Below are 55,143 nucleotides of genomic sequence, written 5' to 3'. Positions count from 1 at the left end.
AATCCAGGGGCTGGCGGCGGTCTTCATCGAACGCATCGAGGGCAGCCACTCCGCCGTGGTCGGGTTGCCGCTGTTCGAGACGGCACAACTGCTGACGCGACAGGGCGTGCCGCTATGGCATGCAGTCGGAAATGCTGTCTAGCCGCATCACTATGTCATAATGCGGCGAGACGAAACTGGACAAGGATTTCCGCATGAGCGGCGAAGTACTGATCAACCTGACGCCGATGGAAACCCGCGTGGCGGTGGTGGAGAACGGCGTGCTGCAGGAGGCGCTGATCGAACGTACGCGTCGCCGCGGCATTGTCGGCAATATCTATAAGGGCCGCGTGGTTCGGGTGCTCCCCGGCATGCAGGCGGCCTTCGTCGATATCGGCCTCGACCGGGCGGCCTTCATCCATGCCCACGAAGTGATGCCGCCAGGCACCCCGCCGGAGGAGCAGGCTTCCATCGGCCAGTTGCTTCACGAGGGGCAGGCCCTGGTGGTTCAGGTTACCAAGGACCCCATCGCTTCCAAGGGGGCGCGCCTGACCACTCACCTGTCGGTGCCGTCACGCTATCTGGTCTACATGCCCGACTCCCCTCATCATGGCGTTTCCCAGCGCATCGAGGACGAGCGCGAGCGTGAGCGTTTGCGCGAGCTGCTCGAGCTCTGTCAGGGCGAGCAGGAGATCGAGATCACCGGCGGTTTCATCGTGCGCACGGCGGCGGAAAACGTGGGCAAGGATGAGCTCTACGCTGACATGCACTTCCTGTTGCGGTTATGGCGCAAGGTCAGCGAGCGCAAGGTGACCGCCCCGGCACCCAGCGTGATCTACGACGACCTGCCGCTGTTCATCCGTACCCTGCGCGACCTGATGCGCGACGAGATCGAGAAGGTGCGCATCGACTCGCGTGAGAATTACGTCAAGCTGCTGGAGTTCGCCGAGGAGTTCATGCCCGATTCCTCGGCGCGTATCGAGTACTACCCAGGAGAGCGCCCGATCTTCGACCTTTACAGCGTCGAGGACGAGATCCAGAAGGCGCTGGGGCGCAAGGTGCAGCTGAAGTCGGGCGGCTATCTGGTGATCGACCCTACCGAGGCAATGACCACCATCGATGTCAATACCGGTGGCTACGTGGGCCATCGCAACCTCGAGGAAACCATCTTCAAGACCAACCTCGAGGCGGCCAACGCCATCGCCCGTCAGCTGCGATTGCGCAATCTGGGCGGCATCATCATCATCGACTTCATCGACATGGAGGATCCGGAGCATCAACGTCAGGTGCTACGAGTGCTCGAGAAGGCGCTCGAGCGCGACCACGCCAAGACCAAATGCACCGGTGTCACCGAGCTGGGGCTAGTGCAGCTGACCCGCAAGCGCACCCGCGAAAGCCTGGAGCAGACCCTGTGCGAATCTTGTCCCACCTGCGGTGGTCGCGGCACCCTGAAGACCGCCGAGACGGTATGCTACGAGATCTTTCGTGAGATCCTGCGCGAAGAGCGCGCCTACAGCGCCGAAACCTACATGGTGCTGGCCTCTCAGCAAGTCGTGGATCGCTTGCTCGACGAGGAGTCCGCGGCGGTCGCCGACCTGGAGGCGTTCATCGGCAAGACCATTCGCTTCCAGGTCGAGGGCCACTACTCCCAGGAGCAGTACGATATCGTGCTGATGTGAGTGGCCGATGCATCCTTTTCGTCAGATAGGACGCTGGGCTCTCACTATACTGGCCGTGCTGCTGGCGCTGGTGGCCGTGCTGCTGCTGGCGCTGCGCCTGGCCCTGACTCAGGTCGACCAGTTGGCTCCTCGCGTCGAGCGTCTGCTCGAGGCGCGCTCGGGGGCGGCAGTACGATTGGATGAGTTCGATGCCAGGCTGGCCCGGCTCGACCCGATCGTGGAGGGTGGCGGTCTTATCGTCACTACCCGCGAGGGGGACTCCGGCTTGCCGCTGCTCGAGGTCGAGCATGCTCGCCTGCGGCTGGATAGCGCAGCGAGCCTGCGGACCGGGGTGCCGGTAGTCGAGAATGCGCGCCTGACGGGCCTTACGCTTCACCTCTATCAGGATGAGCAGGGCGGCTGGCACTGGCCGGACCCGGCCCGGATTCCCCCCGAGCTGTTGGAAGGCGAGTTCAACCTCGAACAACTCGATTTCTGGGTCGGGATGCTGCTGCAACAGCGAGCCTGGGTGGAGAACGTTCGGCTGGTACTGCACGGCCGCGAACGCCGGGTCGACATGCTGGCAACGCGTTTGTTGCTCACCGGTGACGAACGGCGTGCGCACCTGGAGGGTGAGGTTCATCTGGAGGGGCAGGAAGAGGCTACGCTGCAGGCCGCATTGGAAGTCTTTCCCGGCCCCGCCGGTTTGCGTGACTTCAGCGCCGCGCTTCAGGCTGAGATGAAGCTCGGCACGCTGATCGATCTGGTCGAGGTCTTCACCCCCGACGACCCCCTGCGCCTGGAGGATGCCAGCGGTGACGTCACCCTCTGGGGGCGCTGGCACCGCGGTGAGCTGGCCGATGCGAGAATCGACGTCGACGTACCCCGGCTGGCGCTGCGTCGCGCTGACGAGCCGATCGTGCTCGAGCCGTTCAAGGCGCGCGGCCAGTGGCTGCGTAGCGATCAAGGCTGGGAAGCCTGGTTGCAGGGTGATGCCTCGGCCGCCGACTGGGCTGAGCCGCGCGAGCTCGAGCGTGAAAGGGAGCCGGCGTTGCCACATTTCTGGCATGTTCGCAGCGATGGTGAAGGCTGGTGGCTGACCACCAGCCGCTTCGAGCTGGCTTCCCTTGCCGCCTGGCGCGAACGTATCCTGCTGCCCGAAGGCCTGGTTCGAACCATCGATGCCCTGGATCCTCGCGGCCTGGTGTCGGGGCTCGGGGTCGGGCGACGCAACGGACACTGGATCGCGCAGGCGGCCGTGCACCAGGTCGAAGTGGAGCCTTGGGACGAAGTGCCGGGAGGCGGCCCGCTCGATGCCTGGGTCGAGGCGCAGGATCTTTCAGGGCGGGTCGAGTTCGTCGGTGTGGGTGAGCCGGCTTTAAAGATACCGCAGCTCTACGAGGCCCCGATGGCACTCTCTCATGCCAGTGGTGAGGTGCGCTGGACCTATGAAGGGCCGCGTACTTTCGTCAGTGGTCGCCAGCTCATGGCGGGCTGGCAGGGCGCCGAGGTGGAGGGGAGCTTTGGCCTGGCGCTTGGTGGCGGTGTGCATGGTGGCCTGGGGCTGGACCTGAACTTTCGTGACGTCGATGCCCTGGAGCGGCCGCTGGTGGACTGGCTGCCCGGCGACGTGATGGGAGAAGAGCTCCATGCCTGGCTGGCTGCGGGAGTGGCTGGGCGTGTGCCCTCCGGCGAACTCAAGCTGCATCTGCCGCTGCGGCGTGGCGGGAGTGGACTCGAACCACGATTGCAGCTCGACTTGGAAATCGAGGAGGGTCGGCTACCCTTCGATCCCGAGTGGCCGGTAATCGAGTCGCTCGAGGGACGGCTCAGGGCGGGCATCGGTACCCTGGATGCTGAGGTTCGCCATGCCGAGAGCCTAGGGGTCGAGGGCAGCAACGGGCAGGTCGTCATCGAGGATGACGTGCTGCGCGTGACCGGTGAGCTGGCTGCCGATGGCGATGCCCTGCGCCGCTACCTGCGGGCGGTACCCGTCGACGGCATGGAGCAGGTCGAGGATTGGAGCGGAGAGGGCGGCGCCAGCGGTCGGATCGAACTGACCACGAAACTCGGCGAAGAGGAGGGCTTTCGACTCGATCTCGATACCGAGGTGGCCATGGAGCGGCTTGCCTACCTGCCGCTGGAAGTGCCTATCGAAGACGTTCGCGGCCCGCTTGCGTGGCGACAGCGCGATGATGAAGGTGGGCTCGAAGGTCAACTGGAAGCACGCCTGTTCGGCGGGCCGATCAATGCCGACATCGATACCCGCGCCGGTTACGTCGAACTCGACGGCTCTGCCGAGATCGCGAGAATGCTGCAGCATTTCGACATCGCCGAACTCGGTGCGAAAGTCTCGGGGCGTCTGCCTTGGCGGGGCCGGTTCTCGCTCGATGAGGCACGCAAAACCTTTCGTTTCGATAGCAACCTGCAGGGCGTGGCCATCGACCTGCCTGAGCCGCTGGGTAAGGCTGAGGGGGAGGCACGGCCGCTGTGGCTGACGGCTGATCTCGACCAACGGCGGGTGGAGGCCGAGCTGGGCGGAGATACGCGCCTGCGCTGGCGAGGCCTGCCGTGGTCGGACCTGGGCCAGGGGCAACTGTGGCTGGGGCGCTTGCCGGACTCCCCCGAGTGGCCCGAGGAGGAGGGTTGGTCGGGGACGCTCTATCACCCTCGGCTCGACCTGGTGGCGTGGGGTGAGGCGTTGTCGCCGCTGCTCGGTGGCGGGACGTCAAGGGCCATCGATGGCCCTGCTCCACTACGCCTGCTGCGTGTGGAAACCGCTTGTCTCGCTGGTCCTGAAACCTGCCTGGGCGTCATGACCGCCGAGGCGCGTCCGCACGCCGGCGGCGGTTGGCGTGTGGGGCTGCAGGGCGACTTGCTCGAAGGGGTTCTCGATTACCGACCTTCCCTCGCCGATCCGTTGGATGTAGCGCTGGAGCGCCTGACCCTCGATGGCCTGTTGCCGGGGCAGGTAGAAGATGCCGGCAATCTGCTCGAGGAACTCGACGTACCTCCCGATCCGGCGCCGCTACCCGACTGGCTCACCGAGTTGCCCGACGGACGCCTGCGAATCGCCGACATCCTCTACCAGGGGCGCCAGATCGGCCCGCTGACCGCTCATTGGGAAGGTGGCCCGCAGCGACTACGTGTGGCCCCTCTGGGGCTGACTTTGGGTCAGGTCACGGCGCGAGGGGAGGTCGTATGGGAGTCGGCCGGTGCCGGCGACAGCCTGACCCGCTCGCGGGTAGATCTCGATGGGCGCGATCTGGGCACGGCGCTGGAACGACTCGGCCAGCCGGTCTCGATTCGCAGCAACGAGACTCGAGTGCGCAGCCAGTTGGCCTGGCCGGGGGCGCCCTGGCAATTCGCCCTGGAGCGCTCGCGCGGAAGCGTCGAGGTCGAGCTGCGCGATGGCCGCTTTGCCAATCTCGAATCCCCTACGGCGCGGTTGGTAGGCCTGCTCAACGTCGACAATCTGGTACGCCGCTTGCGCATGGACTTTTCCGACGTGACTGGCCAGGGCACGGCTTTCGATCGAGTGAGTGGGGCTGCTACCCTTTACGAGGGCGTACTCGAAACCAATGGCCCGGTAACGATAGACGGTCCGGCCACTTCTTTTACATTGGACGGCACCGTCGACCTCGTCCGGCGGGAGCTGGATCAGCGCCTTGGCGTCACGGTGCCCGTCAGCAGCAGCCTGCCGTTGGCCGCGGTGATCGCCGGGGCGCCGGTGGTGGGTGGTGCTCTGTTCATCGCTGACCGTCTCTTCGGCAAAGCCATCGACAAGGTCACTCGAATTCATTATCGCGTGCGGGGTCCATGGATCTCGCCGGACATCACACTGGAAACCGCCGAATGACGACATCTTCACCTCTCATGCTCGATACCGCTGTCGAAATCCTGCTGCACCCGGGTGGGCTGGACATCGACGCACTCGATGCAGGCCTCGGCCACGTGCTGACGCCCGGCATCGATTACGCCGACCTCTATTTCCAGAGGAGTTGGCACGAGAGCTGGGTTCTCGAGGACGGCGAAGTCAAGGAGGCCGGCTACAACATCGACGGTGGTGTCGGCGTGCGTGCCATGGCGGGTGAAAAGACCGGCTTCGCTTATTCCAACCAGATCACCCCCGACGCCTTGGCCGAGACGGGGCGTACGGCTTCGGGAATCGTGCGCAGCGGTACCACCCTGCCGGTCGGCTCGCGGGTCGTGAGTCAGGCGGCGCCGCGCTATGCCTCGATCGACCCACTTTCGGGCCTTTCTGCCGAGGACAAGATTGCCCTGCTCAAGCAGGCCGATCGCGTGGCGCGGGCTGCCGACCCGAGCATTAGCCAGGTCAGCGCGTCTCTGACCGGCGTGCATGAAGTCGTTCTGGTGCGCGCCAGCGACGGCACTCTGGCGGCCGATATCCGTCCGTTGATTCGCTTCAACGTCAGCGTCATCGCGGTGAAGAACGGCCGACGAGAGCGTGGCAGTGCCGGTGGCGGCGGGCGCTATGCCATGTCACGGCTGCGCGACGACAACGTCGCCGAGCGCTTTGCCAAGGAAGCCGTGCGCCAGGCCTTGGTCAACCTGGACGCCGTCGACGCTCCTGCCGGTCAGATGCCGGTGGTGCTCGGGCCAGGCTGGCCCGGCATTCTGCTACACGAGGCGGTGGGGCATGGCCTTGAAGGCGATTTCAACCGCAAGGGCAGTTCGGCCTTTGCCGGACGCATGGGGCAGCGGGTGGCCGCGCCCGGTGTCACCGTGGTGGACGATGCCACCCTGGCCGATCGGCGCGGTTCCATGAGCGTGGATGACGAAGGCACGCCGGGGCAGTACACGCCGCTGATAGAGGATGGCATTCTCACCGGCTACATGCAGGACAAGCTCAACGCCCGGCTGATGGGCATGCAGCCCACCGGCAACGCCCGGCGCGAGTCATTCGCGCATATGCCGATGCCGCGCATGACCAACACCTACATGCTGGCCGGGCGGGACGATCCCGCAGACATCCTTGCCAGCGTCAAGCGAGGCATCTACGCGGTCAGCTTCGGCGGCGGCCAGGTGGATATCACCTCGGGCAAGTTCGTGTTCTCGGCGAGCGAGGCCTACCTGATCGAGGACGGCAAGATCACCGCGCCGGTCAAGGGAGCGACCCTGATCGGTAACGGGCCGGAGGCGATGGGCCGGGTGTCGATGATCGGCCACGACCTGGAGCTCGACACCGGTATCGGCGTATGCGGCAAAGAGGGACAGGGCGTGCCCGTGGGCGTGGGCCAGCCGACGCTGAAGCTGGACGAGCTCACTGTCGGCGGCACCGAGTCGTGAACGAACGTGCCTGCCGCCGGATCAGCCCCGAGCGGCATGAGGCCCTACAGCCCCGCCGTGTCGCGGATCAGCTTGAATAGCTTGCGCGCATTGGCCGGGGGCTTGTCGCGTTCACGCTCGTTCTTGGCGTTGCGGATCAGCTGGCGCAGTGCCTGGCGGTCGACGTCGGGATGCTCCGCGATGAAGGCCTCGACGGCGCTGTCGCCTTCTTCGATCAGGCGATCGCGCCACTTCTCGAGGCGATGAAAGGCGAGGTCGCGATGGCGATTCTCCTGTTCGATTTCGTCGAATACGGCCTGGATCGCTTCGAGGTCCTCGCGCCGCATCAGCTTGCCGACGTACTGCATGTGGCGCCGGCGCCCCTCGTGGGAGCGGATGCGGGAGGTTTCCTCGACGGCCGCGAGCATGTCTTCCGAAAGCGGAAAGCGTGCCCGCTCGGTAGGAGTCATGGCGATGATCTGTTCGCCCAATGCTTGCAGCGCATGCATTTCACGCTTGAGCTGGGACTTGCTGGGCCGTTCGTCGAAGGGAGAGGGAGTATCCTGGGTCATGCCGCGTCCAAGTGATGAGAGGTCAGAGTCATCCTGGCCAGTGAAGCGATCAGGCTCGAATGACAGCAGTATATCAGTCCGTCGCCGGGCGACGGGGAAATGACATGTTGGAGGCCGGCGCGGTCGGTCAGTGAAGGAGAAACACATGAGCAAGGCTTTCGATGCCGCCGCCCAGCAGGCACTCCTTGAGTCGCGGGCCGAGCAGGCGCTGGCCCTGGCGAAACACCTGGGGGCGGATGCCTGCGAAGTGGGAGCCAGCGTCGATCAGGGAATCGGCATCAGCGTGCGTGAGGGCGAGGTGGAATCCGTCGAACTCTCCCGTGACCAGGGGATCGCCGTGACGGTCTACCTGCGGGGTCACAAGGGCAGCGCTTCTTCCACCGATGCTGGTGAGGCTTCGATCCGTGAGGTCGTGGAGAAGGCCTTGGCCATCGCGCTCTACACCGGTGAAGATCCTGCTGCCGGCTTGGCCGATCCCGAGCTGATGGCCACCGACCTTCCTGATCTCGACGTGCACCACCCCTGGCCGCTCTCCACCGAGCAGGCCATCGAGTTGGCGCTGGCCTGCGAAGCGGCCGGTCGGGGCGAGCCCGGTATCCGCCAGTCGGAAGGAGCTTCGCTCTCCAGCGGCGAGGGAGTGCGAGTCTACGCCAACAGCCATGGCTTTCTGGGCAGTCAACGTGGCAGCCGCCACTCGCTCTCTTGCATGCTGATCGCCGAGGACGAGCGCGGCATGCAGCGCGACTACGACTACACCAGCGCGCGTAACCCGCAGGACCTGCTGAACGCCGATGCGGTGGGCAAGAGCGCCGCCCAGCGCACTCTGAGCCGGCTGGGGGCCCGACGGCCTGCCACTGGTCGTTTGCCGGTGTTGTTCGACGCTACCGTCGCCAGCGGCCTCATCGGCCATCTGATGAGCGCCATTGCCGGTGGCTCGCTCTATCGCCAGGCCTCGTTCCTCTGCGATCGGCTGGGTGAGCCGCTGTTTCCCGGCTGGTTCACGCTCGGCGAGCGTCCCATGGAGCGAGGCGCCATGGCCAGTTCGCCATTCGATAACGATGGCGTGCAGACCCGCGACAACGTCTACATCGAGGGAGGGCGGCTGGCGAGCTACATGCTGTCGGCTTACAGCGCGCGGCGCCTCGGCATGCAGACCACCGCTAACGCCGGCGGTGCACGCAATCTGCGCATCACGGCGCCGCTCGCCTCGCGCGAGGAGTTGCTCGCGCGCATGGGCCGCGGCGTACTGGTCACCGAGCTGATGGGGCACGGCGTCAATGGCGTAACCGGCGACTATTCACGCGGTGCGGCCGGCTTCTGGGTCGAGAACGGCGAGATTCAGTATCCGGTGGAGGAGTTCACCATTGCCGGTAATCTGGAGACGATGTTCAAGGGGCTGTTGGCCGTGGGCAGCGACATCGATACCCGCGGCAGCATTCACACCGGCAGCTGGCTTGTCGACGAGATGACCGTGGCGGGTAGCTGAAGCGGATATACGCCTTACCGCAAAGCTCGCGGGAATGAGCGAGCGATGGTCAGGCCAGGCGAAGCCCGATGAGCAGGCGGAGTTTAGGGAACCTAAATGAGCACTGCGAAGAGGGCTTCAACGCCGCATGGCCGAGCGCAGCCATTCCTAAAGATCCTCATCGAAGCGGGCCTCGAAGAGAGCCTCGATGGCCTCCAGCACCGCCTCGGCATCTTCCCCCTCGGCGCTGACCTCGAGTTCGGTGCCGCAGGGGGCGCCCAGCATCAGCAGCGCCATGATATTGCTGGCATCGGCCTGTTGCTGCCCTCGGCTGACGAACACGCGCGCATGAAAGGGCTGGCAGCACTGTACCAGCTTGGTGGCAGCTCGGGCGTGGAGGCCGCGTTTGTTGGTCAGGGTCAGCTTGCGGCAGGGCACGCTCAGGTTTCCTTGCGTTCGGGCGTCTCTTCGGTCATGTCCCGGGCGGCTGTGACCGGTGTATGGATACCCAGCTCACGATGGCGCAAGCGCACGTCGGGCTGTTGTCGGGCCAGGTGTTTGGCGAGCCGCTCGGCCAGGTACACCGAGCGGTGCTGGCCACCGGTGCAACCGATGGCAACGGTCAGATAGCTGCGGTGTGTATCGCGGTAGGCCGGTAGCCAGCGCTCGACCCAGGCGACGATGTCATCGAGCATCTGCTGTACCAACGGGTATTGTTCGAGAAATTCCACGATGCTGGGCTCCTTGCCGGTAGCCGAGCGCAGGCGCGGATCCCAGTAGGGGTTGGGCAGACAGCGTGCATCGAAGACGATATCGGCGTCGAGTGGTACGCCACCCTTGAAGCCGAACGACTCCACGGTCAGGGTGAGCTGGTCGGCGCGATGACTGGCCACCTGCTCGGTGATACGCCCGCGCAGGTCATGCACCGACAGCCGTGAGGTGTCGATGATCAGGTCCGCAAGGTTGCGAATGTCGCTCAGCGTCACGTCTTCCGACTCGATGGCCTCGCCCAGGGTCATGTCCCGACCGCGGGTCAGAGGGTGGCGCCGCCGGGTAGCCGAGTAGCGTTCGAGCAGGATGCGTGCATCGGTGGTCAGGTAGATGATCTGGCAGTCGACCTGCTTGATCCGCAGCTCTTCCAGCAGACGTGGAAAGCGCTCCAGGGCATGGGGCAGGTTGCGCGCATCGATACTGACGGCGATGGAGGTCTGGATGGTGGGAGAGTTGCGTAGCTCATCCACCAGAGACCCGAGTAGCATTGCCGGGAGGTTGTCGATGGCGTAGTAACCGATATCCTCGAGCGCTTGCAACGCGATCGACTTGCCGGAGCCGGAGCGGCCGCTGATGATCACAAGTTGCATGAGAGTTCTCCTGATCAGGGCTGGCCGAACGGCGAATAGAGTGTCAGGCCGAGGACTGTCGTCGAATCGCTTCGATGAGACGTTCGTGAAGCTCGCGCTGGCTCGCGCATTTGCGCAGTCGAGCGCGCGTCTCGGCGTCGTTCATGACGCTAGCCACCTGGCTCAGGAGCGACAGATGCGTATCGTCGGCTTCCTCGGGCACCAGTAGCACGAACACCAGATCGACCGGCTCGCCGTCGATGGCGTCGAAATCGATGGGCTCGGCAAGTTTGAGAAAGGCCGCTACGGGGCTATGGCAGTGCGGGCTTCGGGCATGGGGGATGGCCACGCCATTACCGATGCCGGTACTGCCCAGCCTCTCACGACCGACCAGTCTACCGAAGACCTCCTGGCTGTCGAGGCTCGGAGTATTCTGCGCAATGAAGGTGCTGAAAAATTCCAGCACCCTCTTCTTGCTGCCTCCGGGAACGTCGAACAGAGCGCGTTCCGGAGGCAGGATGGTTTCCAGTGTCATGGCAACTCAGCGAATGCCGGCGCCCTGGGCGCGAGCCTGGGCCTTTTCCTTGTGTTTAACCAATTGACGATCGAGCTTGTCGGTCAGCGCATCAATGGCGGCGTACATGTCCTGGTCGGAGGCTTCGGCATGCAGGTCGGCGCCAGCGGCATGCAGCGTGCAGGCGGCCTGTTGACGCTCCTTCTCGATCGAGAGCGTGACCTGCACATTGGTGATGTTGTCATAGTGTCGCTGGACGCGGTTCAGCTTCTCGCTCACATAGTCACGCAGTGAATCGGTCAGCTCAACATGATGGCCGGTGATGTTGACTTGCATGACAAGCTCCTTCGTCCTTCGGGTGGTAGCTCGATTGTAACCCTTTTTACTGCCCTGCATACCCCCTCGAGCGGCGGGATTGCCCGGGGTCAGGGTTGCTTCGAGACATCAGCGAAAACGCTTGCGCTCACTCGAGGAAGGAATTCCCAGAGCTTCACGATACTTGGCAACCGTGCGGCGGGCGACCTGAATGCCATCCGCGGCCAGAAGGTCGACCAGGCGGCTGTCGGAGAGCGGCTTGCGCGGCGGTTCTTCGGCAATCAGCTTGCGGATGCGGGCGCGGATCGCGGTGCTCGAGTGAACGTCACCGTCACCGTTTCCGCCGACATGACTGGAGAAGAAGTACTTCAGTTCGAAAACGCCGCGGGGCGTATGGATGAACTTCTGTGTCGTCACTCGCGAAATGGTCGATTCGTGCATCTCCACCGCCTGGGCGATGTCGGCCAGCACCAGCGGTTTCATTCCCTCCTCGCCGTGTTCGAGGAAGTCGATCTGGCGGGCCATGATCTCCCGCCCCACCCGTAGCAGGGTGTCGTTGCGGCTGGCGAGGCTCTTCATCAGCCAGCGGGCTTCCTGCAGGTGATCCTTGAGAAACTGGTTGTCCTGGCTCTTGTCGGCACGGCGCACCAGCGCGACGTAGTCGGGTTGCAGGCGTAGCCGCGGCAGAGCCTCGGCATTGAGTTCCACGCGCCAGCCGGACTCGTCGTGATAGGCGACCAGGTCCGGCGTGACGTAGCTACTGCCGACATCCGCATAGGCGCTGCCGGGGCGGGGGTCGAGCGAGCGAACCAGGGCGATGACCTCATCCAGCGCCTCGTCGTCCAGTCCCAGGCGACGCTTGAGCAGACGACGATCATCGGCGGCCAGTGCCTCGAGGAACTGGCGTACCAGCCGACGGGACTGGGGCAGCAGCGGTGTATCGTCGGGCAGCGCAGCCAGCTGCAGCATCAGGCACTCGCGGAGGTCGCGAGCGAACACACCGGTCGGCTCGAACTGCTGCAAACGCAGCAGGACCTGTTCGACTTCCCGAGTGGGCAAGCCTTCGAGGCCTTGCCGACGCAGGCCGTCGCGAATCTCTTCGAGGGGCTGGGCCAGGTAGCCCGTGCCGTCGACGGCGTCGATCAGGCTTTCGGCGATCTGGCGCTGGCGGTCGCTCAGGTCGGTCATCGCCAATTGCCAGATCAGGTGGCCGGTCAGCGTCTGCGCCGAGGCCTGGCGTTCGAAATCGGGCCCTTCGCCGGTAGCACTGCCGGAGCTCGTGCCATGATCGGGGTAGGTATCCGTCCAGTCGCTGTCGGTGGAAAGCTCGCTGGGTATCTCGCTGGCCCAATCATCGCTTTGGGTTTCGCTGACGGCCTGCTCGCCGAAGCCGTCGTCGAGCTCCAGCATGGGGTTGGATTCCAGCGCCTGCTGGATCTCCTGGCGTAGATCGAGGGTCGAGAGCTGCAGCAGGGCAATGGCCTGCTGCAGTTGGGGAGTCATGGTCAGCTGGGTGCCGACGCGCAGTTGCAACGATGCTTTCATGGCCATGAGGGTAAGGACTCATCTGCCGAAAAGACTCTACCCTAGACTGGCGGACGAAGACTTGCAAGAGGGATGGTTGCAATAAGCATGCCATTGGCAATATGCATGCCTGATGCTAATTTTTTAATTAGAGATCATGTGCTTGCTTGGTGCTGAAAAGTGCGTTATAGGCGGAAGTCTTCCCCGAGGTAGACTTCCCGCACTCGCTTGTTGGCCAGGATCGCCTCGGCATCCCCTTCGGCAATGATCTGGCCGTCGCCGACGATGTAGGCCGAGTCACAGATGTCGAGAGTCTCGCGAACGTTGTGGTCGGTAATCAGAACACCGATGTCACGCGACTTGAGTTGGCGAATGATGCCCTTGATCTCGCCCACCGAGATCGGGTCGACCCCGGCGAAGGGTTCGTCGAGCAGAATGAAGGCCGGTTCGGTGGCCAGCGCCCGGGCGATCTCGACGCGTCGCCGCTCGCCGCCGGACAGGCTCATGCCCAGGTTGTCGCGTATGTGAGTGACATGGAATTCCTCCAGTAACTGCTCGAGCCTCGCCTGCCGCCCGTGGCGGTCAAGATCCTTGCGCGTTTCGAGGATGGCCATGATGTTGTCGGCCACCGACAGTTTGCGGAAGATCGATGCCTCCTGGGGCAGGTAGCCGATACCTGCCCGTGCGCGCTCGTGCATCGCGCTGCGCGAGAGGTCCAGATCGTCGATATGGACTTCGCCGGCATCCGCCTTCACCAGGCCGACGATCATGTAGAACGAAGTGGTCTTACCGGCCCCGTTGGGGCCGAGCAGGCCGACCACGCGGCCTTGCTCGATGGAGAGGCTGATGTCGTGCACCACGCGGCGGCGCTTGTAGCTCTTGGCTAGATGCCGGGCGTATAAGGTCTTCATTGGCACTCAACGCTCCGGCTGCAGGGTCATGCGAATGCGCTGGCTGCCTTCGACGCCCTCGCCTTGGGCGCGCGCCTGGACCACGCGGCGGTCGAGGAAATACTCGAGATAGCCCCCGGCGAAGGTGTCGCCACCCTGGTGCAGCTCGGCGCGGTCGATCAGTTCCACTCTGCGCTCGGCCACGTGATAGATGATGGTACGCCCCCAGCCGCGAACCACGGGTTGCTCGGGATCGGGCTGCTGTTCGATGTAGGCGCGTTCGCCGCGTGCCGTGGCGCGGGAAAGCTCGCCGGCCGCATTGCGCTGAAACTCGACTCGGTCGCCGGTGAGTCGCATGCTGCCCTGACGAATGTCGACGTCGCCTGTGTAGACTGCAGTGCCGGCGCGATCGTCGAGTTCGAGCTGGTCGGCCTCGACCTCGATGGGCTGCTCGGCGTCACTCTGCTGCGCCATGATCGAACCGCTACCCGTCAGGCCGATCAACGCCATGCCAACCAGCGCCAGGGTGAGTGGCATACGTATGGTCGGGAGCCTGCATCGCTTCATGGCGTGAAATCCTCTAGGTTGACGGCGTCGGCCTGCCCCGGCTGGGCGACTTCCGGGATATGATGGCCGCGCACATTGTCGGTCAAACGCGCCCGATTGTCATGGATCCAGGCGTCGAAGCGCTCGCCGCGCATGCGCTGTGGCGGCTGCTGTAACAGGGCGGGAGTATCGCTCCAGGCGTGCCCCACGTTGGCGTCGAAGTTCAGGGTCTCGGTGTCGAGCTGCCAGCGCTCCTCGGGGGCGAGCAGGCGGGCGTCACCTGAGAGCGTAAGCGGATTGCCGCCCGGGCCGAGACGGCCTTCCTTGCCGCTTGCCACCCATAGTCGGCCCTCACGGTCGATCAGGTGTGCCAGGGGCGTGACGGCGCGGGTGACATCGTCGTGGGGTGTATGCACCAATCGCGGGCTCTCCAGGCGTTGATGGGCCCGGCCCTCGACATCGAAGCGGGTCAGTTGCGCCTGCTCCAGGTAGTAGTCGGGCTCGCCGGCCTCGTCGGTAGGCACAGGTCCGGGAGTGGGTTCCCGCCAAGGATCCAGCCAGGCAATCAGGCCGCCGAGCGCCAACAGCAGCAGGAATAACCAAGCACGGAACGAGGGGCGTGGCAGCCGCTTCAGCATGTCCAGGCAGCCTCAGCGCTTGCCGTGGAGGTAGGTATCGATCAGCGCGTCGCGATGCCCCTGTGCTTCGAGCAGCATGTCGCAGATCTCGCGCACCGCGCCATGCCCTCCGCGGCGTTCGGTGACGTAGTCGGCGCGCGCGCGCAGGTAGGACGGAGTGTCGGGGACGGTGATGCCGATACCGGCACGCTGGATGACCGCCAGGTCGGGCAGGTCGTCGCCGCAGTAGGCGACCTGCTCTAGCTCGATTCCCTTGCGCGTGCACAGTTCGCGCAGGGTGGCCAGCTTGTCTTCGCAGCTCTGGAAGACGTGATCGATGCCCAGGGCGGCGGCGCGGTGGCTGACCATGGGCGATTCGCGTCCGGTCAGGAAGGCCACCTGCAGGCCGGCACGCCTCAGCAGCTTGAGACCCAGGCCATCCTGAGTATGAAACGCCTTGATCTCGACGCCGTCAGCCTGGAAGTAGAGACGGCCGTCGGTGAGTACGCCATCCACGTCCAGCGCCAGCAGGCGAATCTGGCGCAGGCGGTCGACAAGGCGTGGGTCGATGGTAGGGGTGGCCAGAGCCATGGGCTCTCCTTGGTCAGGGTGTGTCATATCACGCCGCTTCGCAGCAGATCGTGCATGTGCAGGGCGCCGATCGGGTGGCCTGCTTCGTCAACGACGGCAAGCGCCGTTATCAGGCTGTCCTCCATTATGCGCACCGCTTCGGCTGCCAGCATGTCGGGGGCGATGCGCTTGCCGGGGCGGGTCATGACGTCATCCACCTTCAGTTGGCTGAGATCCTGATACTGATCGAGCGTGCGGCGCAGGTCGCCGTCGGTATAGACACCGATCAGGCGATTGTGCTCATCGACGACACAGGTGAAACCGAGCCCTTGGCGAGTAATCTCGAGCAGGGCGTCGCGCAGGGGGCTTCCCAGCGGCACGCGAGGCAATCGCTCGCCCTGATGCATCAGGTCGCTGACGCGAAGCAGCAGACGCTTACCCAGGCTGCCGCCCGGATGCGAGAGGGCGAACTCCTCGGCGGTGAAGCCGCGCGCCTCGAGCAGGGCCACGGCCAGGGCGTCGCCCAGCGCCAGCGAGGCGGTGGTCGAAGCGGTCGGTGCCAGGTCCAGCGGACAGGCCTCGCGTTCGACGCCGGCATCGAGATGCGCATCGGCATGGCGGGCCAGCGTCGAGTCGGGGCGTCCGGTCATGCTGATCAGCGGCGTGCCGATGCGCTTGAGCAGTGGTAAAAGCGCGGTGACTTCGGCGGTTTCGCCGGAGTTCGACAGGGCCAGTACCACATCGCCCCGCGTGATCATGCCCAAGTCGCCGTGGCTGGCTTCGCCGGGATGCACGAAGAAGGCCGGCGTGCCGGTGCTGGCGAGGGTGGCGGCGATCTTGCCGGCGATATGGCCCGACTTGCCCATGCCGGTCACGACCACGCGACCCTGGCAAGCGAGTATCAGCTCGCAGGCGCGGTCGAAATGGCTGTCGAGCCGTTCGAAGAGCGCCGCGATGGCTTGCTCCTCGACCTTGAGGGTGCGGCGTGCGCTTTCCCTCAGCGGCGAGGCGACTGGGGTGGCATCGTCGGGGGCGGTGGTGGATTCGTCTGAGTTCATGGCGATGATTGTTGCCCGATGTGAGGTTTCACTCAAGGGCGGCGCCGCCACTGAAGCCGAGCCAGGCCAGGTAGGCGGCATAGCTGGCCAGGAAGGCGGCACCGATGGGCCGGCCAAGGCGGCCCTGGCGCTGCCACAGCAACAGGATGGCCAAGGCCAGTGTCAGCAGCAGCATGACCCGGTAGTCGCGCCCCGCAGCATCTGGGTGGGGCGCGCCGGGTGCAATGATGGCCGGAATCGGCAGTACTGTCAGCAGGTTGAACAGGTTGGAGCCGATCACGTTGCCGATGGCGAGGTCGTGCTGACGCTTCAATGCGCTCGCCACGCAGGCGGCCAGCTCCGGCAGGCTGGTGCCCACCGCCACAATGGTCAGGCCGATCACCAGTTCGCTGACTCCCAGTCCGCGTGCCAGTTCGCTGGCGCCCCACACCAGGGCGCGAGAGCTAAGTGACAGCAGCAGCAAGGTGACGATCAGCCAGGAGAGCGCGCGCTTCAACGTCATGTCGGGTATTGCATCGGTCGGGGCGGTGTCGGGTGTGTCGGCGCGGACCAGCCACCAGATACTGAAAATCATCATTACTAACAGGATCAAGGCATCGAAGCGTCCCAGGATGTCGTTGGCCAGCGCATAACCGGTAACCCCGGTCGCGCCGAGCAGTAGCGGCAGTTCTCGGCGTACCAGCGAGAAGGGGACCGGGATGGGGCGCACCAGCGCCGTCGCTCCCAGCACCAGGCCGACATTGGCGATATTGGAGCCCAGGGCATTGCCCGTGGCCAGATCCGGCACGCCATCCAGCGCGGCGAACACGGCGACTACCATTTCCGGCGCCGAAGTGCCCATGGCCACGACTGTCATGCCGACCAGCATCGTGCTCATCCCGGTGCGGCTGGCCGTAGCTGCCGCGGCATTGACGAAGCGGTCGGCGCTCCAGGTGAGCACGGCAAGGCCCAAGGCGACTGTAACGAGTGGAAGCAGCATGGCATCGATCAGAGCGACGAATGAGGTGGCATATTAGACGTCTTAGTCGGTTCGGGTGCAAGCCGCGATGCGGGTCGGGCTGGCGCCCGGCGGAGGAGTTAGGATACGATGTTCGATAATTCTTCCTGGATTTAGCTGCATGACCGATTCCCTTTTTGTGGAGGTGGAGAACCTGCATTTCTCGCGCGGTGAGAAGGTTATCTTCGACGGCGTCGCAATGCAGATTCCCCGTGGCCGGATCACGGCCATCATGGGCCCCAGCGGAACCGGCAAGACGACGCTGCTCAAGCTGATCGGCGGTCAGCTGGTGCCCGATGCCGGTCGCGTCCTGATCGCCGGGCAGGACGTGCACGCCTTGTCGCGCAAGGCGCTGTTCACGCTGCGCCGGCGCATGGGCATGCTGTTCCAGAGCGGTGCGCTCTTTTCCGACCTCAGCGTATTCGAGAACGTGGCGTTTCCGCTGCGTGTGCATACCGATCTGCCGCAGACGATGATCCGCGACCTGGTGCTGATGAAGTTGCAGGCGGTGGGGCTGCGTGGGGCGCGGGAGCTGATGCCGGCGGAGCTGTCGGGGGGCATGGCACGGCGTGTCGCGCTCGCTCGTGCCATTGCGCTGGACCCCGACCTGGTGCTCTACGACGAGCCGTTCGTGGGCCAGGATCCGATCTCGAAGGGGGTGTTGGTGCAGTTGATCAAGAAGCTCAACGAGGCGCTAGGCCTGACCTCCATCGTGGTATCACACGATATCCAGGAGACGCTGTCGATTGCGGACTACGTCTATGTGATTGCCGATGGCCAGGTCATGGCCCACGGCACGCCCGAGAATCTCGATATCGACGATGACCCGCGCGTCACTCAGTTCGTGCACGGTGAGCCGGACGGCCCCGTGCCTTTTCACTATCAGGCGCCGGACTACTTCCGCGATATCCTCAACCTGGAGGGGCGGCCATGATCGGGCGCGTCATGCGTCTCGGGCAGCGTGGCTGCGACGTACTCGAAGCCTTGGGAAGAGCGGGCTTGTTCCTGGTCCAGTCATCCGTCGGCATTCCCTCCCGCGAGGGCTGCTACCTGTGGCTGCGGCAGATGCACTTCGTCGGCGTGCTTTCGCTGGCCATCGTGCTGGTGTCGGGTTTGTTCATCGGCATGGTACTGGCGCTGCAGGGCTACACCATCCTGGTCGACTTCGGTGCCGAGCAGGCGCTGGGACAGATGGTTGCGCTGTCGCTGTTGCGTGAGCTGTCGCCGGTAGTCGCGGCGTTATTGTTCGCCGGGCGTGCCGGCTCGGCGCTGACTGCCGAGATCGGCCTGATGAAAGCCACCGAGCAGCTCACCAGCATGGAGATGATCGGCGTCGACCCGCTGCGCCGGGTGGTGGCGCCGAGGCTGTGGGCAGGCTTCGTCGCGCTGCCGATGCTGACCGTCGGCTTCAGCGTGGTCGGTATCTATGGCGGCTATCTGGTCGGCGTCGAATGGCTGGGCGTGTTCGAAGGTTCCTACTGGAGCAGCATGCAGGCCAGCGTCGACTTCATCGCAGACGTCGGCAACGGCATGGTCAAGAGCCTGGTGTTTGCCCTGGTGGTGACCTGGATTGCGGTGTTTCAGGGCTACGACCTGGTGCCGACGTCAGAGGGAATCTCGCGTGCCACTACGCGTACGGTGGTCTACTCCTCGTTGGCGGTGCTGGGCCTCGATTTCGTACTTACCGCGCTGATGTTCGGAGGGTTTTCCTGATGCTCGTTGGATACCTATCGCTTAATGGAGAGGCAGGATGAAGCGCAGCAAGACAATGGAACTGGGTGTCGGGCTGTTCATGCTGGCCGGCATTCTGGGGCTGCTGATCCTGGGGTTGCGGGTTAGCGGGTTGACCTTCACGGCAGCGGACGACAGCTTTCGCCTGGAGGCCAACTTCGCCAATATCGGCGGTCTCAAGCCGCGCGCGCGGGTCACCATGTCGGGCGTCACGGTGGGGCGCGTGAGCGCCATCGAACTGGACACCGAGTGGTACGATGCCCGGGTCCTCCTCGAACTCGATGCCGAGCTGGAAGATCGCCTGCCGCGCGATACCACGGCGGCCATCCTGACTTCGGGCCTGCTGGGTGAACAGTATGTCGGACTCACGGTCGGTGGGGATCCCGAGATGCTGGGCGATGGCGACACCATTCGCGACACCCAGTCCGCCCTCGTGCTGGAGGAACTGATCCAGCAGTTCGTGTCCAATATGGTCAACGACTGATTCGTCTACCCCTTGTGTCCAATTTCATTCGAGGTCGTTTCATGCGCCAGATGACTCTTTCACTCGCTCTGTTTCGCCGTTTGCTCCTCGGACTGTGCCTGGCCCTGGCCAGCCTTGCCGTGTCAGCGTCTCCCGAGCGCAGTCCCGAGCAGGTCATTCGCGACAGCATCGACGAGCTGATGGGCCAGATCGATGGGCGAAAGGACTACTATGCCGATAATATCGACGAGCTCAAGGCATTGGTGGACGACAGCCTCGACGATATCGCCGACTTCCGCTACATCGGCGCCAGCGTGATGGGGCGCTACTTCCAGAATGCCACACCCCAGCAGCGTTCACGGTTCGTCAACGTCTTCCGCCAGACCCTGATCGACACCTATACCAAGGGGCTGGTGACCTTCGATTATCGTGAGCTGCGCGTGCTGGAAAGCCAGCGTGCGCCGCGGCACGAAGACCAGGCTTCAGTGGCCATGGAGGTAGTGGCGATGGACGGGACCGTCTATCCGGTCAGCTACACGCTGCGCCAGACCGATGGCCAGTGGAAGGTGGTCAACGTCATCGTCAATGGCGTCAACCTGGGGCTCACCTTCCGCAATCAGTTCGACCAGGCCATGCGTAACGAAGGTCGCGACTACGATGCGGTGATCGCCAACTGGTCGCCGGAGATTGCCGCCGAGGAGCTGGAGGAGGGCGGCAGCGCATGAGCCGCCTGCTCGAGCGAGGTGGCGTGCAGCTGGAATCCGGCCCGCAGGGGTTGGCCGTCAGCGGCAACGTGGATTTCGAGATCGCTGCACCACTGGCCGAAGCGGGCGGCGCCTGGCTGACCGAGCAGGCCGCCGGGGCACGCGTGGTGCTCGACCTGGGCGGGGTCGAGCAAGTCAGCAGTGCCGCACTCAGCGTGCTGCTCGAGTGGACACGTCAGGCGCGTATGGCCGACGTCGAGATTCTTCAAGTCAGGCTCTCGGCGCCGCTGGCTCGTCTGACACGGGTGGCAGGGCTCGACGAGCTTCTGCCGCTTGCCGGCGAGGCTTGATCCAGCGTCGGCAAAGCCTGGCTCCGGCATCGCCAAGCGCGATGCTTTTCTTTACCATGTAGGGATTCTTGTTCCTGGCACTGGCCCTTGGTGGCCTGCGTGCCGCTCCATTCGTCCCACAGGAGTTCCGTTTTTCATGCAACCCAGTGACGTCAAGGCGCTGCTCGAGGCACGCCTCGAGGATTGCGATTTCTATATCCAGGGCGAAGGCTGCAACTTCCAGGTCATCGCCGTGGGCGATGCTTTCGAGGGCTTGTCGCCGGTCAAGCGGCAGCAGTTAATCTATGGTGCCCTCGCGGAGGAGATTGCCTCCGGTGCCGTGCATGCCGTCAGTATCAGGACCTACACGCCGGCGCAGTGGGCTAGTGCGCCGGAGAATGCGGCTTCACCCAGCCAGGGCGCCTGACGGTCGAAAACACATGGACAAGTTGATCATTACCGGCAATGGCCCCGTTGATGGCGAGGTCTGGGCCAGCGGTGCCAAGAACGCGGCACTGCCCATCCTGTGCGCTACCCTGCTGGCCGACGAGCCGGTAACCATCGGCAACCTGCCGCATCTCCAGGACATTACCACCACCCTCGAGCTGTTGGGGCGCATGGGCGCCGAGCCGGTGATGGGCGAGAAGATGACCATCCAGCTCGATGGCTCCCAGGTGCGCGATTGCCACGCTCCCTACGAGCTGGTCAAGAAGATGCGTGCCTCGATCCTGGTGCTTGGGCCTTTGCTTGCGCATTTCGGCCATGCCGACGTATCGCTCCCTGGAGGCTGCGCCATTGGCTCGCGGCCGGTGGATCTGCACATTCGCGGTCTCGAAGCCATGGGGGCGGAAATTCGCGTCGAAGGCGGCTATATTCGTGCCCGGGTCGACGGCAGGCTCAAGGGTGCCACCATCTTCTTCGATACCGTCACCGTCACCGGCACCGAAAACCTGTTGATGGCTGCAACCCTGGCGGAGGGCACCACGATACTCGAGAACGCCGCGCGCGAGCCCGAGGTGGTGGATCTTGCAGAATGCCTGATCAAGATGGGCGCGAAGATTCGTGGCCACGGCAGCAACAACATCATCATCGATGGCGTCGAGCGGCTGCACGGTGCCTATCATGACGTCATGCCCGACCGCATCGAAACCGGCACCTTCCTGGTTGCCGCCGCGCTCTCGCGGGGTCGTGTACGGGTGCGCAATACCCGCTCCGACATCCTCGAAGCGGTGCTGGCCAAGCTCGAGGAGGCCGGTGCCAAGATAGCCATCGGTGATGGCTGGATCGAGCTGGACATGGAGGGGCGTCGTCCGCGTCCGGTCAACATCCGCACCGCACCGTACCCGGGCTTCCCCACCGACATGCAGGCTCAGTTCGTGGCGCTCAACGCCGTGGCGGACGGTGCCTCGCACGTCGTGGAAACCATCTTCGAGAACCGCTTCATGCATGTGCAGGAACTGAACCGCATGGGAGCGCAAATTGCTCTGGAAGGCAACACCGCGATGATTACCGGGGTCGAACGACTTTCGGGCGCTCCGGTGATGGCAACTGACCTGCGTGCATCGGCCTCGCTGGTGATCGCGGCGATGATGGCCGAGGGCGAGACTCTGGTCGATCGTATCTATCACATCGATCGAGGCTATGAGTGCATCGAAGAAAAGCTGCAACTGCTGGGAGCCCGGATTCGTCGCATCCCCGGTTGAGTGGGACAGGCGAAGCCCGCAGCTTCCGACCATAGGCGAGACCATGAGCAAGCAATTGATTCTGGCCCTGTCGAAGGGCCGCATCCTTGACGAGACGCTGCCATTGCTGGCGGATGCCGGCATCGTGCCGGCCGAGGATCTGGGCAAGAGCCGCAAGCTGCTCTTCGACACCAACCTCGACGACGTCAAGCTGGTAGTGATCCGCGCCACCGACGTGCCCACCTACGTACAACTGGGCGCCGCCGATCTGGGCGTGGCGGGCAAGGACGTGCTGCTCGAGCACGGTGCCGAGGGGCTCTACGAGCCGCTGGATCTCGAGATCGCCAAGTGCAAGCTGATGACGGCCGGCATCGACGGCGCCGTGGCCGCACGAGCCCGCCGTCGGGTGGCGACGAAGTTCGTCAACGTGGCGCGCCGCTACTACGCCGAGCAGGGCATCCAGGCCGAAGTGATCAAGCTCTACGGGGCCATGGAGCTGGCTCCGCTGATGAACCTTGCCGACGAGATCGTCGATATCGTCGATACCGGCAACACCCTGCGCGCCAACGGCATGTCGCCACGTGAGCTGATCGCGCCGATCAGCACGCGTCTGGTCGTCAACAAAGCCGCCATGACCATGAAGCATGAGCGTCTCAAGCCGCTGATCGCGCGGCTTTCCCAGGCGGTGGAGCAACGCCGCCCGGCGGTGGAACTCCCCGCGACCTGATCGGGAGCACGACAACATTCTTACGTGGAGGCGAATGCCATCATGAGCGAAACCCTAGCTGATTCCGTCGACATGGCCCGTCTATCCACCGAGGATGCCGACTTTGAGGCGCGCCTGGATGCGCTGTTGGCCTGGGAGGGCGTTTCGGATGCCGAGGTGCAGCAGCGAGTCGCGGATATCATCGCGGCGGTTCGTAGGCGGGGCGACGCAGCCTTGATCGAGTACACCGGGCGCTTCGACCGCCTGTCGGTATCGACGATGGACGAGCTGACCCTTGGCGGCGAGCGGCTGGAGCGGGCCTATGTCGGTCTTCCGGCTGAGCAGCGCGAGGCGCTGGCCCGGGCTGCCGAGCGCATACGGGTCTATCACGAGCGCCAGAGACCGACTTCCTGGTCCTACGTCGAAGAGGACGGCAGCGTTCTCGGTCAGCAGGTCACACCGTTGGATCGGGCCGGCATCTACGTGCCGGGTGGCAAAGCGGCCTACCCCTCGTCGGTATTGATGAATGCCATTCCGGCTCACGTTGCGGGTGTGCGCGAAATCGTCATGGTCGTGCCTACCCCCGATGGGGTGATCAACGAGCTGGTGCTGGCGGCGGCCCACCTGGCCGGTGTGGATCATGTCTTTACCATCGGGGGGGCCCAGGCGGTGGCTGCCTTGGCTTATGGTACCGAGACTGTGCCGCGGGTCGACAAGATCGTGGGGCCGGGCAACATCTACGTGGCAACCGCCAAGCGGGCCGTCTTCGGGCAGGTGGGCATCGACATGATCGCCGGTCCTTCGGAGATTCTGATCGTCTCCGACGGTGGTACCGATCCTGAGTGGCTGGCCATGGACCTGTTCTCCCAGGCCGAGCACGACGAGGATGCCCAAGCACTGCTGGTCAGTTGGGACGAGCGTCACCTGACCGAGGTCGAGGCGGCTATTGTCAAGTTGCTGCCGACGCTGGAGCGCGAGGAGATCGTGCGCCAGTCGCTGGCGCGTCGCGGGGCCCTGATCCGCTGCCGTGATAGAAACGAGGCCGTATGCCTGATCAACCGTATCGCCCCGGAGCACCTCGAGCTTTCCATGGCCGAGCCGGAAGCGTTGCTGCCGGAGGTGCGCCATGCCGGTGCCATCTTCATGGGGCGTTACACGGCCGAGGCGCTCGGCGACTACTGTGCCGGACCCAACCACGTGCTTCCAACCTCGGGTACGGCGCGTTTTTCTTCACCGCTGGGTGTCTATGATTTCCAGAAGCGCTCTTCGGTCATCCATTGCTCCGAGGAGGGAGCATCGACGCTGGGTGCGATAGCTTCGGTACTGGCTCGCGGCGAGTCGTTGACGGCCCACGCCCGTTCCGCCGAGTACCGTATCAAGGAATAGTGCCTGGTACTTGCCAGGCACTCGTCAGCGCTCGTGAAGCCGGCTAGGCGGTAGCGGGCGCTCACCCACCTCCAGTTCGACGGTGAACTTCTCGCCACTGCGTACCACGGTCAAGGGAAGCGTGGCTCCCGGCTCGATAGCTGCGATGTCGCTCATGGCGGCGCGGGCATCGAGGATGGGGCGCCCATCGACCTCCAGCAGTACGTCGCCTGGGCGCAGACCGACCTCGTCCGCGGGGCCGTCCGGCACCACCCCGGAAATGACTACGCCACGCGGTGCCTGCAGGCCGAAGGAGGCCGCCAGGTCCTGCGTCATCTCCTGTGCTTCGATGCCCAGCCAGCCACGAATCACGCGGCCCTGGGTTATCAGAGCCTCCAGGATGGAGCGTGCCAGACGCGTGGGAATGGCGAAGCCAACCCCTTGCGAGCCTCCCGAGCGGGAAAAGATGGCGGTATTGATCCCCACCAGTGAACCCTCGGCGTTGATCAAGGCACCCCCGGAGTTGCCCGGGTTGATGGCAGCGTCGGTCTGGATGAAGTCCTCGTAGGCACTCAGCCCCAGGTGGCTGCGCCCCGTGGCGCTGATGATGCCCATGGTGACGGTCTGTCCCACGCCGAAGGGATTGCCGATGGCCATGGCAATATCACCCACTGCCACGTCCTCGGTATCGGCGAGATGTATTACCGGCAGTTGATCCAGGTCGATGCGCAGCACGGCCAGGTCGCTCTCGGGGTCGGTGCCAATCACTTCCGCGAGTGTCTCCCTGCCGTCGCGCAGGGCTACCTGGATCTCGTCGGCGCCATCGATGACATGATGGTTGGTCAGCACGTAGCCATCCTCACTGACGATGACGCCGGAGCCCAGGCTCGACAGCAGGCGCTGCTGGGACGGCAGATCGTCGGCGAAGAATTGGCGGAAGAACGGATCCGACATCAGCGGGTGCTCCTCGCGCGCCACGACCCGCGACGAGTAGATATTGACGACTGCCGGTGCGGCTTTTTCGACTGCTGTCGAATAGCTGACCGGTCCCTGCTGACGCGCCAGAGGAGGGGCCTGCTGAAGCTCGGGGGAGGGCCGCGACACTTGCTGTACTTCGGTGGGCGGCGCTGGTCGGGAGGAGCTATCCGATGCCGGCGGGCTTCGCAGCAGCTGTGGGAAGGTATTCAGCAAGACAATGGCCAGCAGCACGCCGATGAGGACGGGCAGGGTATAGGCAATGAGAGAACGACGCATGCGGCGTTTCCTGGTCGGCGGGCAGTCGATGATATCCCGCTCAGTCGTTACAATGGGGCCGATTGTAACACTGTCATCGAAGTGCTGTCCGGGAGGCAGGAATGATTTTGCGAACCGACCTGGTGCGGGCCTGCGATACCCTGCTCAACGCCCCCGCGTTCAAGGACTATACCGTCAATGGTCTGCAAGTGGCGGGGCGTGACGAAGTGCGGCGCGTGATGAGTGGCGTGACTGCCTGCCAGGCACTGCTCGACGAGGCGGTGGCGTGGGGGGCGGACCTGCTGCTGGTTCATCACGGCTACTTCTGGAAGAACGAACCAGTGCCGATCACCGGCATCAAGCAGCGGCGCATTCGTACGTTGCTGCTCAACGACATCAATCTGCTGGCCTATCATCTACCGCTCGATGCCCACGCCGAGTTGGGCAACAATGCCGAACTTGCCCGCCGGCTCGGCTTTCGGGTAGAGGGCTGTGCCGACGGTGAGCTGGGTCAGGGGCTGGTGTGGCTCGGCAGCCTGCCCGAGGCCGCTTCCCCCTCTCTCCTGGCTCGCCAGCTCGGTGAGCGTCTGGAACGCGAGCCATTGCTCATCGAGGCGCCCGGCGGTGGCGAGATACGTCGGGTGGCCTGGTGTACCGGTGGTGCACAGGACATGATCGTCCAGGCCTGGGAGGCCGGAGCCGAGGCGTTCATCTCGGGCGAGATATCCGAGCGCACCACGCACCTGGCGCGTGAGCTCGGCATTCACTATCTGGCTGCGGGTCACCACGCCACCGAGCGCTACGGTGTTCAGGCACTGGGGGCATGGTTGGCGCGGGAGTTCGGCGTTGAGCATCGCTTCGTCGATATCGACAATCCGGCCTGACGTGTGAGGGCCGACGAGTCAGTAGCGCGGAGGTTGCGGAGTCTCGCGCTTGTCGTCGCTGGGCTTGAGGCCGAAATCTTCCGATAGGGTGCCGCCGGAGCCATCGGCGTAATCGCGCGGTGCCGGTATGTCGTCGCTGCCGGTCAGGGCCGGCTGGTCGGCCGACTTGAGCTGATGGGCCGATTTGAGCTGTTTGGACGACTTCAGTTGGCGAGTGGCGGGAGCATCGCAGTGCAGCGTACTGGCATCCTCGGTCAGGCGGTGCTCGAGGGTGCGCATTTCGCGCTGGATGTTGCTTACCATCATGCCGACTTGGCTGAAGTGTTCGTTCATGCCTTCGCGAAGCTCGTTCAACTCGCGCTCACGTTCAGCCGCCTGGCGCCGCAGCTTCTGCGTGCGGGTTGCCGAGGCGCCAAGTGCGCGATAGCCGATGGCGCCGATGCCAAGGCCGATCAGCAGGCTGACGATGGCCACGATCCAGTTCACATTGCCGTAATCCACAAAGTTCTCCCTGATACAGAAACACGCCGGTGCTTTGCCACCGCCCGGTTCGGGCCATGTCTGGCCGGCCCATTATAGAAGCGTTGGCAGCCGGCGGGTCAACGCTCGGTGAATATCGCCAGACCCCATTTTTCTGCGCGCAGCGCTCGAGATGCGTATAATGCGGGGCCTGCAACGATACGAGCCAGATCAGCAAGGAATCTTCCATGTGCGCGACCGTGACGTCTGCGGGTTCCCATTCGGCTGCTGCCGGTACGCCGCTGGCACGCTACCGGGCCGACCTCGAGCGCGATGATTTTCACTACGACCCTGCTCAGGAGCAGGCCGTCGAGCATCTGCAGCGTCTCTATGACCAGCTCGTGGCCTCGCCGAGGACCGAGTCGCGGGCCGTGACCACTGGGCGTAGCCTCAAGTCCAGGGTGGCGGGCCTGTTCGGCAAGCGCGGCGCGGAGGTGGAAGAGCCGGTCCTGCCTGCGATCCAGGGACTCTACTTCTGGGGCGGGGTGGGACGTGGCAAGACCTATCTCGTCGATACCTTCCATGACTCCCTGCCTTTTCCCGACAAGATGCGCACCCATTTTCATCGCTTCATGCAGCGGGTGCACAACGAGTTGGAGCACTACAAGGGCGAGAAGAACCCGTTGCGGCTGATCGCCGGCAAGTTCGCCGCCGAGGCGCGGGTGATCTGTTTCGATGAATTCTTCGTCAAGGACATTACCGATGCCATGATCCTTGCCACCCTGCTCGAAGCGCTGTTCGAGCGCGGCGTGGTGCTCGTGGCCACTTCGAACATCGTGCCCGATGAGCTGTACAAGGATGGGCTGCAGCGTGCTCGTTTCGTGCCGGCCATCGACCTGATCAAGCGCCACTGCCGCGTGGTCAACGTGGATTCGGGCATCGATTATCGCCTGCGCGCCCTGGAGCGTGCCGAGATCTTCCATGCGCCGTTGGATGCGGCGGCGGAGCGTGAGCTTGCGCGAAGCTTCCATGAGATCGCCCGGCATGACGGCGAAGCCGATGTGTCGATCGAGATCAACCACCGCGTGTTAAGGGCTCGCCGCCTGCATGACGACGTGGTGTGGTTCGAATTTCGAGAGCTGTGCGACGGGCCGCGCAGCCAGAACGACTACATCGAGCTTGCCCGCGAATTCCACACCGTACTGGTTTCCAACGTGACGAGGATGGGCGCGGCGACCGACGATCAGGCGCGCCGCTTCATCAACATGGTCGACGAGTTCTACGATCGCGGCGTCAAGCTGCTGATGTCGGCCGAGGTGCCGGCGGAGTCGCTTTATGCCGGCGGTCGCCTCGAGTTCGAGTTTCAGCGCACCCTGTCGCGACTGCAGGAGATGCAGTCGCACGAGTACCTCGCTCTGCCGCACAAGCCTTGATCGAAAGCCAGATAAGGCTTTAATCCTTGCGCGCAAATCCTGTAGAATACGCGCTTCTCGACCGTTGCCGCTGCTTGATGGGCAGGCAACCAAGAAAAATAGGGATGATCCCGTTGACGCCATGGGTGTTCGGGGTCCAATGCACTTGATTGATCTTGTGGTGGTTTCTCCATGAAAACGTTCACTGCTAAGCCGCAGAGCGTGCAGCGCGACTGGTACGTCGTCGACGCGGCGGACAAGACGCTCGGCCGTCTGGCTACCGAAATCGCTCGCCGTCTGCGTGGCAAGCACAAGCCCGAATTCACCCCTCATGTCGATACCGGCGATTACATCGTCGTGATCAACGCCGAGAAGGTGCAGGTTACCGGCAACAAGGCGAAGGCCAAGACCTACTACCGGCACACCGGTTACCCGGGCGGTCTTCGCTCCATGAATTTCGAGAAGATGATTGCGCATGCGCCGGAGCGCGTGATCGAGTCTGCCGTCAAGGGCATGCTGCCGAAGGGCCCGCTGGGGCGCGCCATGTACTCCAAGCTCAAGGTCTATGCCGGCGCCGAACATCCGCACGCCGCCCAGCAGCCGCAAGAACTGAACATCTGAGGGGATCATCACCATGGCACAACAGTATTACGGTACCGGGCGCCGCAAGACATCTACTGCCCGTGTTTTCCTCAAGCCGGGAACCGGCAAGATTACCGTCAACAGCCGTGAGCTGGACCAATATTTCGGTCGCGTTACCGGCCGCATGGTGGTTCGTCAGCCGCTCGAGCTGACCGAGACGACCGGCCAGTTCGACGTCTATGTCACCGTCAAGGGCGGTGGTGGCTCTGCCCAGGCGGGTGCCATTCGTCACGGCATTACCCGTGCCCTGATGGAGTACAACGAGGACTTCCGTCCGGCTCTTCGCGCCGCTGGCTACGTCACTCGCGATGCACGCCAGGTGGAGCGCAAGAAGGTTGGCCTGCGCAAGGCGCGTCGTCGCCCGCAGTTCTCCAAGCGCTAATTGCATCAAATCGGAACAAAAACCCGGGCGTTTGCCCGGGTTTTTTTATTTTTATTTCAAGCAATTGCGGTTTGAATTCCACCTTGGTCAGGACTGTTTCGCCTTGTACCAAGCGGCTTGATTCCTTAATATATGGCGGATTTGGTATCCGTGGCTACGGAACTCATTCCGTGCGGTTCAACGGGTAAGCTGATGGGAGAAACCATAAAATGGCAGACAACGGCGTGAACAAAGGGCGGCGCCGTCTCCTCCTTGGTGCAACCACCGTCGTAGGGGCGGTGGGTGCCGTGGGAGTGGCGGTTCCCTTTGTGGCTTCCTGGCAGCCGAGTGCCAGGGCAAGGGCGGCTGGGGCGCCAGTGACTGCGGATGTCTCGAAGCTGGAGCCGGGGCAACGCATGACTGTCGAGTGGCGCGGAAGGCCGGTCTGGGTCGTTCGGCGTACCCCCGACATGATGGAGCGTACCGAGAACTTCGACCCTTCACGTCTGGCCGATCCCGATTCAGAAGAGCCGCAGCAGCCAAGCTATGTCACCGGTCCGTTGCGCTCGATCAAGCCCGAGATCGGGGTGCTGATCGGTATCTGTACCCACCTGGGCTGCTCACCGCTGTTCCGTCCGGAGCCGAACGCCGAGGGAGTGGGAACGGACGACTGGCCGGGTGGTTTCTTCTGTCCCTGTCACGGCTCGCGTTTCGATCTGGCGGGTCGCGTGTTTCGCAACGTGCCGGCTCCGACCAATCTTGAAGTACCGCCGTACCGCTTTGAAAGCGACAGCGTGATTGTCGTCGGCGAAGATGAGGAGGCCGCCTGATGGGTAACCCGAATCGTGTCAAGGCAGAAAGCGGGTTCATGCGCTGGGTGGACGACCGCTTCCCTGCCACGCAGATGTGGCAGGAGCATCTGTCCAAGTATTACGCGCCCAAGAACTTCAACGTCTGGTACTTCTTCGGCTCTCTCGCCCTGCTGGTGCTCGTCAACCAGATCCTCACCGGCGTCTGGCTGACCATGAGCTACAATCCCTCGGCCGAGGGTGCCTTCGCTTCCGTCGAGTACATCATGCGCGACGTGGAGTGGGGCTGGTTGATCCGCTACATGCATTCCACCGGCGCTTCCGCCTTCTTCGTAGTGGTCTACCTGCACATGTTCCGTGGCCTGCTCTACGGTTCCTACAAGGCGCCTCGCGAACTCGTCTGGATCTTCGGCATGGCGATCTATCTGGCGTTGATGGCCGAGGCCTTCATGGGTTACCTGCTGCCCTGGGGGCAGATGTCCTACTGGGGCGCTCAGGTGATCATCTCGCTGTTCTCGGCGATTCCCGCGATTGGCCCGGACCTGGCTCAGTGGGTGCGCGGCGACTACCTGATTTCCGGTATTACCCTCAATCGCTTCTTCGCTCTCCATGTGGTGGCGCTGCCCATCGTGATCCTGGCGCTGGTGGTGCTGCACCTCATTGCTCTGCATGAAGTCGGTTCCAACAATCCGGATGGCATCGACATCAAGGACAAGAAGGATGAGACCGGCAAGCCGATCGACGGTATTCCCTTCCATCCGTACTACACGGTCAAGGACGTGTTCGGCGTGGCCGTGTTCCTGTTCGTATTTTGCGCGGTGGTGTTCTACTTCCCGGAGGGCGGTGGCTACTTCATCGAAAAGCCGAACTTCGAGCCTGCCAACCCGCTGAAGACGCCGGATCATATCGCGCCGGTATGGTACTTCACGCCTTTCTACGCCATCCTGCGGGCGATCAATTTCTCGCTCTTCGGGCTGGATGCCAAGTTCCTCGGCGTGGTCTTCATGGGGGCGGCCATCGCCGTTCTGTTCGTGCTGCCCTGGCTCGACCGCAGCCGGGTGAACTCCATGCGCTACAAGGGCTGGATGTCCAAGGTGATGTTGGCGCTGTTCGCCATCAGCTTCGTGATCCTCGGCGTGCTGGGCGTGCTGCCGGCAACCGATGGCCGAACCGTGCTGGCGCAGATCTGCACGGCGATCTACTTCGCCTTCTTCCTGCTGATGCCTTTCTACACCAGGATGGAGAATACCAAACCCGTTCCGGAGAGGGTGACTGGCTAATGAAAAAGCAACTGTTCGCACTGCTCTTCGCGCTGGTGCCCTTCACGGCGATGGCTGCAGGTGGCGAGAGCGTGCCGTACTCGATGACGCCGGATCTCCACGACAAGGCGTCTCTGCAGCGAGGCATGAAGCTCTTCGTCAACTACTGCATGGGATGTCATTCGCTCGAACATCAGCGCTTTGCGCGTGCCGCCGAAGATCTCGACATCCCTCAGGAGCTCGTCGAGGAGAATCTGATTTTCTCTTCGGATCTGGCCTACAACGACCAGATGGGTAACGCCATGAGCACCGACGATGGGGAGAGTTGGTTCGGTGCGCCGCCCCCCGATCTCACGCTCGAGGCGCGCCTGCGCGGCACCGACTGGATCTACTCCTACCTGTTGACCTTCTATCGCGACCCCGAGCGTCCGAATGGGGTCAACAACGAGGTGTTCGACCTGGTAGCCATGCCCAATGTGCTGGAGCCGCTGCAGGGCGTGCAGGAAAAGGTCTGTGCCGAGACGGATCGCCCCGTTCATGGGGCGGAGCTCGACCCGCTGACCGGCAAGTACCAGTCCTGTGAAGTACTGCAGGTGACCCAGCCGGGAAGCATGGAGCCCGAGGAGTTCGAAGAGGCGGTCTATGACCTGACCAACTTCCTGGCCTACGTGGGCGAGCCGACCAAGCTGCATGCTCAGGCGCTGGGTCCGAAGGTGCTGATTTTCATCTTCATTTTCGGTGTGCTGGCGTACCTGCTCAAGCGCGAGTACTGGCGCGATATTCACTGATTCGATTGAATCGGTCGGTTGTGCCGCGGGGGGCGCATGGTCACATGCCATGCGCCCCTTGCGTGTTGTTTCAAGTCAGAAAGTACATGCCACCCGCAGCCTGGGGTGCGTGCTATCATGCTGGTTCGAATTGATGCGAGGATTGTTACATGGGTGTAGTGGCCAAGCGGTCGTCGATGATCTTCTACTCGGGGAGCGATGATCACCTTAGTCATCGCGTACGCATCGTGCTCGCCGAAAAGGGCGTGGCGGTCGATATCGTCGAAGTCAATGGTGACCAGCGTCCCGAGGAGCTTGCCGACCTGAACCCCTACAACAGCGTGCCGACCCTGGTCGATCGCGACCTGGCGCTCTATGAATCCAAGGTCATGATGGAATACCTGGACGAGCGCTTTCCTCATCCTCCGTTGTTGCCGGTGTATCCCGTGGCGCGAGCCCAGAGCCGGCTCTGGATGCATCGCATCGAGCGGGAGTGGTGCCCTCTCGTCGAGCAGATCGTGAGCGGTGGCAAGAAGGAGGTGGAAAAGGCACGCAAGGAACTGCGTGAGAGTCTGGTCGGTATCTCACCGATCTTCGAGGACGTGCCTTTCTTCATGAGCGAGGAGTTTTCGCTGGTGGACTGCTGTATCGCGCCGATTCTATGGCGTCTTCCGGTATTGGGAATCGAACTTCCGGAGAAGCAGGTCAAGCCGCTCGTAGCCTACATGGAGCGCTTGTTCGAGCGAGAATCCTTCGTGTCGGCGCTGAGCGAGAACGAGCGCGAAATGCGCGCCTGAACCTGGCGTCGGGTCTGCCCGACGCCGACAGACTGGAGGGCTGAACGCCATGTTGTCGAGCCGCCCCTATCTGGCCCGAGGCCTCTACGAGTGGCTTCTGGACAATGAGCATACTCCTTACATCGTGGTCGACGCCGAGCAGCCAGGCGTCAGTGTGCCACGTCAGTTCGTGCAGAACGGCCAGATCGTGCTGAACGTCGGGCCTACTGCGGTGCGCGATCTGCACATCGCGAACGATGCCGTCAGGTTTCATGCTCGCTTCGGTGGGCAACCCATGCAGGTCGTCGTGCCGATGCCGGCCTTGGTGGCCATCTATGCCAAGGAGAACGGTGTGGGTATGGTGTTCGGTCATGAGCCGATCATGCCGATGCCTCAGCAGGAGGAGGGTGCCCCCGGGGACAAGCCCGAGCTGAGTAGCGTAGATATTGACGGCGAGCGGGACGACGAGGGTGCTGAGAAGTCGGAGCGCGGCAAGGCGTCATCCGCTGGCAAGACGGCTTCCAAGAAGCGGCCTTCGCTGAGAGTGATCAAGTAGCTGCCGGTCATGTCGACCACGCAGCAGAACGGCAGGCCTCGGCCTGCCGTTCTGCATTCAGTGCTTCGTGATGCGCGTTCAGTCGAGGTAATCGAAGACCTTTACGATGCGCTGTATCCCGCCGACATCGGCAACGGCATCGACGATGCGGTCTGCTTCGGCCCGCCTGACCATGCCCATGATATAGACCGTGGCGTTTTCTGTGATGAAGCGCAGCCGGCCGGTGTCGATGCTTTCGTCTGCTGCAAGGGCCGTGCGGATGCGGGTATTGGTCCAGGTATCCGAAAGGCGCTGGCTTGCCGGCAGGTTGGCGGCGATGGAGAGTTCGTTGTGCACGTCGCGTACGTTGCGTACCTCCAAGGCCACTTCGTTGGCCTTCTGTTTCAGCTCTTCACTGGGTACCTGGCCGGTGAGGAGCACGATACCGTTGTAGCTGTCGACATTGATGCGGGCATCGCCGAGCCGGGCATCGCTGCGGCGCAGGTTGTGCGAAATCTTGGTCTCGATGCTCTCATCCTCTACTTGGGCGCCAAGCGTGCGCCTGCCGTAGTTTTCGTCGATGGTGCCGGGATTGGTGACGCCGGTTACCGCAGTACAGCCGCTGAGGGTCAGAACCAGGGAGGCCAGAAGACAAGCGAAGAGTCTGGTTGAGGTCATTGGGGTTACTCGCTGCTGCCGAAGAGTTGTTCATCGATGAGGTCGCACAGACAGTGGATCACCAGCAGGTGAACCTCCTGAATGCGCGCCGTGGAAGTGGCCGGGACGCGTATTTCGCAATCGTCCTGGCCAAGCAGGGAGGCCATGTCGCCACCGTCGCGACCGGTCAGGGCAATGACGGCCATGTCACGGTCATGAGCGGCCTGAATCGCCTGGATGACATTGCCAGAGTTGCCACTGGTCGAGATGGCCAGCAGGATGTCGCCGGGCTGGCCGAGAGCTCGGATCTGCTTGGAGAAGACTTCGCTATAGCTGTAGTCGTTGGCGATTGAAGTCAGCGTCGAGGTATCGGTGGTCAGCGCCAGCGCCGGCAGGCTGGGGCGCTCGCGTTCGAAGCGGTTGAGCAGCTCGGAGGAGAAGTGCTGGCTGTCACCCGCGCTGCCTCCGTTGCCGCAGGCCAGTATCTTGCCTTCGTTGACCAGGCATTGAACCATCATCTGGCTGGCAACTTCGATGAAGGGAGGCAGCACCTCACTGGCGTAGGTCTTGGTATCGATGCTGGCGTTGAAATGGCCGAGTATGCGTTGCTGAAAATCCATTCTGTCGAGTCCTGTCGCGGAACGAACGATAAGGCCGGTCAGAACGCTTCGAAGGCGCCCTGTACCCATTCGAAATCGAGCGCGGGCGGGATGCCGGTCACGGCCAGCACGTCGAAACGGCAGGGACATGATAGCCGGTTACGCGCCAGATAAAAACGCGCCGCATGGACCAGGCGGCGCTGTTTGGAGCCGGTGACGGTCTCCAGTGGGTGACCGTGGCGCACGTCAGCGCGATGGCGAACCTCCACGAAGACCAGGGTTTCCCCATCGCCCATCACCAGGTCCAGTTCGCCGCCCTTGAACTGCTGATTGCTGGCAATGAGCGTGAGGCCGCGTGCCGAGAGCCATTCGGCGGCGAGGCGCTCGATGCGTGCGCCGCGGGCGCGGGCGTCAGAGGGGCCGGTCATCGTCCTGGCCAGCGTCGAGGATGTCGAAGGTCAGGATAGGGCGCGGCACACCGCGCTCGAAGCGTGCCCAGGGCAGCCGCCGCTCGATGCGACCGTCGCGTCCGGACGCCAGCAGGCCGGTGGCACCGAACATCTCGCTTTCGGGCAGCAGCTGAAATTGCGGCAGCCGGCGCGCCAGCTCGTAGGCGTCGACGCCCATAGCCATCAGGCGGAAAGTGGAGGGGTCGGCATCCTGCTGCAGCTCCTGAAAGCTGGCGAGGTAGGGTAGCGCTTCCACGCCACCCACGGCGGCGTCGGGGATCTGCCAGGGAATGTCGACGAAGTTGACCTCGTCGAGATCATGGTCGAGCAGCGGCTGTGGGCGACCTTCGTAGAGATGCGAAGTGGCATAGATCGGCAGGTCCGCTGCATCGTAGTAGTCGAGTGTCGGTGGCACTTGGCGAGCATAGCTGGGTAGGGCCAGCAGGAACAGCATGTCGGGGCGGCCGCCGGCAAGCACGCGGCGCGTGCTCTCGGTAGCGGAGCCGCGCGGATCGTAGGCGACGGCATTGGTGATGACTCCGTCACGGTTGCGCCACTCGTCCTCGAAGGCGCGGCCGACCCGTGCACCCCACTCGTTGTTCGGCACCAGCAGAGCGCTACGGCGATGGCCATCCTCACGGGCGCGCCGGGCAACTTGGCGCGCCTCGTCCTCGGCCGACAGGCCGTATTGAAACAGCCCTTCGGCCCGGTTCGTCGCACCTTCGCCGTAGTTCAGCGCCAGCGTCGGTAACGGGACGCTGTCACGGGCCTCGAGTTCGCTGACCTTATTCTTGTCGAGCGGGCCGATGACCACCTGGGCGCCAAGGTTGCGCGCTTCGCTATAGAGGGCGTCGAGGTTGCCCTGGCTGCTATCGAGGAACGTGAGGCGCACGCCGCCATTGCGTTCCACGCTATGCAGATGGTGAATGCGGATGCCGGTACGAATCGATTCGGCAACGCTGGCCAAGGGGCCGCCAGTAGGCAAGAAGACGGCGATATGGCGCACCTCCTTGCCGCGCAGTTCCCGCAGCGCCAGAAGTTCGGCAGGCACGCTGCGGGCTGCCGGATGCTGGGGGTTGCGCTCACGCCAGGATTCCAGGCGAGTGAACAGGCGCTCGATGTCGCCGTCGCTCTCGCGCACCAGGCTGGCAAGCTCCAGCCAGCCCTGGGTGAGCTCGTCGGCTCCCTCGCGCAAGCTGGCCAGCCCGCTGGCCTCGAGGCGGGAAAGCGAGGCCCAGATGCTATCGTTGAGCGTTTCCCGGTCAGTGCGTGCCTGTACGTACATCAGCATCTCGGCAGCGGCGCGATGCTCGTCGATCTGTGCCAGGGCGCGGCCCACACGCTCGCGCAGGATCAGGCCGGCATCGCGTGGCATCTCGATCTCGTCGAGCAACTGGCCGGCCTGGACAACGGCCCAGGGTTCCTCGAGCTCTTCTCCGAGCTCCGACAGCAGCATGGCCCAATGCAAACGGTAGTCGGCGGGTAGCCGGGTATCGTCGATCTCGCGGGCAACCTCCAGCGCCTGGGTGCGCTGGCCGCGGCGTGCTAGGATGTCGGCCGCCTCGAGTCGGCTGAGTGCGGCCTGCTCGGGGGCTTGTTGCTCGGCCTGCTCGAGAAGGTAGCCGGGGTCGTCGTCGGGCACGCGCTCGACGAGTCCGGGTGGGGCGCAGCCGGCCATCAGGAGGGCGAGGAGCACGATGGCCAGCAGGCCGCGGGGCATTTTCAGCATGAATTCTTCCTTGTCTGCAGGCTCAGGAGGCGCAGGCCTGACTCTGGGTCCGACGATCAACCACATTCGGCCAAGCCCGACAGTCTCATTGAGGAACCGCCATGTCTGACACTGATCTGGGCACATTGTACGTGGTCGCCACGCCGATTGGGAATCTGGAGGACTTGAGTCCCAGGGCGGCCAGGGTGCTGGGGTCGGTCGACCTGGTTGCCGCGGAGGACACCCGCCACACCTCTCGCCTGCTGCGTCACCTGGGGCTCTCACCCGCCATGCTCTCGCTGCACGAGCACAACGAGGCGGCACGGGTCGAGCAGCTTGACGAGCGGCTGCGGCGTGGCGAGAGCATCGCCTTGGTCAGCGATGCGGGGACGCCATTGATCAGCGATCCGGGCTTCGTACTGGTACGGGAGCTGCGAATGCGAGGGCGCCGTATCGTGCCCGTACCGGGCCCTTGTGCCCTGGTGGCTGCGCTAAGTGCGGCCGGCCTGCCGACCGATCGTTTCTTGTTCCTGGGCTTTCTTCCGGCCAAGGGAGGAGGGCGACGCCAGCGCCTGGAAGCGCTGGGGCAGCATACCGAGACACTGGTTTTCTACGAGTCGCCGCACCGTATCCGAGACACGTTGGCAGACATCGCGACGGTGTTCGGCGAGCGGCGGCTGGTGCTCGCCAGGGAGCTGACCAAGTCCTTCGAGACGTTTCTCGACGGCAGCGCCTCGGCGCTGCTGGCGTGGATGGAGGCCGATCCCGACCAGTCCCGCGGCGAGTTCGTGATCATGGTGGCTGGAGCCGAGGCGCGTGAAAGTACGGATATTGCCAGCCTGGAAGCCGATGCCATTGTGAAGGCGCTGCTCGCCGAAGGCGTTGGGGTAAAGCAGGCCGCGGCGGTGGCGTCGCGCTTGCTGGGTGGTGCCAAGAAAGAGTGGTACAGCCGTGTTCAGGCGCTCAAGGAAGCGCGCTGACATGCGTGGAAAGACATTGAGAGGCCTCGTGTGCGCTGGTATTCTTGCGCTCGGAGTCGGCCAGACAGTCGCCGCCGAATCGATCTCACGGTCGATGCGGGGGAGGAAAGTCCGGGCTCCATAGGGCAGGGTGCCAGGTAACGCCTGGGCGGCGTGAGCCGACGGAAAGTGCAGCAGAGAGCAGACCGCCTACGTCTCCTGCGGGAGGCCGGCAAGGGTGAAAGGGTGCGGTAAGAGCGCACCGCGCGCCTGGCAACAGTGCGTGGCACGGTAAACCCCACCCGGAGCAAGACCAAATAGGAACCCAATGGCGTGGCCCGCGTCGGGTTCGGGTAGGTTGCTGGAGGGCCGTGGTGACGCGGCTCCTAGAGGAATGGCTGTCCACGACAGAACCCGGCTTATCGGCCGACTCCCCCTAATTCGCACCCTCCGCTACCGGCTGTGGCCGGTGCATTCATCCAGTTCAAGAGCCAGGAAAGTGCATGCCGCCATCCGCAGCTGAACCGAGCCGACATGGCTTTCGTCATGCCAGCGTGCTGCTGGACGGTGCCGTGGATGCGCTCGTTCACGACGCTGGCGGGACTTATCTGGATGGCACCTTCGGCCGTGGCGGTCACTCGCGTGCCATCCTCGAACGGCTGAACACAGAGGGTTGCCTGCTCGCCATCGATCGCGATCCCCAGGCCGTTGCAGCGGCGGGATCGTTGAGTGATCCCCGCTTTACCATCGAGCAGGGCGAGTTCGCCAACCTGGGCGACATCGCACGACGCCATGGCTTGCATGGAAAGCTTGATGGAGTGCTGCTGGACATCGGTGTTTCGTCGCCACAACTGGACGACCCCGAGCGGGGGTTCAGTTTCCTGCGTGACGGCCCTCTCGACATGCGAATGGACCCGAGTCAAGGCGAGAGTGCCGCCGACTGGCTGGCCCGGGCCCGTGAGTCCGATATCGCTCATGTTCTCAAGACTTATGGCGAGGAGCGCTTCGCCAAGCGCCTGGCGCGAGCCATCGTCACGCGTCGCGCGGAACAACCCTTCCTGCGTACCGGCGACCTGGCTGCTGTGCTCAAGGCGGCCCATCCCGCCTGGGAGAAGGGCAAGCACCCCGCAACGCGCGCCTTCCAGGCTCTGCGTATCCACATCAATGGCGAGCTGGAACAGCTGGATAAGGCACTGTCGGCAGCGCTGGAGGCACTGGCACCGGGCGGTCACCTGGTGGTGATAAGCTTCCATTCATTGGAGGATCGCCGGGTCAAGCGTTTCATCCGTGAGCACGTGCGCGGCGATACCGATCTGCCGCGAGGCATGCCGGTGCGGGAGGAGCAGCTCGCCAAGCGCCTGGCGATGCTGGGCAAGGCTCAGCGGGCCACGCCGGCTGAGGTCGAAGCCAACCCGCGCGCGCGTAGCGCGGTGATGCGCGCTGCACGCAAGCTGACGTGAGGAACGGCATGGCGCAAGGACGGTTGTCTCCCCGAATACTGCGCGTTGCCTGGCGTCCGGCTCGGCTACCGAGCTGGCGCCTGCTGCTGGTCCTGGGCCTGCTGCTGGCTTGCCTGGTCAGTGCCACGGCGGTGATCAATGCCAGCCACCAGACCCGTATGCAATATGTGCGGTTGCAACAGCTCGAGCGGGAGCGCGACCAGTTGCAGACGGAGTGGGGCCAACTGCTGCTCGAAGAGAGCGCCTGGTCGTCACCGTCGCGCATCGAGCGACTGGCCGTCGAACGCCTCGAGATGCGTCTGCCCCACGTCGACGAAGTCGAGGTCATCAGGCCATGAGCACGGACGTCCGCAGCGGGGTGACGCCACGGCGCCGGTCGCCCGTGACCCCGATGGGTGGGTTGCGCTATGGCGTGGTACTGGGTGCGGTGATCCTCGGCTTGTTGCTGTTGACCGGTCGTATCGTGACCCTGCACGTCTTCGACCGGCCATTTCTTCAGGGGCAGGGCGATGCGCGCACTCTGCGCACCGAGTCGTTGACTGCTCATCGCGGCATGATCACGGATCGCAACGGCGAACCGTTGGCGATCTCCACGCCGGTCGTGACGCTCTGGGCCAACCCTCAGGAAGTACCGCAGGACCGTATTCAACGACTGATGCTGGCGCAGGCGCTGGGCATGGCACTGGACGATCTCGACGCTCGGCTGGAGCGTTTTGCCGAGCGCGAATTCATGTTCCTGCGGCGCCAACTGACCCCCGTGGCCGCCCAGCGCGTCCTCGACCTGCGCGTGCCCGGGGTCTACGCCCAGCATGAATACAAGCGCTACTATCCGGCTGGCGAGGTGGTCGCCCAACTGCTGGGCGTGACCAACGTGGACGATACGGGCCAGGAGGGGGTGGAGCTCGCCTACCAGCCCTATCTGGCCGGTACCCCGGGCCAGCGTCGGGTGATCAAGGACCGACGCGGACGCCTGGTGCGCGACCTGGAGGTCCTGCGCGAGGCTCAGCCGGGCGGTGAGCTGACCCTGTCCATCGATCAGCGCCTTCAGTACATGGCGTACCGTGAGCTGAAGGCGGCGGTTGCCGAGCACGAGGCCGATGGCGGCGTCGTGGTGATGATGGATGCCCGTACCGGCGAGGTGCTGGCCATGGCCAATCAGCCCTCCTACAACCCCAACAACCGTGCCGGTCTTGATCCGCGCGGCTTGCGCAATCAGGCCATCGTCGACGTTTTCGAACCGGGTTCGGTGATGAAGCCGCTGGCCATGGCGGCAATCATGGAGAGCGGGCACTTCGACAGCGATGTGGTGGTCGATACGTCGCCGGGCTGGATGCGCATCGATCGCTTCACTATCCGTGACATCCGCAACTATGGCAGGCTCGACTTGGCCGGCATCCTGGAGAAGTCGTCGAATATCGGCATGTCCAAGCTGGTACTCGAACTCGACGACCCGCTGGTTCCCGACCTTTATCGGCGGCTCGGCTTCGGTCAGAGTACCGAGACCGGCTTTCCCGGCGAGGCCGTGGGGCACCTGCCGGCACCGGTACGCTGGTCGCGCAGCCAGTGGGCTGCACTGTCGTACGGCTATGGCCTGTCGGTTTCCGCTCTGCAGCTGGCGAGCGCCTATACCGCACTGGCCAATGGCGGTGTGCGCATGGCGCCTTCGCTGCTCAAGCTGGACGAGGCTCCACAAGGGACCCCGACCATCGATCCGCAGGTGGCCCACGAGCTGTTGCGCATCATGGAGGAGTCGGTGCAGCCGAGCACGGGTGGCCGGCGAGCGGCGGTACCGGGCTACCGGGTGGCGGGCAAGACCGGTACCGTACGCAAGACGTCGGGGGGCGGCTACGAGGAAAATGCCTATCGCAGCCTGTTCGCCGGCATCGCTCCCGTCTCCGACCCGCGTATCGTCACCATCGTCATGATCGATAATCCCCGGGCGGGAGAGTACTACGGTGGTGCCGTGGCAGCCCCTGTGTTCTCGCGCGTCACGGGCAGCGCCCTGCGTCTCCTCGATGTGCCGCCGGACCAGCGTGCAAGATGAATCCTGCCTTTTTCACGACAGAGGTGTGTCGATGCAGGTAAAAATTTCTCGTCTCCAGGCGGCGCTGCGCCGCTGCTGGCCCAGCCTGGCGCTGCCCGGCTTCGCCGCCGATACCTCGGTACGTCTGGTGCTCGACAGCCGCCAGATCGTGCCGGGAGACGTTTTCGTGGCCGTACCCGGAGTGGCCAGTGACGGCCGTGCCTACCTGGCCGAGGCACTCCGGTCGGGAGCCGTTCAGGTGCTCTACCACCTCGAGCCGGACGAGGAGCTTCCCGATTCGATGCAGGGGCAACCGATCCTTGGCCTGCCTTTTCTGCGTCAGCGCCTGGGTGAACTAGGGCGCTTGCTCTTTGCGGTGCCCGATGCGCTGGAGCTGATCGGCGTGACCGGGACCAATGGCAAGAGCTCCGTGACCCACTACGTTGCCGAGCTGAGCGAGGCACTGGGTCGCAAGGCAGGCCTCATTGGCACGCTGGGAGTGGGGCGGCCCGGGCAGCTCGAGGATACTGGGCTGACGACGCCGGGACCGTTGACGCTGCAGGCGACCCTCGGCGAGATGGCGGCGGGCGGCATCGACCGGGTAGCCATGGAGGTTTCCTCCCATGCACTGGAACAAGGGCGCCTCGACGGCTGTCATGTCACCGCGGCCGTATTCACCAACCTGAGCCGCGACCACCTCGACTATCACGGCAGCATGGCGGCCTATGCCGCCGCCAAGGCACGCCTGTTCCGCCGCTCCGAGCTGACGCTTGCGGTAGTCAACGCCGATGACGCCCTGGCTCGCCTGATGCTGGCGGGGCTACCGGAGGGCGTGCGCGTGCTGGCGGTCGGCGACGATACGGCGGCGACGCTGCGGGTGGTCGACTGGCAGCCCAGTCGCAACGGACAACTGGCACTGGTGGCGACCCCGCAGGGCGAGCGTTCGCTCGAGCTTCCGCTGATGGGCCGCTTCAATCTCGATAATGTCCTGCTCGCCATTGCCACCCTGCATGGCTTGGGTGAGTCGCTCGATGCGCTGTTCGATGCTGCCGCGCGGCTGACACCGGTGCCGGGGCGCATGCAGCGAGTGGGGCATTCCGACCGGCCGGCCGTGATCGTCGACTATGCCCATACCCCCGAAGCGCTGGAGAATGCCTTGGGCGCACTGCGTGAGCACTTGCCTGGCGACGGCCGGCTATGGTGCCTGTTCGGCTGTGGAGGAGACCGCGACAGCGGCAAGCGCCCCGAAATGGGGGCGGCCGCCGAGTGCCATGCCGATAGACTGGTGATCACCGACGACAACCCCCGAAGCGAGGATCCGGACCGCATACGCGAGCAGATACTCGCCGGCGTCTCGGCCGAGGCCAGGCAACGTACCGAGACCATTCCTGGGCGAAGCGAAGCCATTGCCCATGCCGTGGAGAAGGCTGAAGACAAGGATGTGATACTGATCGCCGGCAAGGGCCATGAGCCCTATCAGGAGATCGCCGGCGTGCGTCATGCTTTCAGCGATATCGCCGAAGCCGAGGCTGCCCTGGCACGACGTGAGGTGAGCCCATGAGCGGTTCCGGTCTGCAGACCCTGACCGCCGTTGCCGAGGCACTCGGCGTGGCGGCGCCCGACCAGGACATTTCGCTGAGCGATATCGTCAGCGATACGCGTCAGTTATCCCGCGGGAGCCTGTTCGTGGCTCTGCGCGGCATGCGTTTCGATGCCCACGACTTCATCGCCCAGGCGCGCGAGGCGGGGGCGGCAGCGGCACTGGTCGAACATCACGTCGACGACCCGCTGCCGCAGTTGGTGGTACCGGACACCCGCCTGGCGCTGGGCCTGCTCGGGCAGGCTCGACGTCGTGCCTGGGGTGGCCCGTTGGTGGCAGTGACGGGGAACAGCGGCAAGACCAGCGTCAAGGAGCTGTTGGCCCGGCTTCTCGGTCAGCGTGGCAAGACCCTGGCCACGCTGGGCAATCTCAACAACGACATCGGTGCACCGCTGACCCTGCTGAGGCTTGGCGATGAGCACCGTCAGGCGGTACTGGAGCTGGGTGCCAACCATCTTGGCGAGATCGCCTGGACCACGGCCCTGGCCGAACCGCAAGTTGCCATTATCACCAATGTCACCGGTGCCCACGTTGGTGAGTTCGGCGGCATGGGGCAGATCGCCCAGGCCAAGGCCGAGATACTCGCCGGCCTGGGCCGTGACGGCGTGGCAGTGCTCAACCGCGACGACGCCTACTTCCCGGTCTGGGCGCGGTTGGCCGCACCGCGCGAGGTGCTGGACTTCGGTTTTGCCGAGGAAAGCCGTGTGCGGGCCACCGAGCTGGCCTGCGACGCCCTGGGGCGCTATGCTTTCACGCTTGTCGTGGATGGCCGTCGGGTTGGCCGGGTACAGCTCGCCCTGCTGGGGCGGCATAATGTCGCCAACGCGCTGGCGGCCGCGGCGGCAGCGCTGGCACTGGGGCTGGATGACGAGCAACTGCGGGCGGGGTTGGCAGCCGCGGCTCCGATGCCGGGGCGGCTGAGTCCGCTGCAAGGCATTCGAGAGAGCCGTCTGTTGGACGACAGCTACAATGCCAATCCAGGAGCGGTCAAGGCGGCGCTTGCGCTTCTGACCGAACTGCCTGGCCCCAGGTGGTGCCTATTGGGTGCCATGGGAGAACTGGGGGAAGACTCGGACCGGCTGCATGCGGAAGTCGGCCATTACGCACGGAAAATGGGGATCGACGTGCTGTTGACCTGTGGGGATCCGGCACTGGCCGCGAGCCAGGCTTTCGGTGATGACGGGTGTCATTTCAACGATCACGAGGCGCTGACGCGCCATGTCCTGAACCATCTGCCCACCGGTGCCAGCGTACTGATCAAGGGGTCGCGCAGTGCTGGCATGGAACGGGTGGTGGCGGCGCTACGAGCTGACGCATCAAGGTGAACGCAACACATGCTGCTTTTTCTGGCTGATTTTCTGGCGCAGTACCAGAGCGCCTTCAATGTCTTCAACTATCTGACCCTGCGCATGATCCTGGGCACCATGACGGCTCTGCTGCTGTGCCTGTGGCTGGGCCCGTGGATGATCCGCCGCCTGGTCGAACGGCAGATCGGTCAGGCGGTACGCGACGACGGACCGCAGTCGCCCCTGTCCAAGGCCGGTACGCCGACCATGGGCGGCGCCATGATCTTGATGTCGATCGCCGTCGGCACGCTGCTGTGGGCGGACCTGAGCAATCGCTTCGTGTGGATCGTGCTGGTGGTAACGCTGGGCTTCGGGGCGATCGGCTGGGTCGACGACTACCGCAAGGTGGTGGAGAAGAACCCCCGTGGGTTGCCGGCGCGCTGGAAGTACTTCTGGCAGTCTGTGATCGGCCTCGGTACGGCTCTGATGCTCTACCTGACGGCAACCAGCCCGGCGGAAACCAGTCTGATCGTACCGCTGTTCAAGGACATAGTGCTGCCGCTGGGCGTGTTCTATGTGGTATTGACCTACCTGGTGATCGTGGGCAGTTCCAACGCCGTGAATCTCACCGATGGCCTCGACGGCTTGGCCATCATGCCCACCGTCATGGTCGCCATGGGGCTGGCGATCTTCGCTTACGCGAGTGGTAATGCGGTATTCGCCAACTATCTGCAAATTCCCAACATTGCCGGAGCCGGTGAACTGGCGGTGTTCTGTGCCACTATCGCTGGTGCCGGTCTCGGTTTCCTGTGGTTCAATACCTACCCGGCCCAGGTCTTCATGGGCGATGTCGGTGCCCTGGCGCTGGGCGCGGCGCTGGGCGTGGTCGCCGTCATCGTGCGTCAGGAGATCGTGCTGTTCATCATGGGCGGCATCTTCGTGCTGGAAACCATCTCGGTGATCCTGCAGGTCGGCTCCTACAAGCTGACCGGGCGGCGTATCTTCCGCATGGCGCCGTTGCATCATCATTATGAACTCAAGGGGTGGCCGGAGCCGCGGGTCATCGTGCGCTTCTGGATCATCACCGTGGTACTGGTGCTGGTCGGCCTGGCCACGCTGAAGGTTCGCTGAGCCAGGGGACGCCGGTTCCACCGAGCGAGGAGGCCGCAATGCCCAAGGTGGCGAAGGGAGAGACACTGGTGGTCGGACTCGGCGTGTCGGGTCGTGCGATCTGCCGGCATCTGGCCCGGGAAGGGGTGCCCTTCATGGTGGCCGATACCCGTGAGGAGCCACCGGGGTTAGACGAGTTCCGTGTTGCCCACCCTGGCGTAGGCTTGCATTGCGGACCGCTCACGGCACTCGATTTGAGCGATGCCGCGGAGATCGTGGTGAGCCCCGGAGTCGATCCGCAGACGCCAGGGTTGGCCGAGATGGGGAAGCGCCGTCGCGCCGATGGGGAGCCGCTGGTGGTCGGCGAGATCGCCCTGTTCGTGCGCGCGGCGCGGGCGCCGATCGCCGCCATCACCGGCTCCAACGCCAAGTCCACCGTCACCACCTTGCTCGGCGAGATGGCCCGCGCCGCCGGCCGGCGCGTGGCAGTCGGCGGCAATCTCGGCACGCCGGCCCTGGATCTGCTCGTCGAGATGCCCGAGGCGGAACTCTACGTGCTCGAACTCTCCAGCTTCCAGCTCGAGACCACTCCTTGCCTGGGGGCCGAAACCGCCGCCTTTCTCAACCTCTCCGAGGATCACCTGGACCGGCATGGCGATATGGCGGGGTATCGTGCCGCCAAGCTTGGCATCTTTCGCGGTGCCCGGCACGCCGTGGTCAACGCCGAGGATCGCATGACCTGGCCGGATGCGCCGCTTGCGGCCGTGGAGTGCTTCACGACCCTGCCTCCCGAGGCGGGCGAGTGGGGCATTGCCAGGCGGGACGGCCAGGACTGGCTGATGCATGGCGGCACCCCGCTGCTGGCGACCGCCGAGCTGGGGCTGGCGGGGCGTCACAACCAAGCCAATGCGCTGGCGGCCCTGGCCATGGGCAGCCATCTCGGCTTTCCGCTCGAGACCATGTGCGAAGTATTACGGCAATTCAAAGGCCTGGCCCATCGTAGCGAGCCGATCGCCGATATCGACGGCGTGCGCTGGATCAACGACTCGAAGGGGACCAATGTCGGGGCCACCTTGGCTGCCCTGGCCGGCCTGGGGCCGACTCTGCAAGGGAGGCTGGTACTGCTGGCTGGCGGGCTGGGCAAGGGCGCGGACTTCGCGCCTCTGGCCGAACCCATGGCCCGCTATGGGCGTGAGGCGATCTTGTTCGGTGCCGATGCCCCCCGGCTTGCCGCAGCCCTGCGAGACAGTGTGACCGTAACCCGTGTAGCCGACCTCGAGGCTGCCATGCAGCGCGCGCGGGAGGTTGCCGAACCGGGCGATTGCGTGTTGCTCTCGCCGGCTTGCGCCAGCCTCGATCAGTTCCCCAATTACCTGGCACGTGGCGAGGTATTTCGGCAGTGGGTCCAACGGCTCGTCGAGGAGGGCGGACATGGCTAGAACCAAGGCGGCATCCACGCGCAGGTTCGTCCGCTTGCGTCGGCTGCGCGCGGCGCTTTCGACCCGCGAGCAGCCGTTCGATGGCTGGCTGCTGTTTGCCGCGCTGGCGCTGATACTGACCGGTTGGGTCATGGTCACTTCGGCCTCCACCGAGGTGGCGGCAAGTCTCACCGGCAATCCCTGGTATTTCAGCCAGCGTCATGCCCTGTTCGTGGCCATGGCGCTGCTGGCGGCTGCCGCGACGCTGCGTTCGCCGCTGGCCTGGTGGCGTGCCAATGGTCCGCTGCTGTTACTGGCCAGCATGGTGCTGCTGCTATTGGTGCTATTGGTCGGGCGCGAGGTCAATGGCAGCCGGCGCTGGCTGTCGATTCCTTTACTGCCTTTCAACTTGCAGATATCGGAAGTGGCCAAGCTGTGCCTGATCGTCTATCTCGCCGGTTATCTGGAGCGCTTCCTGCCCGAAGTGCGCCGCAGTTGGGGGGCCTTCCTGCGTCCGCTGATAGTGATGGGCCTCATCGCCGTGCTGTTGATTCTCGAGCCGGACTACGGCGCCGTCGTCGTGATGACCGGCTGCGTTATGGGCATGTTGCTGCTGGCAGGGGCGCCGTGGGGACGGTTCGTCCTGATTCTGGTAGCGGTTGGCCTGCTTGGCTTCTACGTGGCGATCGCCGAGCCCTATCGACTGGCGCGTCTGACCAGCTTCTCCGACCCGTGGGCCGATCAGTTCGCCAGCGGTTACCAGTTGACCCAGGCTCTGATCGCTTTCGGTCGCGGGCACTGGTTGGGCATGGGGTTGGGCAACAGCGTGCAGAAGCTGTTCTATCTGCCGGAAGCACATACCGACTTCGTCTTCGCCGTGTTGGCAGAGGAGCTCGGCCTGTTCGGTGCCATCGGCGTGGTGGGCCTGTTCGCACTGCTGATCTGGCGGGCACTGGCGGTGGGGCGGCGGGCCGAGTTGGCAGGGCTGGGCTTTGCCGCTTATGTCAGCTACGGCATTGCCATGGTGATCGGCGCCCAGGCCTTCATCAACATCGCCGTGAGTACCGGCATGTTGCCGACCAAGGGGCTGACCCTGCCGCTGCTCAGCTATGGCGGTTCCAGCCTGCTGGTAAGTGCAGCAATGGTGGGTCTGCTGCTACGTGTGGATATCGACACTCGCCAGGCGCTGCGGCGCGCCGGCCCGACCGCCCCGCGTGAGGCGGCGGGGCGCCGCGAGCCCAGAATCAATGGACAGGGAGTCATGAAGTGAAGCAGGCGGCAACACGGCGTGTTCTGATCATGGCGGGTGGCACCGGCGGGCACGTCATTCCGGCGCTGTCATTGGCGCGTGGGCTGCAGGCCGAGGCGCTGGAAGTGCACTGGCTGGGCAGCCCGCGAGGCATCGAGAACCGCCTGGTGCCGGCGGCTGAGCTGCCCCTGCATCGCATAGCCGTGGCCGGTTTGCGCGGCAACGGCCTGGCCGGCTGGCTCAAGGCGCCGTTCAATCTGACCCGTGCCGTGTGGCAGGCGGCGCGCATCATCCGCCAACTCGACCCGGTACTGGTGGTGGGGCTCGGCGGTTTCGCCAGCGGCCCCGGCGGGTTGGCGGCCTGGTTGCTGCGCCGTCCGCTGGTGATCCACGAACAGAATGCCGTGGCGGGCTTGACCAATCGCGCCTTGGCGCGATTGGCCCGGCGCGTCTATGCCGCCTTCCCGCAGGCGTTCGGCACGCGGGGAGAAGTGGTGGGTAATCCGGTGCGCGATGATATCGCCGCCCTGGGGGCATCACCGCGAGAGGCTGCTGTGATGCGCGACAGGCGACTCAGGTTGCTGGTGGCGGGGGGCTCGCTGGGAGCGCTGGCGCTCAACCAGCGCCTGCCCGAGGCACTGGCCGCGCTGCCCGAGGCGAGCCGCCCCGAGGTGCGCCACCAGGCCGGTCGCGACAAGGACGCGGCGACTCGCGAGGCCTACGCGACACAGGGCGTCGAGGCCCAGGTAAGCGCCTTCATCGACGACATGGCGGCGGCCTACGACTGGGCCGACCTGGTGGTGTGCCGGGCCGGGGCCCTGACCGTGGCCGAGGTGGCCGCTGCGGCCAAGCCGGCGCTGTTCGTGCCCTTGCCCCACGCGGTGGACGACCACCAGACTGCCAATGCCCGCGCCCTGGTGGCGGCGGGCGCGGCACAGTTGATGCCGCAAAAGCAAATGACCGCGGCGGCGCTGGCCGAGAGCCTAGCGACGCTGCTCGACCCTGACATTCTCGCCACCATGGCCCGACAGTCGCGCCGCTGCGCGCATCTCGATGCCGTCGAGCGTCTGGTGGCCGGTTGCATGGAGACAGCGCTTGAGCGATAGCACCTTGAGGCCGGTACCCGGTCAGGCAACGCTGCCACGCCACGGGCGTGGCCTGGGCATGCGCCGTATTCGACACATCCATTTCGTTGGCATCGGCGGTGCCGGTATGTGCGGCATCGCCGAAGTACTCGCCAACCAGGGCTATCAGGTCAGTGGCAGCGACCTGAAGACTTCCCCGGTGGTGGCCCGATTGCGCGAGCATGGCATCCGCGTGGCCATCGGCCATGCCGAGGACAACGTGGCGGGCGCCGACGTGGTGGTGGTCTCCACCGCCGTGGATCCGTCGAACCCCGAGATCCGCTGGGCCCAGGAGCATCGAGTGCCGGTGGTGCGCCGCGCCGAGATGCTCGCCGAGCTGATGCGCTTTCGCCATGGCATCGCGGTGGCCGGCACCCACGGCAAGACCACCACGACCAGCTTGACGGCAACGCTGCTGGCCGAGGGCGGGCTCGATCCGACCTTCGTCATCGGTGGCAAGCTGACTAGCGCTGGCGCCAATGCGCGCCTGGGCGAGGGCGACTACCTCGTCGCCGAGGCCGACGAGTCCGACGCCTCTTTCCTGCACCTGCAGCCGATGGTGTCGATCGTCACCAATATCGACGCCGACCACATGAGCACCTATGGCGGTGACTTCGAGCGGCTCAAGGGCACTTTCATCGAATTCCTGCATAATCTGCCCTTCTATGGACTGGCCATCCTGTGCATCGACGACGAGCACGTGCGCGGCCTGCTCGATCGCATCCATCGGCAGTTCGTGACCTACGGCTTCAGCGAGGATGCCGACTACCGTATCGTCGACTTCACCCAGCAGGCCGGCGAGGTTCGCTTCACCGCTCTGCGCCCTGATGGATTGGCCCCGCTGGAGGTTCATCTGAGCATGCCGGGGCGGCACAATGCGCTCAATGCACTGGCCTCGATCGCCGTTGCTACCGATGCCGGCGTCGACGATGCCGCCATCCTGCGTGGCCTGGCCGGCTTTGCCGGCGTGGGGCGCCGCTTCCAGGTACATGGTCACTTCGCGCCGCCCGGCGGCAGCGGCGAGGTCATGCTGGTGGATGACTACGGGCACCATCCGCGCGAAGTGGAGATGGTTATCAACGCGGTGCGGGCCGGCTGGCCCCAGCGCCGGTTGGTGATGGTCTACCAGCCCCACCGTTATACCCGCACCCGCGACCTCTACGAGGACTTCGTGCGTGTGCTTGCCGGGGTCGACGTACTACTGCTGCTCGACGTATACAGTGCGGGAGAGCCGCCCATCCCCGGCGCCGATGGCAAGACTCTGGCAGGCTCCATCCGCCAGCGCGGCACGCTCGATCCGATCTTCGTGCAGAACAAGTCGGAACTGCCGTCGCTGCTGGCCAAGGTGCTACGTGCCGACGATATCCTGATTACTCAAGGCGCGGGGGATGTGGGCGGTATTGCCCTTGGGTTGGCCGAGAGCCGGTTGATTCTCGACGAGGTAGAGCTATGACGCAGGCGAGCGAGTTTGGGCGGGTCGTGGTGCTGTATGGCGGCAACTCCGCCGAGCGTGAGGTGTCCCTCAGAAGCGGGGCGGCGGTTCTGGCGGCGCTCGAGCGCAGCGGCATCGACGTGATCGGCTACGATCCGGCCGATGGCGGCCTGGTCGGGCTCGAGGCGCTCGCCCCCGATCGTGTCTTCATCGTCCTGCATGGCCGGGGAGGAGAAGACGGGACCCTGCAGGGCGCCCTCGAACTGCTGGGCATCCCCTATACCGGCAGTGGCGTACTGGCTTCTGCGCTGGGCATGGACAAGCAGCGCACCAAACTCGTCTGGCAGGCTCTGGGGTTGCCGACACCTGAATCGCTGATGTTGGCCGAAGATGCCGACTGGGACGGTATCGTTGCCCGGCTCGGGCTGCCGCTCATCGTCAAGCCGGTACACGAGGGCTCGACCCTGGGCATCAGCATCGTCGACAGCAAGGAGGCCCTCGAGGCGGCCTACCACGAGGCGGCACGCTTCGATGCGCGGGTCATGGCCGAGCGCTTCATCCATGGTGAGGAGTATACGGTGTCGCTGTTGGGTAGGCGCGTACTGCCGGCGATTCGCGTCGAAGTGCCCAGCGGCTTCTATGACTATGAAGCCAAGTACAACTCCAACGATACGCGCTATCACCTTCCTTGTGGCCTGGATGCCGCACAGGAGGCGGCGCTGGGCGAGCTGTGCCGTCAGGCCTTCGAAGCCGTCGGTGGAGAAGGTTGGGGGCGCGTCGACGTGATGCGCGACGGCGAGGGGCGTTTCTGGCTGATCGAGGTCAACACCGCGCCAGGCATGACCGACCATAGCCTTGTGCCTCAGGCTGCCGCCCATGCCGGCATAGATTTCGATGCACTGGTGCGGCGCATCCTCGCTACTACGCTGGAGCCACGTCAGGCATGAGCACCCGCGGCTCGACGTTGGGCATACTGCTGTTGTTGATCCTGCTGGGGGCCGGCGGCCGCGCCCTGTGGACCTGGCTCGACCGGCCGATAGAACGCGTAGCAATCCGCGGCGAATTGCATCACGTCAGTGCCGACTACCTGCGTTCGCAGCTGGCGCCGCTGCTGAAGGGGCAGACCTGGCTGTCGGCCGATCTCCCGGCGCTGCGTCGTCGTGCACGCGACATTAGCTGGCTGGCCGAAGTCCGGCTGTCGCGGGAGTGGCCGTATGCCCTGGTCTTCGAGCTGGTCGAGCAGGTGCCGGTGGCGCGCTGGAACGATGGCTATCTACTCAATCCGGAGGGAGAACCCTTCGCCTTCGCCCCGGTGGAGCCGCCGGGAGACCTGCCGGACCTGGCCGGGCCGGTGGGTAGTGGGGCCGAGGTTCTGGCTTACCATGACCGCTTGGCTCCTCGCTTCGAAGCGCTGGGGCTGAGCATCACTCAACTGCGGCTGGAGCCGCGCGGCGCCTGGCGTTTTCAGCTCGATGACGGTGTCTGGGTAATGCTGGGTCGCAATGATCGCGAAGCTCGACTGGCCAGGCTGACGGCTGCGTGGCAACGTCAATTGGGTCCGCAGGCGACACATATTCGCTACATCGACCTGCGTTATCCCAACGGTGTGGCAGTGGCCTGGCATGGCGAAACCGACATCGAAAAGGAAGATGACGGTACGGGCTGAAACCTTTCGTCACGAACAGGTCTCATGTTGCAGCCATTGCGGTGTTTTCTTTATCTTCAATAACCCGTATTGTGAACCTGGTTTTTCATAATGGACTGGTGGTTTAACGCCAGTTGTTTCTATAATGGGCGCAATGACCATTTATCAGAATAATGGGATACCCAGCGGGTCAAGTTTCAGGAGACACTCCGGCGCATGGCAGTCACTTCCAACTCATCCAATATGGTAGTCGGACTGGATATAGGAACGTCCAAGGTAGTGGCCATTGTCGGACAGCCTACCGATGACGGCGGCATCGAGATTGCCGGGATCGGATCGCACCCTTCACGTGGCATGAAAAAAGGCGTGGTGATCAACATCGAGTCGACCGTCCAGTCGATCCAGCGCGCCGTGGAAGAAGCCGAGTTGATGGCCGGCTGCGATATCCATTCGGTCTATGTCGGCGTGGCAGGCAGTCATATCAGTTCGATGAACTCGGATGGTGTGGTCGCGATAAAAGAGCGCGAAGTGATGTCCACCGATATTGATCGTGTCATCGATTCGGCTCGAGCGCGTGCAATCTCCGAGGGCCAGCGTGTGCTGCACGTTTTGCCTCAAGAATTCTCCATCGACACCCAAGGCGGTATTCGTGAGCCGCTCGGGATGTCGGGTGTGCGCCTCGAGGCGCGCGTACATCTGGTTACCGCTGCGCTCAATGCGGTGCAGAATATCGATAAATGCGTACGGCGCTGTGGTCTTGAGGTCGATGCCATCATCCTCGAACAGCTCGCCTCCAGCATGGCGGTACTGACCGAGGATGAGCGCGAGCTTGGGGTCTGCATGGTCGACATCGGTGGTGGCACCACCGATATCGCCGTCTTTACCGAAGGGGCCATTCGCCACACGGCGGTGATCCCCATCGCCGGCGATCAGGTGACCAACGACATCGCCATGGCGCTGCGCACCCCGACCCAGTATGCCGAAGAGATCAAGGTCAAGTACGCCTGCGCCCTGACCCAGTTGGCAGCAAGCGATGAAATGATCAAAGTGCCAAGCGTCGGTGATCGCCCCGCTCGCGATCTGTCGCGTCAGGCACTGGCCGAAGTGGTGGAGCCGCGCTACGAGGAACTATTCACCTTGATTCGCGACGAGCTGCGGCGCAGCGGCTACGAGGACCTGGTAGCAGCCGGCGTGGTACTCACCGGCGGCACCTCGCGCATGGAGGGGGTCGTCGAGCTGGCCGAGGAGATCTTCCACATGCCGGTGCGTATCGCCTGTCCCCTCAACGTGCGTGGACTCTCGGACGTGGTACGCAATCCGATTTATTCCACAGGTGTAGGTTTGCTACATTACGCTCTTCAGGAGGCTCGGCAGGGGCATGGCCGTGAGGGCAGGGCAGTGGCAGCGCCACCCAGGCGCGAAGACGTCTCACAGCGTGGAGGATTGGAAGGAATTCCGGCGCTGGCAAAACTCAAGGGCTGGTTGAAAGGAAATTTCTAATAGGGCCGCGGCGCGGTCCAGGAGACGGGGCTTATGTTCGAACTGGTAGATAGCGCACCCTCGAGCAGTGCGGTCATCAAGGTCGTCGGCGTAGGTGGCGGCGGTGGCAACGCCGTCAACCACATGGTCGAGAGCAATATCGAAGGCGTCGAGTTCATCTGCGCCAACACGGACGCCCAAGCGCTCAAGCGGGTGGCCGCCAAGACCGTGCTCCAGCTTGGCAATGAGATCACCAAGGGGCTGGGCGCTGGTGCCAACCCCGACGTGGGTCGCCAGGCCGCGATGGAGGATCGTGAGCGCATCGCCGAGCTGATCAGCGGCGCCGATATGGTCTTCATCACCGCAGGCATGGGCGGTGGCACCGGCACCGGCGGCGCGCCGGTCGTGGCCCAGGTGGCCAAGGAGCTCGGCATCCTTACCGTGGCCGTCGTCACTCGGCCGTTTCCCTTCGAGGGGCCGAAGCGCATGCGCGTGGCCGAAGAGGGCATGAGGGAACTGTCGGAGCACGTCGACTCCCTGATCACCATTCCCAACGAGAAGCTGCTCTCGGTGCTGGGCAAGAACGCCAGCCTGCTGACCGCCTTCAGTGCCGCCAACGACGTGTTGCTGGGGGCCGTGCAGGGGATCGCCGAGCTGATCACCAGTCCCGGCATCATCAACGTCGACTTCGCCGACGTGCGCACCGTGATGTCCGAGATGGGCATGGCGATGATGGGTACCGGTGGTGCCACTGGCGAGAACCGCGCCCGCGAAGCCGCAGAAAAAGCCATCCGCAGCCCGCTGCTGGAGGACATCGACCTGCACGGCGCGCGTGGCATCCTGGTCAACATCACCGCCGGCCCGGACCTGTCGATCGGCGAATTCAACGATGTTGGCGCCACGGTTCAGGAGTTCGCTTCGCAGGACGCGACCATCGTCGTGGGTACTTCGATCGACATGGACATGACCGACGAGCTGCGGGTTACTGTCGTGGCTGCAGGCCTCGAGGGGCGCCAGGTCAAGGCGGCAGGGCGCGAAACCGTCAAGCGCAACGAGGGCAGCGAGTATCGCCAGCGTGCGCAGCCGGCCATGCGCCAGCAGAGTGCCATGCCCAAGGCCGAGCCCCAGGAGGCGGTCAAGCCGCAGCCGGAGAAGCGTCGCTCGCCCCAGGAATTGGATGATTACCTCGATATCCCGGCCTTCCTGCGTCGACAAGCCGATTGACAGAAGCTATTGCGAGCATAGGCAGGGCCAGGAGATGTTTTTTTGTTGAAACACTCGTTCGGTGTTATAGTGAACGGTGTTTGATAACTTACAACGGCCTGGCTACTGCCCATGATCAGACAACGCACCCTGCAAAACACCATCCGCGCCACCGGCGTTGGCCTTCATTCCGGGAAGAAGGTGTACCTGACCTTGCGTCCGGCCCCGGTGAATACCGGTATCGTGTTCGTGCGTACGGACCTGGATCCCGAGGTACAGGTGCCGGCCAGC

57 protein-coding genes and 1 other RNA gene (1 of these 58 only partly in view) are annotated in these 55,143 nt (G+C 64.2%); 40 read left to right on the top strand and 18 right to left on the bottom strand.

The annotated features are described in order from the left end of the window. The 4 genes in view from HBJ55_RS03715 to tldD are tightly spaced (at most 52 nt apart) and all read left to right on the top strand, a layout consistent with a single transcriptional unit that may run on beyond the window. A protein-coding gene (locus tag HBJ55_RS03715) for a Maf family protein (protein ID WP_167111187.1) crosses the window boundary here: on the top strand, positions 1 to 142 show its final stretch. It extends 464 nt beyond the left edge of the window; 142 of the gene's 606 nt are visible here — the last part of the coding sequence; the start codon falls outside the window, past its left edge; its stop codon occupies positions 140 to 142. Between the two features lie 52 nt (positions 143 to 194). Next, on the top strand, positions 195 to 1,658 hold the full coding sequence (gene rng, locus HBJ55_RS03710; RefSeq protein ID WP_167111186.1) for a ribonuclease G: 1,464 nt from the start codon (positions 195 to 197) through the stop codon (positions 1,656 to 1,658). Between the two features lie 7 nt (positions 1,659 to 1,665). Continuing rightward, positions 1,666 to 5,496 (top strand): YhdP family phospholipid transporter, encoded by a 3,831-nt coding sequence (locus HBJ55_RS03705; RefSeq protein ID WP_167111184.1) that lies wholly within the window; start codon positions 1,666 to 1,668, stop codon positions 5,494 to 5,496. After that, positions 5,493 to 6,947, top strand: coding sequence for a metalloprotease TldD (gene tldD, locus HBJ55_RS03700; RefSeq protein ID WP_167111182.1), 1,455 nt, complete (start codon positions 5,493 to 5,495; stop codon positions 6,945 to 6,947). Before HBJ55_RS03705 ends, tldD begins: the two co-directional genes overlap by 4 nt. A gap of 44 nt (positions 6,948 to 6,991) precedes the next feature. On the opposite strand, the gene yjgA is transcribed toward tldD, so the two are convergent. Further along, positions 6,992 to 7,498, bottom strand: coding sequence for a ribosome biogenesis factor YjgA (yjgA, locus tag HBJ55_RS03695; RefSeq protein ID WP_167111180.1), 507 nt, complete (start codon positions 7,496 to 7,498; stop codon positions 6,992 to 6,994). A gap of 145 nt (positions 7,499 to 7,643) precedes the next feature. On the opposite strand from yjgA, the gene pmbA reads away from it, so the two are divergent. Then, positions 7,644 to 8,984: a metalloprotease PmbA gene (gene pmbA / locus HBJ55_RS03690; protein WP_167111177.1), complete on the top strand. Its 1,341-nt coding sequence runs from the start codon at positions 7,644 to 7,646 to the stop codon at positions 8,982 to 8,984. Between the two features lie 147 nt (positions 8,985 to 9,131). Here pmbA and HBJ55_RS03685 read toward each other — a convergent pair whose 3' ends face one another. The 11 genes from HBJ55_RS03685 to HBJ55_RS03635 form a co-directional block, all read right to left on the bottom strand. Beyond that, positions 9,132 to 9,401, bottom strand: coding sequence for an HPr family phosphocarrier protein (locus HBJ55_RS03685; protein ID WP_167111175.1), 270 nt, complete (start codon positions 9,399 to 9,401; stop codon positions 9,132 to 9,134). A gap of 2 nt (positions 9,402 to 9,403) precedes the next feature. Next, positions 9,404 to 10,324, bottom strand: a complete 921-nt coding sequence (gene rapZ / locus HBJ55_RS03680) for an RNase adapter RapZ (protein WP_167111173.1) — start codon at positions 10,322 to 10,324, stop codon at positions 9,404 to 9,406. Between the two features lie 43 nt (positions 10,325 to 10,367). Then, positions 10,368 to 10,838, bottom strand: coding sequence for a PTS IIA-like nitrogen regulatory protein PtsN (gene ptsN, locus HBJ55_RS03675; RefSeq protein WP_167111171.1), 471 nt, complete (start codon positions 10,836 to 10,838; stop codon positions 10,368 to 10,370). Positions 10,839 to 10,844: 6 nt separating this feature from the next. Continuing rightward, positions 10,845 to 11,153: a ribosome hibernation-promoting factor, HPF/YfiA family gene (gene hpf, locus HBJ55_RS03670; RefSeq protein ID WP_167111169.1), complete on the bottom strand. Its 309-nt coding sequence runs from the start codon at positions 11,151 to 11,153 to the stop codon at positions 10,845 to 10,847. A gap of 108 nt (positions 11,154 to 11,261) precedes the next feature. After that, the gene (locus HBJ55_RS03665) at positions 11,262 to 12,683 is read right to left on the bottom strand and encodes an RNA polymerase factor sigma-54 (protein ID WP_167111166.1); all 1,422 of its coding nucleotides are present in this window, start codon (positions 12,681 to 12,683) and stop codon (positions 11,262 to 11,264) included. 158 nt (positions 12,684 to 12,841) lie between these two features. Next, positions 12,842 to 13,567, bottom strand: a complete 726-nt coding sequence (gene lptB / locus HBJ55_RS03660; RefSeq protein ID WP_167111164.1) for an LPS export ABC transporter ATP-binding protein — start codon at positions 13,565 to 13,567, stop codon at positions 12,842 to 12,844. A gap of 6 nt (positions 13,568 to 13,573) precedes the next feature. Further along, positions 13,574 to 14,083, bottom strand: coding sequence for a lipopolysaccharide transport periplasmic protein LptA (gene lptA / locus HBJ55_RS03655; protein ID WP_167111161.1), 510 nt, complete (start codon positions 14,081 to 14,083; stop codon positions 13,574 to 13,576). A gap of 26 nt (positions 14,084 to 14,109) precedes the next feature. Next, complete coding sequence (gene lptC / locus HBJ55_RS03650) at positions 14,110 to 14,730, bottom strand: LPS export ABC transporter periplasmic protein LptC (RefSeq protein ID WP_167111159.1); 621 nt, start codon at positions 14,728 to 14,730, stop codon at positions 14,110 to 14,112. A gap of 12 nt (positions 14,731 to 14,742) precedes the next feature. Then, on the bottom strand, positions 14,743 to 15,300 hold the full coding sequence (locus tag HBJ55_RS03645; RefSeq protein ID WP_167111157.1) for a KdsC family phosphatase: 558 nt from the start codon (positions 15,298 to 15,300) through the stop codon (positions 14,743 to 14,745). Between the two features lie 23 nt (positions 15,301 to 15,323). Beyond that, complete coding sequence (locus tag HBJ55_RS03640; RefSeq protein ID WP_167111155.1) at positions 15,324 to 16,337, bottom strand: KpsF/GutQ family sugar-phosphate isomerase; 1,014 nt, start codon at positions 16,335 to 16,337, stop codon at positions 15,324 to 15,326. 28 nt (positions 16,338 to 16,365) lie between these two features. Further along, positions 16,366 to 17,316: a calcium/sodium antiporter gene (locus HBJ55_RS03635; RefSeq protein WP_167111153.1), complete on the bottom strand. Its 951-nt coding sequence runs from the start codon at positions 17,314 to 17,316 to the stop codon at positions 16,366 to 16,368. A 139-nt stretch (positions 17,317 to 17,455) separates the two neighbouring features. Here HBJ55_RS03635 and HBJ55_RS03630 point away from each other — a divergent pair, with 139 nt between their 5' ends. The 9 genes from HBJ55_RS03630 to hisD all read left to right on the top strand — a co-directional run bounded on the left by HBJ55_RS03630 (position 17,456) and on the right by hisD (position 24,335). Next, a complete protein-coding gene (locus HBJ55_RS03630) occupies positions 17,456 to 18,268 on the top strand; it encodes an ABC transporter ATP-binding protein (RefSeq protein WP_167111151.1) in 813 nt (270 codons plus the stop codon). After that, positions 18,265 to 19,047 (top strand): lipid asymmetry maintenance ABC transporter permease subunit MlaE, encoded by a 783-nt coding sequence (gene mlaE / locus HBJ55_RS03625; protein ID WP_167111149.1) that lies wholly within the window; start codon positions 18,265 to 18,267, stop codon positions 19,045 to 19,047. The genes HBJ55_RS03630 and mlaE overlap by 4 nt, the downstream gene beginning before the upstream one ends. A 37-nt stretch (positions 19,048 to 19,084) precedes the next feature. Then, complete coding sequence (gene mlaD / locus HBJ55_RS03620; RefSeq protein WP_167111147.1) at positions 19,085 to 19,549, top strand: outer membrane lipid asymmetry maintenance protein MlaD; 465 nt, start codon at positions 19,085 to 19,087, stop codon at positions 19,547 to 19,549. Positions 19,550 to 19,590: 41 nt separating this feature from the next. Next, positions 19,591 to 20,253, top strand: a complete 663-nt coding sequence (locus HBJ55_RS03615; protein ID WP_167111145.1) for an MlaC/ttg2D family ABC transporter substrate-binding protein — start codon at positions 19,591 to 19,593, stop codon at positions 20,251 to 20,253. After that, entirely contained in the window at positions 20,250 to 20,582 is a 333-nt protein-coding gene (locus HBJ55_RS03610; RefSeq protein ID WP_167111143.1) for an STAS domain-containing protein, read from the top strand. Before HBJ55_RS03615 ends, HBJ55_RS03610 begins: the two co-directional genes overlap by 4 nt. 136 nt (positions 20,583 to 20,718) lie before the next feature. Beyond that, on the top strand, positions 20,719 to 20,988 hold the full coding sequence (locus HBJ55_RS03605; RefSeq protein ID WP_167111141.1) for a BolA family protein: 270 nt from the start codon (positions 20,719 to 20,721) through the stop codon (positions 20,986 to 20,988). 13 nt (positions 20,989 to 21,001) lie between these two features. After that, positions 21,002 to 22,264, top strand: a complete 1,263-nt coding sequence (murA, locus tag HBJ55_RS03600; RefSeq protein ID WP_167111139.1) for a UDP-N-acetylglucosamine 1-carboxyvinyltransferase — start codon at positions 21,002 to 21,004, stop codon at positions 22,262 to 22,264. Between the two features lie 43 nt (positions 22,265 to 22,307). Then, positions 22,308 to 22,970, top strand: coding sequence for an ATP phosphoribosyltransferase (gene hisG, locus HBJ55_RS03595; protein ID WP_167111136.1), 663 nt, complete (start codon positions 22,308 to 22,310; stop codon positions 22,968 to 22,970). 42 nt (positions 22,971 to 23,012) lie between these two features. Continuing rightward, complete coding sequence (hisD, locus tag HBJ55_RS03590) at positions 23,013 to 24,335, top strand: histidinol dehydrogenase (protein ID WP_167111134.1); 1,323 nt, start codon at positions 23,013 to 23,015, stop codon at positions 24,333 to 24,335. Positions 24,336 to 24,359: 24 nt separating this feature from the next. On the opposite strand, the gene HBJ55_RS03585 is transcribed toward hisD, so the two are convergent. Then, on the bottom strand, positions 24,360 to 25,568 hold the full coding sequence (locus HBJ55_RS03585; RefSeq protein ID WP_167111132.1) for a Do family serine endopeptidase: 1,209 nt from the start codon (positions 25,566 to 25,568) through the stop codon (positions 24,360 to 24,362). Positions 25,569 to 25,669: 101 nt separating this feature from the next. Between HBJ55_RS03585 and HBJ55_RS03580 the strand changes: the two genes are divergently transcribed. Further along, positions 25,670 to 26,431: a Nif3-like dinuclear metal center hexameric protein gene (locus HBJ55_RS03580; protein WP_167111130.1), complete on the top strand. Its 762-nt coding sequence runs from the start codon at positions 25,670 to 25,672 to the stop codon at positions 26,429 to 26,431. 18 nt (positions 26,432 to 26,449) lie between these two features. Here HBJ55_RS03580 and HBJ55_RS03575 read toward each other — a convergent pair whose 3' ends face one another. Beyond that, on the bottom strand, positions 26,450 to 26,932 hold the full coding sequence (locus tag HBJ55_RS03575) for a ZapG family protein (RefSeq protein WP_167111127.1): 483 nt from the start codon (positions 26,930 to 26,932) through the stop codon (positions 26,450 to 26,452). Between the two features lie 206 nt (positions 26,933 to 27,138). Between HBJ55_RS03575 and zapE the strand changes: the two genes are divergently transcribed. From zapE to HBJ55_RS03535, 8 genes are all read left to right on the top strand, one after another. Then, on the top strand, positions 27,139 to 28,323 hold the full coding sequence (gene zapE / locus HBJ55_RS03570) for a cell division protein ZapE (protein WP_167111125.1): 1,185 nt from the start codon (positions 27,139 to 27,141) through the stop codon (positions 28,321 to 28,323). Positions 28,324 to 28,494: 171 nt separating this feature from the next. Then, positions 28,495 to 28,923, top strand: coding sequence for a 50S ribosomal protein L13 (gene rplM / locus HBJ55_RS03565; RefSeq protein WP_167111123.1), 429 nt, complete (start codon positions 28,495 to 28,497; stop codon positions 28,921 to 28,923). Positions 28,924 to 28,936: 13 nt separating this feature from the next. Further along, the gene (gene rpsI / locus HBJ55_RS03560; RefSeq protein WP_167111121.1) at positions 28,937 to 29,326 is read left to right on the top strand and encodes a 30S ribosomal protein S9; all 390 of its coding nucleotides are present in this window, start codon (positions 28,937 to 28,939) and stop codon (positions 29,324 to 29,326) included. Positions 29,327 to 29,535: 209 nt separating this feature from the next. Continuing rightward, positions 29,536 to 30,135 (top strand): ubiquinol-cytochrome c reductase iron-sulfur subunit, encoded by a 600-nt coding sequence (gene petA / locus HBJ55_RS03555; RefSeq protein ID WP_167111119.1) that lies wholly within the window; start codon positions 29,536 to 29,538, stop codon positions 30,133 to 30,135. Continuing rightward, complete coding sequence (locus tag HBJ55_RS03550) at positions 30,135 to 31,394, top strand: cytochrome b (protein WP_167111117.1); 1,260 nt, start codon at positions 30,135 to 30,137, stop codon at positions 31,392 to 31,394. The genes petA and HBJ55_RS03550 overlap by 1 nt, the downstream gene beginning before the upstream one ends. Continuing rightward, on the top strand, positions 31,394 to 32,161 hold the full coding sequence (locus HBJ55_RS03545; protein WP_167111115.1) for a cytochrome c1: 768 nt from the start codon (positions 31,394 to 31,396) through the stop codon (positions 32,159 to 32,161). Before HBJ55_RS03550 ends, HBJ55_RS03545 begins: the two co-directional genes overlap by 1 nt. Positions 32,162 to 32,310: 149 nt before the next feature. Beyond that, the gene (sspA, locus tag HBJ55_RS03540; protein ID WP_167111113.1) at positions 32,311 to 32,937 is read left to right on the top strand and encodes a stringent starvation protein SspA; all 627 of its coding nucleotides are present in this window, start codon (positions 32,311 to 32,313) and stop codon (positions 32,935 to 32,937) included. Positions 32,938 to 32,986: 49 nt separating this feature from the next. Beyond that, entirely contained in the window at positions 32,987 to 33,472 is a 486-nt protein-coding gene (locus tag HBJ55_RS03535; protein ID WP_167111111.1) for a ClpXP protease specificity-enhancing factor, read from the top strand. A 78-nt stretch (positions 33,473 to 33,550) separates the two neighbouring features. Here the strand turns inward: HBJ55_RS03535 and HBJ55_RS03530 are convergent, their stop codons facing one another. Genes HBJ55_RS03530 through HBJ55_RS03515 form a run of 4 tightly spaced genes read right to left on the bottom strand, consistent with a single transcriptional unit; the run spans position 33,551 to position 36,885 of the window. Next, on the bottom strand, positions 33,551 to 34,129 hold the full coding sequence (locus HBJ55_RS03530) for a BON domain-containing protein (protein WP_167111109.1): 579 nt from the start codon (positions 34,127 to 34,129) through the stop codon (positions 33,551 to 33,553). A 5-nt stretch (positions 34,130 to 34,134) separates the two neighbouring features. Beyond that, positions 34,135 to 34,728, bottom strand: coding sequence for a phosphoheptose isomerase (locus tag HBJ55_RS03525; protein WP_111414259.1), 594 nt, complete (start codon positions 34,726 to 34,728; stop codon positions 34,135 to 34,137). 38 nt (positions 34,729 to 34,766) lie between these two features. Beyond that, the gene (locus HBJ55_RS03520; protein ID WP_167111107.1) at positions 34,767 to 35,135 is read right to left on the bottom strand and encodes a YraN family protein; all 369 of its coding nucleotides are present in this window, start codon (positions 35,133 to 35,135) and stop codon (positions 34,767 to 34,769) included. After that, positions 35,119 to 36,885, bottom strand: coding sequence for a penicillin-binding protein activator (locus tag HBJ55_RS03515; RefSeq protein WP_167111105.1), 1,767 nt, complete (start codon positions 36,883 to 36,885; stop codon positions 35,119 to 35,121). The genes HBJ55_RS03520 and HBJ55_RS03515 overlap by 17 nt, the downstream gene beginning before the upstream one ends. A gap of 101 nt (positions 36,886 to 36,986) precedes the next feature. Between HBJ55_RS03515 and rsmI the strand changes: the two genes are divergently transcribed. From rsmI to HBJ55_RS03430, 17 genes are all read left to right on the top strand, one after another. Further along, positions 36,987 to 37,844: a 16S rRNA (cytidine(1402)-2'-O)-methyltransferase gene (gene rsmI / locus HBJ55_RS03510; RefSeq protein WP_167111103.1), complete on the top strand. Its 858-nt coding sequence runs from the start codon at positions 36,987 to 36,989 to the stop codon at positions 37,842 to 37,844. Between the two features lie 52 nt (positions 37,845 to 37,896). After that, an RNA gene (gene rnpB, locus HBJ55_RS03505) (RNase P RNA component class A) lies at positions 37,897 to 38,261 on the top strand. 65 nt (positions 38,262 to 38,326) lie between these two features. Next, complete coding sequence (rsmH, locus tag HBJ55_RS03500) at positions 38,327 to 39,283, top strand: 16S rRNA (cytosine(1402)-N(4))-methyltransferase RsmH (RefSeq protein ID WP_167111101.1); 957 nt, start codon at positions 38,327 to 38,329, stop codon at positions 39,281 to 39,283. An 8-nt stretch (positions 39,284 to 39,291) separates the two neighbouring features. Then, a complete protein-coding gene (ftsL, locus tag HBJ55_RS03495; RefSeq protein WP_167111099.1) occupies positions 39,292 to 39,621 on the top strand; it encodes a cell division protein FtsL in 330 nt (109 codons plus the stop codon). Further along, positions 39,618 to 41,327, top strand: coding sequence for a peptidoglycan D,D-transpeptidase FtsI family protein (locus HBJ55_RS03490; RefSeq protein ID WP_167111097.1), 1,710 nt, complete (start codon positions 39,618 to 39,620; stop codon positions 41,325 to 41,327). The genes ftsL and HBJ55_RS03490 overlap by 4 nt, the downstream gene beginning before the upstream one ends. Positions 41,328 to 41,358: 31 nt before the next feature. Next, a complete protein-coding gene (locus HBJ55_RS03485) occupies positions 41,359 to 42,867 on the top strand; it encodes a UDP-N-acetylmuramoyl-L-alanyl-D-glutamate--2,6-diaminopimelate ligase (RefSeq protein ID WP_167111094.1) in 1,509 nt (502 codons plus the stop codon). Further along, complete coding sequence (locus tag HBJ55_RS03480) at positions 42,864 to 44,231, top strand: UDP-N-acetylmuramoyl-tripeptide--D-alanyl-D-alanine ligase (RefSeq protein WP_167111092.1); 1,368 nt, start codon at positions 42,864 to 42,866, stop codon at positions 44,229 to 44,231. Before HBJ55_RS03485 ends, HBJ55_RS03480 begins: the two co-directional genes overlap by 4 nt. Positions 44,232 to 44,240: 9 nt before the next feature. After that, the gene (mraY, locus tag HBJ55_RS03475; RefSeq protein ID WP_167111090.1) at positions 44,241 to 45,323 is read left to right on the top strand and encodes a phospho-N-acetylmuramoyl-pentapeptide-transferase; all 1,083 of its coding nucleotides are present in this window, start codon (positions 44,241 to 44,243) and stop codon (positions 45,321 to 45,323) included. A gap of 38 nt (positions 45,324 to 45,361) precedes the next feature. Beyond that, on the top strand, positions 45,362 to 46,741 hold the full coding sequence (murD, locus tag HBJ55_RS03470) for a UDP-N-acetylmuramoyl-L-alanine--D-glutamate ligase (protein WP_167111088.1): 1,380 nt from the start codon (positions 45,362 to 45,364) through the stop codon (positions 46,739 to 46,741). Then, a complete protein-coding gene (gene ftsW, locus HBJ55_RS03465; RefSeq protein WP_167111086.1) occupies positions 46,734 to 47,990 on the top strand; it encodes a putative lipid II flippase FtsW in 1,257 nt (418 codons plus the stop codon). Before murD ends, ftsW begins: the two co-directional genes overlap by 8 nt. Then, positions 47,987 to 49,075 carry an undecaprenyldiphospho-muramoylpentapeptide beta-N-acetylglucosaminyltransferase gene (gene murG / locus HBJ55_RS03460; RefSeq protein WP_167111084.1) on the top strand — a complete coding sequence of 363 codons (1,089 nt, stop codon included), beginning with the start codon at positions 47,987 to 47,989 and terminating at the stop codon, positions 49,073 to 49,075. The genes ftsW and murG overlap by 4 nt, the downstream gene beginning before the upstream one ends. A gap of 58 nt (positions 49,076 to 49,133) precedes the next feature. Next, positions 49,134 to 50,546 (top strand): UDP-N-acetylmuramate--L-alanine ligase, encoded by a 1,413-nt coding sequence (gene murC, locus HBJ55_RS03455; protein ID WP_167111199.1) that lies wholly within the window; start codon positions 49,134 to 49,136, stop codon positions 50,544 to 50,546. Beyond that, the gene (locus HBJ55_RS03450) at positions 50,543 to 51,472 is read left to right on the top strand and encodes a D-alanine--D-alanine ligase (RefSeq protein ID WP_167111082.1); all 930 of its coding nucleotides are present in this window, start codon (positions 50,543 to 50,545) and stop codon (positions 51,470 to 51,472) included. The genes murC and HBJ55_RS03450 overlap by 4 nt, the downstream gene beginning before the upstream one ends. Continuing rightward, positions 51,469 to 52,191: a cell division protein FtsQ/DivIB gene (locus tag HBJ55_RS03445; RefSeq protein ID WP_167111080.1), complete on the top strand. Its 723-nt coding sequence runs from the start codon at positions 51,469 to 51,471 to the stop codon at positions 52,189 to 52,191. Before HBJ55_RS03450 ends, HBJ55_RS03445 begins: the two co-directional genes overlap by 4 nt. 195 nt (positions 52,192 to 52,386) lie before the next feature. Next, positions 52,387 to 53,670, top strand: a complete 1,284-nt coding sequence (gene ftsA, locus HBJ55_RS03440) for a cell division protein FtsA (RefSeq protein ID WP_167111078.1) — start codon at positions 52,387 to 52,389, stop codon at positions 53,668 to 53,670. Positions 53,671 to 53,703: 33 nt separating this feature from the next. After that, positions 53,704 to 54,873, top strand: a complete 1,170-nt coding sequence (ftsZ, locus tag HBJ55_RS03435; protein WP_167111076.1) for a cell division protein FtsZ — start codon at positions 53,704 to 53,706, stop codon at positions 54,871 to 54,873. A 111-nt stretch (positions 54,874 to 54,984) separates the two neighbouring features. Further along, positions 54,985 to 55,143: UDP-3-O-acyl-N-acetylglucosamine deacetylase (locus tag HBJ55_RS03430; protein ID WP_206022182.1), on the top strand; the 159-nt coding region annotated here is incomplete at its 3' end.

Origin of the sequence: Billgrantia bachuensis (assembly GCF_011742165.1) — a bacterium.
GTDB lineage: Bacteria > Pseudomonadota > Gammaproteobacteria > Pseudomonadales > Halomonadaceae > Halomonas > Halomonas bachuensis.
This window is presented reverse-complemented; position numbering and strand designations above follow the sequence as displayed.

Bases quoted from the DNA above. Each gene is read 5' to 3' on its own strand.
- HBJ55_RS03480 (WP_167111092.1), top strand. From the start codon at position 42,864: ATGAGCGGTTCCGGTCTGCAGACCCTGACCGCCGTTGCCGAGGCACTC.
- ftsW (WP_167111086.1), top strand. From the start codon at position 46,734: ATGGCTAGAACCAAGGCGGCATCCACGCGCAGGTTCGTCCGCTTGCGT.
- rsmH (WP_167111101.1), top strand. From the start codon at position 38,327: ATGCCGCCATCCGCAGCTGAACCGAGCCGACATGGCTTTCGTCATGCC.
- HBJ55_RS03545 (WP_167111115.1), top strand. From the start codon at position 31,394: ATGAAAAAGCAACTGTTCGCACTGCTCTTCGCGCTGGTGCCCTTCACG.
- HBJ55_RS03635 (WP_167111153.1), bottom strand. From the start codon at position 17,316: ATGCTGCTTCCACTCGTTACAGTCGCCTTGGGCCTTGCCGTGCTCACC.
- petA (WP_167111119.1), top strand. From the start codon at position 29,536: ATGGCAGACAACGGCGTGAACAAAGGGCGGCGCCGTCTCCTCCTTGGT.
- ptsN (WP_167111171.1), bottom strand. From the start codon at position 10,838: ATGACACTGGAAACCATCCTGCCTCCGGAACGCGCTCTGTTCGACGTT.
- HBJ55_RS03645 (WP_167111157.1), bottom strand. From the start codon at position 15,300: ATGGCTCTGGCCACCCCTACCATCGACCCACGCCTTGTCGACCGCCTG.
- rpsI (WP_167111121.1), top strand. From the start codon at position 28,937: ATGGCACAACAGTATTACGGTACCGGGCGCCGCAAGACATCTACTGCC.
- murC (WP_167111199.1), top strand. From the start codon at position 49,134: ATGCGCCGTATTCGACACATCCATTTCGTTGGCATCGGCGGTGCCGGT.
- HBJ55_RS03665 (WP_167111166.1), bottom strand. From the start codon at position 12,683: ATGGCCATGAAAGCATCGTTGCAACTGCGCGTCGGCACCCAGCTGACC.
- mlaD (WP_167111147.1), top strand. From the start codon at position 19,085: ATGAAGCGCAGCAAGACAATGGAACTGGGTGTCGGGCTGTTCATGCTG.
- HBJ55_RS03605 (WP_167111141.1), top strand. From the start codon at position 20,719: ATGCAACCCAGTGACGTCAAGGCGCTGCTCGAGGCACGCCTCGAGGAT.
- hisD (WP_167111134.1), top strand. From the start codon at position 23,013: ATGAGCGAAACCCTAGCTGATTCCGTCGACATGGCCCGTCTATCCACC.
- rplM (WP_167111123.1), top strand. From the start codon at position 28,495: ATGAAAACGTTCACTGCTAAGCCGCAGAGCGTGCAGCGCGACTGGTAC.
- murD (WP_167111088.1), top strand. From the start codon at position 45,362: ATGCCCAAGGTGGCGAAGGGAGAGACACTGGTGGTCGGACTCGGCGTG.
- HBJ55_RS03450 (WP_167111082.1), top strand. From the start codon at position 50,543: ATGACGCAGGCGAGCGAGTTTGGGCGGGTCGTGGTGCTGTATGGCGGC.
- rsmI (WP_167111103.1), top strand. From the start codon at position 36,987: ATGTCTGACACTGATCTGGGCACATTGTACGTGGTCGCCACGCCGATT.
- HBJ55_RS03640 (WP_167111155.1), bottom strand. From the start codon at position 16,337: ATGAACTCAGACGAATCCACCACCGCCCCCGACGATGCCACCCCAGTC.
- HBJ55_RS03490 (WP_167111097.1), top strand. From the start codon at position 39,618: ATGAGCACGGACGTCCGCAGCGGGGTGACGCCACGGCGCCGGTCGCCC.
- HBJ55_RS03585 (WP_167111132.1), bottom strand. From the start codon at position 25,568: ATGCGTCGTTCTCTCATTGCCTATACCCTGCCCGTCCTCATCGGCGTG.
- hisG (WP_167111136.1), top strand. From the start codon at position 22,308: ATGAGCAAGCAATTGATTCTGGCCCTGTCGAAGGGCCGCATCCTTGAC.
- HBJ55_RS03705 (WP_167111184.1), top strand. From the start codon at position 1,666: ATGCATCCTTTTCGTCAGATAGGACGCTGGGCTCTCACTATACTGGCC.
- mraY (WP_167111090.1), top strand. From the start codon at position 44,241: ATGCTGCTTTTTCTGGCTGATTTTCTGGCGCAGTACCAGAGCGCCTTC.
- HBJ55_RS03485 (WP_167111094.1), top strand. From the start codon at position 41,359: ATGCAGGTAAAAATTTCTCGTCTCCAGGCGGCGCTGCGCCGCTGCTGG.
- ftsL (WP_167111099.1), top strand. From the start codon at position 39,292: ATGGCGCAAGGACGGTTGTCTCCCCGAATACTGCGCGTTGCCTGGCGT.
- HBJ55_RS03580 (WP_167111130.1), top strand. From the start codon at position 25,670: ATGATTTTGCGAACCGACCTGGTGCGGGCCTGCGATACCCTGCTCAAC.
- HBJ55_RS03530 (WP_167111109.1), bottom strand. From the start codon at position 34,129: ATGACCTCAACCAGACTCTTCGCTTGTCTTCTGGCCTCCCTGGTTCTG.
- lptC (WP_167111159.1), bottom strand. From the start codon at position 14,730: ATGCTGAAGCGGCTGCCACGCCCCTCGTTCCGTGCTTGGTTATTCCTG.
- HBJ55_RS03525 (WP_111414259.1), bottom strand. From the start codon at position 34,728: ATGGATTTTCAGCAACGCATACTCGGCCATTTCAACGCCAGCATCGAT.
- HBJ55_RS03520 (WP_167111107.1), bottom strand. From the start codon at position 35,135: ATGACCGGCCCCTCTGACGCCCGCGCCCGCGGCGCACGCATCGAGCGC.
- tldD (WP_167111182.1), top strand. From the start codon at position 5,493: ATGACGACATCTTCACCTCTCATGCTCGATACCGCTGTCGAAATCCTG.
- zapE (WP_167111125.1), top strand. From the start codon at position 27,139: ATGTGCGCGACCGTGACGTCTGCGGGTTCCCATTCGGCTGCTGCCGGT.
- murA (WP_167111139.1), top strand. From the start codon at position 21,002: ATGGACAAGTTGATCATTACCGGCAATGGCCCCGTTGATGGCGAGGTC.
- HBJ55_RS03550 (WP_167111117.1), top strand. From the start codon at position 30,135: ATGGGTAACCCGAATCGTGTCAAGGCAGAAAGCGGGTTCATGCGCTGG.
- ftsA (WP_167111078.1), top strand. From the start codon at position 52,387: ATGGCAGTCACTTCCAACTCATCCAATATGGTAGTCGGACTGGATATA.
- hpf (WP_167111169.1), bottom strand. From the start codon at position 11,153: ATGCAAGTCAACATCACCGGCCATCATGTTGAGCTGACCGATTCACTG.
- sspA (WP_167111113.1), top strand. From the start codon at position 32,311: ATGGGTGTAGTGGCCAAGCGGTCGTCGATGATCTTCTACTCGGGGAGC.
- yjgA (WP_167111180.1), bottom strand. From the start codon at position 7,498: ATGACCCAGGATACTCCCTCTCCCTTCGACGAACGGCCCAGCAAGTCC.
- HBJ55_RS03610 (WP_167111143.1), top strand. From the start codon at position 20,250: ATGAGCCGCCTGCTCGAGCGAGGTGGCGTGCAGCTGGAATCCGGCCCG.
- HBJ55_RS03615 (WP_167111145.1), top strand. From the start codon at position 19,591: ATGCGCCAGATGACTCTTTCACTCGCTCTGTTTCGCCGTTTGCTCCTC.
- HBJ55_RS03535 (WP_167111111.1), top strand. From the start codon at position 32,987: ATGTTGTCGAGCCGCCCCTATCTGGCCCGAGGCCTCTACGAGTGGCTT.
- mlaE (WP_167111149.1), top strand. From the start codon at position 18,265: ATGATCGGGCGCGTCATGCGTCTCGGGCAGCGTGGCTGCGACGTACTC.
- rapZ (WP_167111173.1), bottom strand. From the start codon at position 10,324: ATGCAACTTGTGATCATCAGCGGCCGCTCCGGCTCCGGCAAGTCGATC.
- HBJ55_RS03515 (WP_167111105.1), bottom strand. From the start codon at position 36,885: ATGCTGAAAATGCCCCGCGGCCTGCTGGCCATCGTGCTCCTCGCCCTC.
- rng (WP_167111186.1), top strand. From the start codon at position 195: ATGAGCGGCGAAGTACTGATCAACCTGACGCCGATGGAAACCCGCGTG.
- HBJ55_RS03445 (WP_167111080.1), top strand. From the start codon at position 51,469: ATGAGCACCCGCGGCTCGACGTTGGGCATACTGCTGTTGTTGATCCTG.
- ftsZ (WP_167111076.1), top strand. From the start codon at position 53,704: ATGTTCGAACTGGTAGATAGCGCACCCTCGAGCAGTGCGGTCATCAAG.
- pmbA (WP_167111177.1), top strand. From the start codon at position 7,644: ATGAGCAAGGCTTTCGATGCCGCCGCCCAGCAGGCACTCCTTGAGTCG.
- HBJ55_RS03630 (WP_167111151.1), top strand. From the start codon at position 17,456: ATGACCGATTCCCTTTTTGTGGAGGTGGAGAACCTGCATTTCTCGCGC.
- lptB (WP_167111164.1), bottom strand. From the start codon at position 13,567: ATGAAGACCTTATACGCCCGGCATCTAGCCAAGAGCTACAAGCGCCGC.
- lptA (WP_167111161.1), bottom strand. From the start codon at position 14,083: ATGCCACTCACCCTGGCGCTGGTTGGCATGGCGTTGATCGGCCTGACG.